At 66.1% G+C, this 56921-nt stretch carries 53 protein-coding genes, 1 tRNA gene and 1 pseudogene (1 of these 55 running past the window's edge); 27 read left to right on the top strand and 28 right to left on the bottom strand.

The features are described from left to right. From ACN4E0_RS14285 to ACN4E0_RS14235, 11 genes are all read right to left on the bottom strand, one after another. Positions 1–405: the 5' portion of a peptidyl-prolyl cis-trans isomerase gene (locus ACN4E0_RS14285; RefSeq protein ID WP_419568919.1), read on the bottom strand. 381 nt of this gene lie to the left of the window's left edge; the window shows 405 of its 786 coding nt (coding positions 1–405); the start codon lies at positions 403–405; its stop codon lies beyond the left edge, outside the window. Beyond that, positions 402–2345 (bottom strand): DUF3604 domain-containing protein, encoded by a 1944-nt coding sequence (locus ACN4E0_RS14280; protein WP_419568917.1) that lies wholly within the window; start codon positions 2343–2345, stop codon positions 402–404. The genes ACN4E0_RS14285 and ACN4E0_RS14280 overlap by 4 nt, the downstream gene beginning before the upstream one ends. 70 nt (positions 2346–2415) lie before the next feature. Continuing rightward, on the bottom strand, positions 2416–3045 hold the full coding sequence (locus ACN4E0_RS14275; protein WP_419568916.1) for an exopolysaccharide biosynthesis protein: 630 nt from the start codon (positions 3043–3045) through the stop codon (positions 2416–2418). 54 nt (positions 3046–3099) lie between these two features. Beyond that, positions 3100–3552 carry a MaoC family dehydratase gene (locus ACN4E0_RS14270; RefSeq protein ID WP_419568914.1) on the bottom strand — a complete coding sequence of 151 codons (453 nt, stop codon included), beginning with the start codon at positions 3550–3552 and terminating at the stop codon, positions 3100–3102. Further along, entirely contained in the window at positions 3552–4970 is a 1419-nt protein-coding gene (locus ACN4E0_RS14265) for an aldehyde dehydrogenase family protein (RefSeq protein WP_419568912.1), read from the bottom strand. Before ACN4E0_RS14265 ends, ACN4E0_RS14270 begins: the two co-directional genes overlap by 1 nt. A gap of 25 nt (positions 4971–4995) precedes the next feature. Further along, entirely contained in the window at positions 4996–6075 is a 1080-nt protein-coding gene (locus tag ACN4E0_RS14260) for a CaiB/BaiF CoA transferase family protein (RefSeq protein WP_419568910.1), read from the bottom strand. A gap of 12 nt (positions 6076–6087) precedes the next feature. Further along, positions 6088–7254, bottom strand: coding sequence for an acyl-CoA dehydrogenase family protein (locus ACN4E0_RS14255; protein ID WP_419568908.1), 1167 nt, complete (start codon positions 7252–7254; stop codon positions 6088–6090). 100 nt (positions 7255–7354) lie between these two features. Then, positions 7355–8056 (bottom strand): CPBP family intramembrane glutamic endopeptidase, encoded by a 702-nt coding sequence (locus ACN4E0_RS14250; protein WP_419568906.1) that lies wholly within the window; start codon positions 8054–8056, stop codon positions 7355–7357. Between the two features lie 217 nt (positions 8057–8273). Then, positions 8274–8849, bottom strand: coding sequence for a hypothetical protein (locus ACN4E0_RS14245; protein ID WP_419568904.1), 576 nt, complete (start codon positions 8847–8849; stop codon positions 8274–8276). Continuing rightward, positions 8846–9214, bottom strand: coding sequence for a PadR family transcriptional regulator (locus ACN4E0_RS14240; RefSeq protein WP_419568903.1), 369 nt, complete (start codon positions 9212–9214; stop codon positions 8846–8848). The genes ACN4E0_RS14245 and ACN4E0_RS14240 overlap by 4 nt, the downstream gene beginning before the upstream one ends. A 98-nt stretch (positions 9215–9312) precedes the next feature. Beyond that, positions 9313–9386 (bottom strand) — tRNA-Gln (locus tag ACN4E0_RS14235). A 188-nt stretch (positions 9387–9574) separates the two neighbouring features. On the opposite strand from ACN4E0_RS14235, the gene ACN4E0_RS14230 reads away from it, so the two are divergent. After that, positions 9575–10792, top strand: coding sequence for a Ppx/GppA phosphatase family protein (locus ACN4E0_RS14230; RefSeq protein ID WP_419568901.1), 1218 nt, complete (start codon positions 9575–9577; stop codon positions 10790–10792). 102 nt (positions 10793–10894) lie between these two features. Further along, on the top strand, positions 10895–11554 hold the full coding sequence (locus ACN4E0_RS14225; protein ID WP_419568900.1) for an RlmE family RNA methyltransferase: 660 nt from the start codon (positions 10895–10897) through the stop codon (positions 11552–11554). A 69-nt stretch (positions 11555–11623) separates the two neighbouring features. Here the strand turns inward: ACN4E0_RS14225 and ACN4E0_RS14220 are convergent, their stop codons facing one another. Then, complete coding sequence (locus ACN4E0_RS14220; protein ID WP_419568899.1) at positions 11624–12328, bottom strand: c-type cytochrome; 705 nt, start codon at positions 12326–12328, stop codon at positions 11624–11626. A gap of 136 nt (positions 12329–12464) precedes the next feature. Here ACN4E0_RS14220 and ACN4E0_RS14215 point away from each other — a divergent pair, with 136 nt between their 5' ends. Beyond that, positions 12465–13358 carry a prephenate dehydratase gene (locus ACN4E0_RS14215; RefSeq protein ID WP_419568897.1) on the top strand — a complete coding sequence of 298 codons (894 nt, stop codon included), beginning with the start codon at positions 12465–12467 and terminating at the stop codon, positions 13356–13358. Positions 13359–13397: 39 nt separating this feature from the next. Here the strand turns inward: ACN4E0_RS14215 and ACN4E0_RS14210 are convergent, their stop codons facing one another. Beyond that, entirely contained in the window at positions 13398–14498 is a 1101-nt protein-coding gene (locus tag ACN4E0_RS14210; RefSeq protein ID WP_419568896.1) for an isoaspartyl peptidase/L-asparaginase family protein, read from the bottom strand. A gap of 111 nt (positions 14499–14609) precedes the next feature. On the opposite strand from ACN4E0_RS14210, the gene ACN4E0_RS14205 reads away from it, so the two are divergent. The 4 genes from ACN4E0_RS14205 (at position 14610) to ACN4E0_RS14190 (ending at position 21043) form a co-directional block, all read left to right on the top strand. After that, positions 14610–15854, top strand: a complete 1245-nt coding sequence (locus ACN4E0_RS14205; RefSeq protein ID WP_419568895.1) for a mechanosensitive ion channel — start codon at positions 14610–14612, stop codon at positions 15852–15854. Between the two features lie 103 nt (positions 15855–15957). Continuing rightward, a complete protein-coding gene (locus ACN4E0_RS14200; protein ID WP_419568893.1) occupies positions 15958–18021 on the top strand; it encodes a S9 family peptidase in 2064 nt (687 codons plus the stop codon). Further along, positions 18018–18980 carry an SDR family NAD(P)-dependent oxidoreductase gene (locus tag ACN4E0_RS14195; RefSeq protein ID WP_419568891.1) on the top strand — a complete coding sequence of 321 codons (963 nt, stop codon included), beginning with the start codon at positions 18018–18020 and terminating at the stop codon, positions 18978–18980. Before ACN4E0_RS14200 ends, ACN4E0_RS14195 begins: the two co-directional genes overlap by 4 nt. 296 nt (positions 18981–19276) lie before the next feature. Next, on the top strand, positions 19277–21043 hold the full coding sequence (locus ACN4E0_RS14190) for a DUF885 domain-containing protein (RefSeq protein WP_419568889.1): 1767 nt from the start codon (positions 19277–19279) through the stop codon (positions 21041–21043). 12 nt (positions 21044–21055) lie between these two features. On the opposite strand, the gene ACN4E0_RS14185 is transcribed toward ACN4E0_RS14190, so the two are convergent. Together ACN4E0_RS14185 and ACN4E0_RS14180 are read right to left on the bottom strand one after the other, a co-directional pair. Next, positions 21056–22063, bottom strand: coding sequence for a zinc transporter ZntB (locus tag ACN4E0_RS14185; RefSeq protein ID WP_419568887.1), 1008 nt, complete (start codon positions 22061–22063; stop codon positions 21056–21058). Then, positions 22051–23268, bottom strand: coding sequence for an acyltransferase family protein (locus tag ACN4E0_RS14180; RefSeq protein ID WP_419568885.1), 1218 nt, complete (start codon positions 23266–23268; stop codon positions 22051–22053). Before ACN4E0_RS14180 ends, ACN4E0_RS14185 begins: the two co-directional genes overlap by 13 nt. A 107-nt stretch (positions 23269–23375) precedes the next feature. Here ACN4E0_RS14180 and ACN4E0_RS14175 point away from each other — a divergent pair, with 107 nt between their 5' ends. From ACN4E0_RS14175 to ACN4E0_RS14150, 6 genes are all read left to right on the top strand, one after another. Continuing rightward, complete coding sequence (locus ACN4E0_RS14175) at positions 23376–24170, top strand: LytTR family DNA-binding domain-containing protein (protein WP_419568883.1); 795 nt, start codon at positions 23376–23378, stop codon at positions 24168–24170. A 90-nt stretch (positions 24171–24260) separates the two neighbouring features. Further along, positions 24261–25568 carry an OmpP1/FadL family transporter gene (locus ACN4E0_RS14170; RefSeq protein WP_419568881.1) on the top strand — a complete coding sequence of 436 codons (1308 nt, stop codon included), beginning with the start codon at positions 24261–24263 and terminating at the stop codon, positions 25566–25568. A 56-nt stretch (positions 25569–25624) separates the two neighbouring features. Then, a complete protein-coding gene (ispG, locus tag ACN4E0_RS14165; protein ID WP_419568879.1) occupies positions 25625–26773 on the top strand; it encodes a flavodoxin-dependent (E)-4-hydroxy-3-methylbut-2-enyl-diphosphate synthase in 1149 nt (382 codons plus the stop codon). Between the two features lie 42 nt (positions 26774–26815). Beyond that, the gene (locus tag ACN4E0_RS14160) at positions 26816–27355 is read left to right on the top strand and encodes a retropepsin-like aspartic protease family protein (RefSeq protein ID WP_419568877.1); all 540 of its coding nucleotides are present in this window, start codon (positions 26816–26818) and stop codon (positions 27353–27355) included. Positions 27356–27415: 60 nt separating this feature from the next. Next, positions 27416–28123: a murein L,D-transpeptidase catalytic domain-containing protein gene (locus tag ACN4E0_RS14155; RefSeq protein WP_419568875.1), complete on the top strand. Its 708-nt coding sequence runs from the start codon at positions 27416–27418 to the stop codon at positions 28121–28123. Next, positions 28124–28627, top strand: coding sequence for a hypothetical protein (locus ACN4E0_RS14150; RefSeq protein ID WP_419568874.1), 504 nt, complete (start codon positions 28124–28126; stop codon positions 28625–28627). A gap of 10 nt (positions 28628–28637) precedes the next feature. Here ACN4E0_RS14150 and ACN4E0_RS14145 read toward each other — a convergent pair whose 3' ends face one another. Continuing rightward, the gene (locus ACN4E0_RS14145) at positions 28638–30059 is read right to left on the bottom strand and encodes a L,D-transpeptidase family protein (protein WP_419568872.1); all 1422 of its coding nucleotides are present in this window, start codon (positions 30057–30059) and stop codon (positions 28638–28640) included. A gap of 103 nt (positions 30060–30162) precedes the next feature. Here ACN4E0_RS14145 and ACN4E0_RS14140 point away from each other — a divergent pair, with 103 nt between their 5' ends. Beyond that, positions 30163–31086, top strand: coding sequence for a DMT family transporter (locus tag ACN4E0_RS14140; RefSeq protein ID WP_419568871.1), 924 nt, complete (start codon positions 30163–30165; stop codon positions 31084–31086). On the opposite strand, the gene ACN4E0_RS14135 is transcribed toward ACN4E0_RS14140, so the two are convergent. Next, entirely contained in the window at positions 31083–31232 is a 150-nt protein-coding gene (locus ACN4E0_RS14135) for a hypothetical protein (protein ID WP_419568869.1), read from the bottom strand. The genes ACN4E0_RS14140 and ACN4E0_RS14135 overlap by 4 nt on opposite strands. Positions 31233–31446: 214 nt before the next feature. Here ACN4E0_RS14135 and acnA point away from each other — a divergent pair, with 214 nt between their 5' ends. Next, positions 31447–34122 (top strand): aconitate hydratase AcnA, encoded by a 2676-nt coding sequence (gene acnA, locus ACN4E0_RS14130; RefSeq protein ID WP_419568867.1) that lies wholly within the window; start codon positions 31447–31449, stop codon positions 34120–34122. 31 nt (positions 34123–34153) lie between these two features. Continuing rightward, positions 34154–34873, top strand: a complete 720-nt coding sequence (locus ACN4E0_RS14125) for a prolyl hydroxylase family protein (RefSeq protein ID WP_419568865.1) — start codon at positions 34154–34156, stop codon at positions 34871–34873. A 15-nt stretch (positions 34874–34888) separates the two neighbouring features. On the opposite strand, the gene ACN4E0_RS14120 is transcribed toward ACN4E0_RS14125, so the two are convergent. The 4 genes from ACN4E0_RS14120 to ACN4E0_RS14105 all read right to left on the bottom strand — a co-directional run bounded on the left by ACN4E0_RS14120 (position 34889) and on the right by ACN4E0_RS14105 (position 38206). Further along, positions 34889–35908, bottom strand: coding sequence for an MYXO-CTERM sorting domain-containing protein (locus ACN4E0_RS14120; protein ID WP_419568863.1), 1020 nt, complete (start codon positions 35906–35908; stop codon positions 34889–34891). 218 nt (positions 35909–36126) lie between these two features. Further along, positions 36127–37152 carry a Holliday junction branch migration DNA helicase RuvB gene (gene ruvB, locus ACN4E0_RS14115; protein WP_419568861.1) on the bottom strand — a complete coding sequence of 342 codons (1026 nt, stop codon included), beginning with the start codon at positions 37150–37152 and terminating at the stop codon, positions 36127–36129. Then, the gene (locus ACN4E0_RS14110; protein WP_419568859.1) at positions 37149–37661 is read right to left on the bottom strand and encodes a hypothetical protein; all 513 of its coding nucleotides are present in this window, start codon (positions 37659–37661) and stop codon (positions 37149–37151) included. The genes ruvB and ACN4E0_RS14110 overlap by 4 nt, the downstream gene beginning before the upstream one ends. 68 nt (positions 37662–37729) lie before the next feature. Next, complete coding sequence (locus ACN4E0_RS14105) at positions 37730–38206, bottom strand: DsrE family protein (RefSeq protein ID WP_419568857.1); 477 nt, start codon at positions 38204–38206, stop codon at positions 37730–37732. Positions 38207–38333: 127 nt separating this feature from the next. Here ACN4E0_RS14105 and ACN4E0_RS14100 point away from each other — a divergent pair, with 127 nt between their 5' ends. Further along, positions 38334–39464: a dipeptidase gene (locus ACN4E0_RS14100; RefSeq protein ID WP_419568855.1), complete on the top strand. Its 1131-nt coding sequence runs from the start codon at positions 38334–38336 to the stop codon at positions 39462–39464. Positions 39465–39473: 9 nt separating this feature from the next. On the opposite strand, the pseudogene ACN4E0_RS14095 reads toward ACN4E0_RS14100, so the two are convergent. Both ACN4E0_RS14095 and ruvA read right to left on the bottom strand, forming a co-directional pair. Then, positions 39474–39847 (bottom strand): annotated as a pseudogene (locus ACN4E0_RS14095) (GFA family protein). A 20-nt stretch (positions 39848–39867) separates the two neighbouring features. Then, positions 39868–40467, bottom strand: coding sequence for a Holliday junction branch migration protein RuvA (ruvA, locus tag ACN4E0_RS14090; RefSeq protein ID WP_419568853.1), 600 nt, complete (start codon positions 40465–40467; stop codon positions 39868–39870). Positions 40468–40727: 260 nt separating this feature from the next. Between ruvA and aroC the strand changes: the two genes are divergently transcribed. Further along, positions 40728–41810: a chorismate synthase gene (aroC, locus tag ACN4E0_RS14085; RefSeq protein WP_419568851.1), complete on the top strand. Its 1083-nt coding sequence runs from the start codon at positions 40728–40730 to the stop codon at positions 41808–41810. A 53-nt stretch (positions 41811–41863) separates the two neighbouring features. On the opposite strand, the gene ACN4E0_RS14080 is transcribed toward aroC, so the two are convergent. After that, positions 41864–42448 (bottom strand): hypothetical protein, encoded by a 585-nt coding sequence (locus ACN4E0_RS14080; protein WP_419568849.1) that lies wholly within the window; start codon positions 42446–42448, stop codon positions 41864–41866. Positions 42449–42600: 152 nt separating this feature from the next. Between ACN4E0_RS14080 and ACN4E0_RS14075 the strand changes: the two genes are divergently transcribed. The 5 genes from ACN4E0_RS14075 to ACN4E0_RS14055 all read left to right on the top strand — a co-directional run bounded on the left by ACN4E0_RS14075 (position 42601) and on the right by ACN4E0_RS14055 (position 49738). Then, entirely contained in the window at positions 42601–43032 is a 432-nt protein-coding gene (locus ACN4E0_RS14075) for a hypothetical protein (protein ID WP_419568847.1), read from the top strand. A 216-nt stretch (positions 43033–43248) separates the two neighbouring features. Beyond that, positions 43249–43815 carry an alkyl hydroperoxide reductase subunit C gene (ahpC, locus tag ACN4E0_RS14070; protein ID WP_419568845.1) on the top strand — a complete coding sequence of 189 codons (567 nt, stop codon included), beginning with the start codon at positions 43249–43251 and terminating at the stop codon, positions 43813–43815. Positions 43816–43989: 174 nt separating this feature from the next. After that, on the top strand, positions 43990–45579 hold the full coding sequence (gene ahpF / locus ACN4E0_RS14065) for an alkyl hydroperoxide reductase subunit F (RefSeq protein ID WP_419568843.1): 1590 nt from the start codon (positions 43990–43992) through the stop codon (positions 45577–45579). Between the two features lie 197 nt (positions 45580–45776). After that, positions 45777–47993: a catalase/peroxidase HPI gene (katG, locus tag ACN4E0_RS14060; RefSeq protein ID WP_419568841.1), complete on the top strand. Its 2217-nt coding sequence runs from the start codon at positions 45777–45779 to the stop codon at positions 47991–47993. Between the two features lie 200 nt (positions 47994–48193). Beyond that, the gene (locus ACN4E0_RS14055; RefSeq protein ID WP_419568839.1) at positions 48194–49738 is read left to right on the top strand and encodes a catalase; all 1545 of its coding nucleotides are present in this window, start codon (positions 48194–48196) and stop codon (positions 49736–49738) included. A gap of 3 nt (positions 49739–49741) precedes the next feature. Here ACN4E0_RS14055 and ACN4E0_RS14050 read toward each other — a convergent pair whose 3' ends face one another. Genes ACN4E0_RS14050 through ACN4E0_RS14040 form a run of 3 tightly spaced genes read right to left on the bottom strand, consistent with a single transcriptional unit; the run spans position 49742 to position 52171 of the window. Further along, complete coding sequence (locus ACN4E0_RS14050) at positions 49742–50311, bottom strand: Smr/MutS family protein (protein ID WP_419568837.1); 570 nt, start codon at positions 50309–50311, stop codon at positions 49742–49744. After that, a complete protein-coding gene (locus ACN4E0_RS14045) occupies positions 50308–51492 on the bottom strand; it encodes a murein transglycosylase A (protein ID WP_419568835.1) in 1185 nt (394 codons plus the stop codon). Before ACN4E0_RS14045 ends, ACN4E0_RS14050 begins: the two co-directional genes overlap by 4 nt. Positions 51493–51517: 25 nt before the next feature. Continuing rightward, on the bottom strand, positions 51518–52171 hold the full coding sequence (locus ACN4E0_RS14040; protein ID WP_419568833.1) for a Tim44/TimA family putative adaptor protein: 654 nt from the start codon (positions 52169–52171) through the stop codon (positions 51518–51520). Positions 52172–52425: 254 nt separating this feature from the next. On the opposite strand from ACN4E0_RS14040, the gene secB reads away from it, so the two are divergent. From secB to ACN4E0_RS14020, 4 genes are all read left to right on the top strand, one after another. Further along, positions 52426–52959, top strand: a complete 534-nt coding sequence (gene secB / locus ACN4E0_RS14035) for a protein-export chaperone SecB (protein WP_419568831.1) — start codon at positions 52426–52428, stop codon at positions 52957–52959. Between the two features lie 30 nt (positions 52960–52989). After that, a complete protein-coding gene (gene murJ / locus ACN4E0_RS14030) occupies positions 52990–54588 on the top strand; it encodes a murein biosynthesis integral membrane protein MurJ (protein ID WP_419568829.1) in 1599 nt (532 codons plus the stop codon). A gap of 17 nt (positions 54589–54605) precedes the next feature. Further along, positions 54606–55658 (top strand): tryptophan--tRNA ligase, encoded by a 1053-nt coding sequence (gene trpS, locus ACN4E0_RS14025; RefSeq protein ID WP_419568827.1) that lies wholly within the window; start codon positions 54606–54608, stop codon positions 55656–55658. Positions 55659–55825: 167 nt separating this feature from the next. After that, complete coding sequence (locus ACN4E0_RS14020; RefSeq protein ID WP_419568825.1) at positions 55826–56530, top strand: DUF4136 domain-containing protein; 705 nt, start codon at positions 55826–55828, stop codon at positions 56528–56530. A gap of 64 nt (positions 56531–56594) precedes the next feature. On the opposite strand, the gene dut is transcribed toward ACN4E0_RS14020, so the two are convergent. Continuing rightward, positions 56595–56921 (bottom strand): dUTP diphosphatase (gene dut, locus ACN4E0_RS14015; protein WP_419568823.1); only part of this gene is annotated, 327 nt, incomplete at its 5' end.

Below are 56921 nucleotides of genomic sequence, written 5' to 3'. Positions count from 1 at the left end.
CCCGCCGCGCTCGTAATCGCCCGCATGCTCTGTCCGCCATTGTTCGAGCACCGCATCGGAGGGTTGCGCGATTTCCGCCTCGGCTCCGGCGAGTTCGTCCATCTTGGTCGCCAGCCGCCGCCGGACCACCGCGTCGCCCTCGTCGAGCCCCAGCCGCAAGGCTTCGCGATAGAGCACTTCCTCGCGCACCCAGCGCGCGATCGCGGCGTCCATCTCGGCATCGGTCGGCGGGCGGCCCATCATCCGCTCGAACCCCAAGGCGATGCCGGCCTGGCGCTCTCGGGTGAGCTCGATCGTCCGGCTCGCGGCATCGACCGGTTCGCCGACCAGCGCGAGGATGCCCCAGATCGCCGCCCCGGCGAGCAGGAAATGCGCGAGCGGATCGCGCAGGAAAGCTGCTGTCATCCCTTGTCCATGATGCGCGGCGCGTCGTCGGGTCCGCGGCGCGGGTGCAGCCAGACCGGCGAGGAATAGGCGCGTTCCTGGATGACATTGGCCTCGACCACCTCGGCCGGCAGGTCGACGCCGAAGCGCTTGGAATCGAACAGCACCCAGCTCGGCGTCGGAATCTCGATCACGCGGACGTAGTAGAAGGCGCGCTGGCCGGGGCGATAGTCGGGATCGCGCCAGGTAGCGCGCAATTCGGCGGCACCGATCGAGTTGGTATAGGTCGCCTCGCGGCGGACCACCGTATCGCCCACCGGGGGCACCTTGCCGCCGACGCGGCGGCGCTTGCCGTCCATGTCCGACCAGGCGACATCATAGATGCGCTCCTGCGCCTTACCGCTCGCATCGACCCAGCCCTTGATCACCTGGACACGGTCGAGATTTGCGCCTTCGGGGTCTTTGAGCGCGGAGATCAGGAACACCGGCGGCTTGCCGGTGTCCTTCAGGTCACCCCCCATCGGCACGCCGCGCGCATAGCCCGCGCGTACCCAGTCGCCGCCCCAGTCGCCATCGGTGAAATCGTGCCCGGCGAAGAGCCGCAGGACCATGCGCGGCCCGGTGGTGGCATAGACCTCGCGCCGCATGAAGGCATCGAAGATCTCGGCCCGCGTGTTGCCGCGTGCCCAGGCGGCCGCATAGCCCCCAGCGAGATAGTGCCAGCCGAAGCGTCCCTGCCGCGTGCCGAGGTTCTGGCTCTCCATCGCCCGCCCCTTGCGCGGTTCGACGCCGGTGTGCTTGCCAAAGAAATTGTCCTCGTCGCCGGACGCAAGCGCGGTGTGGCTGTCGGTCGAACCGATCAGCCCGAAGGCATAGGGATTCACACCCATGCGCTGTTCGAGCGTCAGGCCGCGCATGAGTGCGCTGCGGACATAGCTGCCGGCATACATGTCGGGCGTCGTCTCTTGCGTCAGCGGGAGATTGCCGAGTTCCCAGCCCGCCACCCCGAAGGCGGCGAATTCGTCATTGGGCGAAAGGAAGGGATGCGTTTCGCTGTCGCCCTTGATCTGCGTCGCCTCGACCACCGGTTCCCAACGGGCCCGGCGGCGTGCGTAATCGGCACTCATCGGTCCGCCGTCGGGCCCGACGAGATCGAACATCAAGCCGTTGGAGAGGTTGGAATTGTGCGGGATGGCGAGCACGCGCCCGCCGGTGTTGGCCTCGTAGGCCTCCATATAGTCCCACAATTGCTCGGTTTCGGTATCGAGTCCGGGGAAGGGCACGATTTGTCCCGTCTTGGCGCTACCGTCCCTGAACATGACCACGCGGTGGAGGTTGTTGCCGTCGGGCATCAACGTCCATTCGAAGCCGGCAAAGGCGGTGAATTCGCCCGGGCGGTTGTAGCGATCGAGGATGGCGAGGTGGTCGTCCCACAATTCGCGCGTCGCCTTGGCCTGACGCTCCGGATCGCGCAGGGCGGCGGGAATCTTGTCGTTCGCGGCGGCAGTGATCAGTTCGGCCACCGCGCGGGTCGACTGCTCGGGGCTCTCGTGCATCATGTCGTACCAGCGCCGCAGTGTCGGGTCGCGCACGAGCATCCGCGGCGCATCGTAGAGCCGCTTGGTCGCACCCATCGCGTCCGAGTGGTCCGAAATGACGAGGAAATCGAGCGGGCGATCCAGTTGCGCCTCGACTCCGGTAGTCGAGGTGATCTTGTCCCCACGCGCGAATTTCAGCGCATCTTCCGGGCCCAGCCGGACGCCGAAGCCGAAGGCATCGACCGAGATGTCGGTGTGGAGGTGGGTGTCGCCCCAATAGGGTCGGTCCGGAAATTCCGCGAGTTCGATGGTATCGCTGCCATCGCCGCGTTGCGCCTCGGTCGGCGCTCCCTCGCCCGCCAGATCGCAGCCTGCCAGCGCCACAACCGCCAGCGCGACCCAGCTCTTTGTGATCCTCTTCACCGGCACTCCCCTCCCGATTGCCATTTGCAACCGAATGTGCGCCACACCGCGTGACGAGGTCAAGGGTCCCCTAGAAGAAGGGCAGGCCGCTCCCATCGCCGCTACCCGAGGAATTGACATACATGGCGATCCCGATCGCCGTGGCGATGGCGGTGAAGATCAGCGCCCCAAGCACCAGCGCCCCATCGCGGACCGTCAGCGCGAGGCCGAGGATCGCGATGGCGAGCATCGGAATCGAGCTGGCGAAGGGCAGGAACTCGAGCGGGGGAACGGTGCAGCACAAGGCCAGGATCGCCAGTGCGGTTACCTTGATCGCCGGGCCCTGCGTCAGGCCTTCCAGCCGCCCCTCGCTATGGCGGTCGAGAAAGTCGCCCAGCCCGCGCAGCTTGCGCACCGATTTGTGGAGCTTCTTCGATCCCACCGCGCGCTGCTGGACGAATTGCGGCATCCACACGTGCTCGCGTCCGAGGAGCAGCTGGCCGGCGATCAGCGCGATGAACAGCGCGAGCGCGGTAGGCACGCCGGGAATGCCGCCGACGGGAGTTATCTCGAGCAGCGCGGGAATCATGATGAAAGGCCCGAAGCTGCGGCCGCCGAAATCGTCGAGCACGTCGGCCACGCAGACCGTGTCGCCATGCGTGGCGAGCTCGTCGAGCTCGCACAGGACATCGCTCACGCTGGTCGGTTCCTTGTGCGGCACGCCTCTCTCCCTTCGCCACTGAAACGCTTGTTGCGGCAAAAGGTTACCTCCGGCTCAGTCGGGCCTTTTTCTGAGCAGCGCCGAGCGCTCGCAGCGGCACACCACCTCGCCGCGCTGGTTGACCGCTTCGTGGAGGAAGGTGACGATCCCCGCATCGGGGCGCGACTTGCTCTCGCGCAGGGCGATCACCTCGCTCGTCGCGTGCAGCGTGTCGCCGAGGAATACCGGCCTGGGCATGACCAGCTTGTCGTAGCCCAGATTGGCCACCAGCGTGCCGAGCGTGGTGTCGCCGACGCTGAGCCCCACCATCAGCGAGAAGGTGAAGGTCCCGTTGACCAGGATCTGCCCGAATTCGCTCTCCTTCGCCGCTTCCACATCGAGGTGGAGCGGCTGCGGATTGTGCGTCATGGTGGTGAAGAGGAGATTGTCGGTCTCGGTCACCGTGCGGCGGATGTCATGCGTCAGCTTGTCGCCGACCTGCCATTGGTCGAAGAACTTGCCCGCCATCAGCCGTGGCCCATGACCGCTTTCACCTCGAGGAAATCGTGGAAGCCCCACTCCCCCCATTCGCGGCCGTTGCCTGACTTCTTGTAGCCGCCGAAGGCCGCATTCAGGTCGTAGCCGCCGTTGATCGCGACGCGGCCCGCACGGATGCGCTTGGCGAGGCTGCGGGCCAGTTCCATGTCTTCGCCCGTGACAGCGCTGGCGAGACCGTATTCGGTGTCGTTGGCGATGCGGATCGCGTCGTCGTAATCCTCATAACCGAGGATGCAGAGCACCGGACCAAAGATTTCCTCGCGCGCGATGGTCATGTCGTTGGTGACATCGGCGAAGACGGTCGGCTTGACGTAGTGACCGGTCTCGAGCCCCTCGGGTTTGCCCGGGCCACCCGCGACCAGCGTCGCGCCTTCCTCGATGCCCTTTTCGATCAGGCCCTGGATCTTGTCCCACTGCGCACGGCTGACGACCGGGCCGATGGTGGCATTGCCCTTGGGATCGCCGGGGATCACGCCCTCGGCGGCTTCCTTGGCCGCGGCCTTGGCTTCTTCCATCCGCTTGTGCGGCACGAGCATGCGGCTGGGGGCGGTGCAGGTCTGGCCCGAATTGCCCATCATGCCGACGGTGCCCTTGGCGACCGACTGCGCGAAGACGCTGTCGTCGAGCACGATGTTGGGGCTCTTGCCGCCCAGTTCCTGCGCCACGCGCTTGACTGTGTCGGCGGCGTTCTTGGCGATGAGGATGCCCGCCCGGGTCGAGCCGGTGAAGCTGACCATGTCGATATCGGGATGGCCCGAGATCGCCTCGCCCACACCCGGCCCATCACCGTTGACGAGGTTGAAGACACCGGCCGGAGCGCCTGCCGCATCCATGATTTCGGCGAAGATATAGGCATCGAAGGGCGCGATTTCGCTCGGCTTGAGCACCATGGTGCAGCCGGTCGCCAGCGCCGGGAAAACCTTGCAGGCGATCTGGTTGAGCGGCCAGTTCCAGGGGGTGATCATGCCGACCACGCCGATCGGCTCCCACACATGCAGCGTCGGGCCGTCCTGGCGTTCGAAGTCGAAACCTTCGAGGACCTCGATCGCCTTCTGGCAGTGCCCCGCGAGGAGGCCGACATGCGGGCCGTTGGCGAGGCTCATCGGCGCGCCCATCTCGTCGCTGACCGCGGTGGCGAGGTCTTCCTTGCGGTTCTCGATCTCGGCCTGGATCGCGCGCAACAGCGTCAGCCGCTCTTCCTTGCTCGTCTGGCTGAAGCTTTCGAAGGCGCGGCGCGCGGCCGCCACGGCCTTGTCGACATCGGCCCTGGTGCCGAAGCTGATGTGGCCGATGGCTTCCTCGGTCGCAGGATTCTCGACCGGCTGGGTGTTGGCTTCGACCGGATCGACCCACTGGCCGTCGATGTAGAACTTGGTGCATTCGCGCATCTCAATCTCTCCTTTGCGCGCAGCCCTAGCCCTCTTGCTGCCAGCGCGCCACCACCTCTTCGCCGTCCTGAGCGCTGTCGCGAATCGTGTTCGGCGTGCGGTCGAAGCGCGGCGCCGGCGCGGTGTGCCAGCGCCCGTCCTGTTCGACGAAGGCCCCGCGCGCCTTCATGTGCGGATGGTCCTTGGCATGGTCGAGCGGGACGACCGGCGCGAAGCAGGCGTCGGTGCCTTCGAGCAGCTCGCACCATTCGGCCTGCGTCCTGGTGGCGAACAGCGCAGCGAGATCCTCGGCATAGCTGTCCCATTTCGACGGGTCCATCTGCGCCTCCCGCAAATGCTCGGGTGCGTCGGCGCGCTGGAGCAGTTCGGCGTAGAACTGCGGTTCGATCGCCCCGACGCTGACTTCCTTGCCGTCCTTGCAGGTATAGCAGCGGTAGAAATGCGCCGCGCCGCCGAGCAGGCCCGCGCCGCGTTCGACCGTGCGCAGCGCGCTGTGCGGCTGGCCGTAGAAGAAGCTCATCAGGCTGGTGACGCCATCGACGATCGCCGCGTCTACCACCTGCCCCTTGCCCGAGCGTTCGCGCTCGAACAGCGCGGCGAGGATGCCCATCGCGCAATACATCGAGCCGCCGCCGAAATCGCCGACGAGGTTTTGCGGCGGCACCGGCAGTTCTCCGCGCTTGCCGATCGCGTCGAGCGCGCCGGTGATCGCGATATAGTTGAGATCGTGCCCGGCGGCCTGCGCCAGCGGGCCTTCCTGACCCCAGCCGGTCATTCGCGCATAGACGAGCCGCGGATTGGCGGCGAGCATCTCCTCGGGCCCCAGCCCGAGCCGCTCCATCACGCCGGGCCGGAAGCCTTCGACCAGCACATCGGCATGCTTGAGCGCGGTCCTGACGAAGGCCTGCCCGTCCTCGCTCTTGAGATCGACCGCCACCCGGTGCCGGGCGCGTTCGACCACTGCATTCATTGGCTGGTGGCCCGCTCGCTCGATCCGCACCACCTCGGCGCCCATGTCGGCGAGCATCATCGCCACGTGGGGACCCGGGCCGATGCCCTGGAATTCGACGACCTTGAGGCCGGTCAGCGGACCGTTGCTCGACATATTTTTCTCTCCCTAGAAGCTCTTCGGCAGGCCCAGCACATGCGTCGCCACATGGCTGAGGATCAGGTTCGTGCTGATCGGCGCAACCTGGTACAATCGCGTCTCGCGAAACTTGCGTTCGACATCGTATTCCTCGGCGAAGCCGAAGCCGCCATGCGTCTGAATGCACATGTCGGCAGCGAACCAGCTCGCCTCGCTCGCCAGCATCTTGGCCATGTTCGCCTCGGTCCCGGCGGTCTCGCCCGCATCGAACATGCGCGCCGCCTTGGTCACCATCTCGGCCGCCGCGGACAGCTGGACATAGGCGCGCGCGATCGGGAACTGGACGCCCTGGTTCTCGCCGATCGCGCGGCCGAAGACAGAGCGATACTTGGCGTAGGCCGAAGCGCGATCGATGAAGAAGCGCCCGTCGCCGATGCATTCGCTGGCGATCAGGATGCGTTCGGCATTCATGCCCGAAAGGATGTAGCGGAAGCCCTTGCCTTCCTCGCCGATCAGCGCGCTGGCGGGGACGCGGAGGTCATCGAAGAACAGCTCGGTCGTCGCATGGTTGAGCATGGTCCGCACGGGGCGCACGGTGAGCCCGTTGCCGACTGCCTCGCGCATGTCGACCAGCAGCACGCTCATCCCGTCGGACGGTTTGGCGCATTCCTCGCGCGGGGTGGTGCGACAGAGCAGGACCATGAGGTCCGAATGCTCGGCACGGCTGATCCAGATTTTCTGACCGTTGACGACATAGTCGTCGCCATCGCGCCGGGCGAAAGTGGAGATGCGCGTGGTGTCGGTGCCCGCGCCCGGCTCGGTCACGCCGAAGGCCTGAAGCCGCAATTCGCCGCTCGCGATCTTGGGTAGGTAGCGGCGCTTCTGCTCCTCGCTGCCGTGCTTGAGCAGCGTACCCATGGTGTACATCTGCGCATGGCAGGCGCCGCCGTTCGAGCCCGAGCGATGGATTTCCTCGAGCACGGCGCAGGCCGCCTCGAGCCCGAGGCCCGACCCATCGTATTCTTCCGGGATCAGCACCGAGAGAAAGCCCGCCTCGGTCAGCGCGGCGACGAATTCGCTCGGATAGGCGCGCTCGCGATCGAGGCTCTGCCAGTATTCGCCCGGAAAGCGTGCGCACAACCGCCGCACCGCTTCGCGGATTTCCGGAAAGGTCTCGCTCAAATGTCCGTCTCCCATTGCAACCCGTCTGGCGCGGTTGGGAGGTTTTGGCAACGGCTGGGAGGGGAACGGTTGGATCCGCCCCCTCCCATCGTGCAGCGTGGCCGCTGCCGCCTGGCTAGCCGACGGGTTGCTTCTCGTCGCGCGGTCGCACGAAGTGAAGCACGATGGCGGCGAGCCAGATGGCGGCCGTGAAGTGCAGCAGGTTGGCTTCGCTCGACCAGTCGCCTCCCCACAGCTTGGCGTTGAAGGCGATATTGCCGAGTGCGTTGATGAGGCCGTGCATCCAGATCGCGGCCAGCGTGCTGCGGCGCGCGAGCAGCCATATCCGGGTCATCAGCATCGAGAGGCCCATCACGGTCACCGTGTAGGCGGGGAGATAGAAGGCGAAGCTGAGGCCGTCGCGCCATTCGGGCACCATGGCCATCACCGGCAGGTGCCACGCGGACCAAATGACGCCGATCAGCAGCGAAGCCGGGATCTCGCCCATGCGGTCGAGCAGCCGGGGGAGCAGGTAGCCGCGCCAGCCCCCTTCTTCACCCAGGGGCCCCGCGCCCATGATCGCGGTCGCAACGCCGTTGAACACGACCGCGGGGAAAATGGTGGCAAAGAACAGCGCGCTGGGCACACCGTCTTGGGGGACGGGCGCGTAGCCCAGGGCGAGGGTCAGCGCGAGGACGCTGAGAGGAAGCGGGAGAGCGATCGCGGCAACGCCTTTCCATCCCATTCGCCAGCGTGCGAAGCCGCTTAGCCATTCGCGAAGCCGACCCTCGCGTGCGCTGAGGATGGCGCCGGCGATGCCCGGTCCGAAAGAGCCCACGTAGACCGCAATGACAAGCGGCGTGCTCGCAAAGGAAGAGGGTTGCCCCGCCGCCCACCAGGTTGCCAGCCACACGGCCCAGCTAAAGCCGAACGCGATGAAAATGTAGGGCAACAGGATGCAGGATTTTGGGCGCGCGGATGCAGCCCCGGAAGCGAGGGAGGTCATCACAATCCTTTCTTGTATTACAAGGTAATCGGGTAAATCGAGATCACGGTCATGTGCCGTAACGGCGCAACGCGCGCGTGAGGAGAACATAGAGCAGGGCACAGAGCGCCAGCGTCAGCGGGATCGACCATAGACCGAGCAATTCCTCACCTGCCCCGTCGCCGACGATACCGAAGGTCAGCGACCCGTTGGGGCCGCGGATCAGCCCGACATGATCGCTGAAGAATGGTTTGAACAGCGTCATGGCGGCGAAGTTCGCCAGAAGGATATAACCTGCGGCGAACGCAATCGCCGAAAATGCCCTGCGCGAGCCGGACCGGATCGTATGATAGAGACCGCGCGAGATGAGCGCGGGATCGTAGGTTCGCGCGCCGCGTTCGAGCAGCTCGTCGGCCAGCATCGGCCGGAGGAATTCGGACGGCTGGCCGAGCCGCTCGATCGCCCGCTGGATTCGGTCGACTTCGGAACCGGAAGTGTCGCTGGCAAAGCTATCGGCCAGGTGTGCGCGCAAGTCTTCGGAAAGCTCGGCCGCCTCGGGGCCGATCAGGGCCACCATCCGGTCGACCTGGGCGACATAGTCGTTCCACAGTCCTTGGGCTGCGGGATCGCTGAATTCCGGAATCATGATGCGGCTCCCGTCGTTGAAAGAGCTTCCACCGATGCGACCAGCCTCGACCAGCCAACCCTCATCGCCTCGAGCATTCGTCCTCCATGCGGCGTAGTCGAATAATATTTGCGCGGCGCACCGCCTTCGCCCTCGGCAAAACGGGACTGGATCATCCCCTCCTTCGCCATGCGCAGGAGCAGCGGGTAAACGGTGCCCTCGGAGAGCTCCAGGCCGGACCGCTTGGCGATGCCCGTGATCAGCTCGAAGCCGTATTGCTCGCGTTGCGTAAGCGCCAGCAGGATAACCAGCTCGAGCACGCCCTTGCGCAACTGCGTCTCCCAACGAGCCAGCGGTTCTTCAAGGGCAGGAACATCCGAAGCCATGACAGCCTTGTATTACAAGTATCCTTGCAATGCAAGGCTAATTCCGGAGCCTGTTGCCGGGGGGCGAAACCCGGGCAATCGATCGTCGTGGAGGAGAATGGATGCCCCGTGAGGATTCGAACCTCAATTGACGGAGTCAGAGTCCGTAGTCTTACCATTAGACGACGGGGCATCAGCCGACCGGGCGGGCGAGAATCGCGTGACCGCTCCGGATTGGAGGCCGCGCATCTAGTTTCGTCGCCGCGCGAGGTCAACCCCGCGTCTGCTCGCGCCTCTTGCCCCGCCCCCGCTTCGCGGCTAGCGTCGCCGACAAGTCCCCGCGCACAAGGGTTTGCGCGGGAGGAACAAGAAAGCTCTCGCATGGCGGACCATCCTCCGCCGGACACGAAAAGGGGGCACGGGACACAACGGGGCGGCAAGTCCGGCAAGGTAGCCGATTTCCGCTACAAGCGCCCCTCCCGGCCCGATGGCAAGCGCAGCGACCGGCGCAAGGCGTCGCCGCGTGATAGCGCAATTGCACCTCCTTCGAATTCGGTCACGCCCCCGCATGGCGGCCCGCCGCTGCGGCGCCAGGCCTATGCCGCGCTCGATCTCGGCACCAACAACTGCCGCCTGCTGATCGCCCGTCCCTCGGGCGAGAACTTCACCGTCATCGACGCCTTCAGCCGTGTGGTTCGGCTGGGCGAGGGCCTGGCGGTGAGCGGCAAGCTGTCCGACGAAGCGATGGAGCGCACGCTCGCCGCGCTCCATGTCTGCGCCGAGAAGCTGCGTCGCAGGAACGTGCGCCTCGCGCGCTCGGTGGCGACCGAGGCTTGCCGACGGGCCGCCAACGGCCCCGCCTTCATCGAGCGGGTGCGGCGCGAAACCGGCATCATGCTCGACATCATTTCCGCGCAGGAAGAGGCGCGACTGGCCGTGCTGGGGTGCCACATCCTGCTGGAGGATGGCGCGGGACCGGCGATCATCTTCGACATCGGCGGCGGTTCGACCGAGCTCGTGCTGGTCGAGCCGGCCGACAGGGTCCCGCGCATCGTCGACTGGCTCAGCGTTCCCTGGGGCGTGGTCTCGCTGACCGACACGGTCCACGGATCGGACGAGAGCGAGGAGACACGGCTCGACCGCTATGTCGCGATGCGCCGGACCGTCGGGCGCAGCTTCGCCGAATTCGCCGAACGCATCCGCGAGCACACTCATTCGCCCGAGCCGATCCGCCTGCTCGGCACCAGCGGCACGGTGACGACGCTTGCCAGCCTCCATCTCGAACTGCCGCAATACGACCGCCGCGCGGTCGACGGGCTGATCGTGCCCTCGCAATCGATGCGCGACATCTCGCGGCGGCTGTCGCGGATGAGCGCGCCCGACCGCAAGCGGCTTCCCTGCATCGGCGACGACCGCGCGAACCTCGTCATCGCCGGCTGCGCGATCCTCGAATCGATCCTCGACATCTGGCCATCGCAGCAGCTCGGCGTGGCCGACCGGGGCATCCGCGAGGGCATATTGCGCAGCCTGATCGCCGCCGATGCCGAGGGCGAACGCAGCCGCGCGGCGCTCCAGCGAATGCGAGAGCAGGATGTCTGAGTATGTCCTCGTAGGGTGTGGTCGGGACCTCCGTCCCGACCTTCCGGCGCCGACCGCAAGGGAAGCGCCAACGCGCGTCACGCACAAGACGAGGAACAGATAATGTCACGCTCGGGCAAGGACCGCGATACGCGGGTGCGCACCGCGAAGAAGCGCACGGCGAGTTCGACCCGCTGGCTCCAGCGCCAGCTCAACGACCCCTACGTCAAGCAGGCCAAGGCCGAAGGGTATCGCAGCCGGGCGGCCTACAAGCTGATCGAGCTCGACGAGAAATTCGGCCTGCTGAAGGGCGTGACCCGCGTGCTCGATCTCGGAATCGCGCCGGGCGGCTGGAGCCAGGTGGTGCGCAAGCTCAAGCCCAAGGCGCATGTCGTCGGCATCGACCTGCTCGAGGTGGAGCCGATCGAGGGCGTGACCATCTTCCAGATGGACTTCATGGACGACGATGCGCCGCGCGTGCTCGAGGAGGCGCTCGGCGGCAAGGCGGATCTGGTGATGAGCGACATGGCCGCCAACACCGTCGGCCACAAGCAGACCGACCATCTGCGCACCATGGGGCTGGTCGAAGCCGGGGGCTGGTTCGCGGTCGAGAATCTCGCGCCCGGCGGGACCTTCCTCGCCAAGGTCCTCGCCGGCGGAACCGACAGCGACCTGCTCGCGCTGCTCAAGAAGCATTTCAAGACGGTCAAGCACGCCAAGCCGCCCGCGAGCCGCAAGGGCTCGAGCGAATGGTACGTCATCGCGCAGGGCTTCAAGGGGTAGTTCCCCGCACTCATACGAAAAGGGCCCCGCCGCAGCGGAGCCCTTCGAACTTTCCGGATTGAGCGAGCGTCAGGCGCCGGTTTTGGCTCCGCCGTCGGTGCTGGCCGCCGCCCCATCTTCGGCCACCGGCTGGTCGGCACCCATGGCGCGCGCCGCTTCGGCTGCACCGGCTTCGGCACCTTCCACCGGACCCGGCCCCGCGCCCGGCGCATCTGCGCCTTCTGCGGCATCGGCTTCCGGTGCGGCCGGTGCCGGATAGTCGGGGCCCCCGCCATTCGCCTTGAGGAAGGCGATCACATTGGCGCGGTCTTCCGGCTTCGACAGGCCGGCAAAGCTCATCTTCGTGCCATTGGCGAAGCCGCGCGGATTGGCGAGCCAGTGGTCAAGGTTTTCATAGGACCAGTCGCCGCCATGATCGGACAGCGCCGAGCTGTAGGCGAAGCCCGCGGCATGCTTGCCGACCGGCTTGCCGATCACGCCGTAGAGATTGGGACCGATGCCGTCGGCACCGCCCTGATTGGCGGTGTGGCAGGCGGTGCACTTGGCGAAGACCTTCTCGCCAGCCGTGGGGTCCGCCGCAGCGAGCAGCGTACCGAGATCGGGGCCGGCGTCTTCGCCGCCCTCTTCGGCTTCGCCCTGGATGAAGAAACCCGGCTCTTCGACATGCGCATGCTTATCGGCTGCGAAATACATGCCCGAAACGATGGAGCCGCCCAGCGCCACGATCCCGGCGAAAAGGACCCAGCCTGCAGCGGTGTTGAAACGATCGTCCATTGCGTAAAATACCCGGCGAAATTCGGTTGGTCGGATGGTTGCGCGCCGCTCTAGTGCGCACGGCGGGCTTTCGCAAGAGTGCAGGCGGCAATAGCGCTTGATGGCGAAGGAACGCGCCCGTAACGCCCAACGCACCATGCGCCAGTTTGCCAAGCCCGCCCTCGCTCTCGTCGATTCGATGCGCGAAGCCGCCACCCAAGATCCCCCGCGTGCGATCGCGTTCGGCGGCGCGCCGGGATCGAATTCGCACCAGGCGGCGATGCAGTTCGCGCCCGATGCGCTGCCCTTGCCCTGCTTCAGCTTCGAGGACGCGCTCGATGCGGTGAAGAGCGGCGCGGCGGGATGCGCGATGATCCCGATCGAGAATTCGCAGCACGGGCGCGTGGCGGATATCCATTTCCTGCTCCCAGAGAGCGGGCTGTTCATCGTCGCCGAGCATTTCATGCGCATCACGCACTGTCTGATGGCGCTGGGAGAAGGCCCGTTCGAAGCCGCCTACAGCCACCCGCAGGCGCTCGGCCAGTCGCACAAATTCCTCTCCGAGCGGGGCATCGTCGGGCTGAGTCATGCCGATACGGCGGGCGCGGCGGCCTATGTGGCGGAAATGGGCAAGCTGGACGTGGCCGCCATCGCCCCCGCACTCGCCGCCGATCTCTACGGGCTCGAGATCGTCGAGCGCGAGGTCGAGGACGCGCACGACAACACCACCCGCTTCGTTGTGCTCGCCAAGGAAGCGCTCGACCCCACGGCCCTCGACGGGGCGCAAGCGATGACCACCTTCATCTTCGAGGTGAAGAACATCCCCGCCGCGCTCTACAAGGCGCTGGGCTGTTTCGCGACCAACGGCGTCAACATGACCAAGCTCGAAAGCTACCAGAAGGGCGCGAGCTTCGCGGCGACGCAGTTCTTCGCCGATATCGAGGGCGCACCGGGCGAGCCGCGGGTCGACGCCGCACTCGAGGAACTCGCCTTCCAGACCAATGGCGTCCGCCTGCTCGGCAGCTATGCGCAGGCAAGGAAACGCGGATGATCCTCGATCGAGCTACCGCTTCGCTGTTCGAGGCGAGGCCTATTCGTCGGAATAGATCGCCACTTCGTTGACCCCGTCGCTGGTCGCGCGGCCGCGATACATGCCGCTAGTGTTGAAGCTGAAGAGCGCGTGGCCTTCAGGGGTTACGAGGATGATCCCGCCGTCGCCGCCGAGCGCCTTGACCTCGTCCATCACATCGTCGGCGATATCCTGCGTGGTACCATCGGCGAGGCGCTGCATCGGCATGTCCGGCAAGTCGGCATGGTCCGGACTGACGAGCGTGGGAATCCGGTCGGCGGCCAGCGTCGCATCGATGAAGCGCTCCAACCGGAGCCGTGTGCAGATCTCCTGCGCGACGCCGACCCGGATGAAATACTCGCCCCAGCCCGTCGCCGAGATCGCGCAACTGCGGTTGTCGGCATAGGTGCCCGCGCCGATGACCGGCGCATCGCCGATCCGCCCCCAGCGCTTGCCGGTCATGCCGCCGGTCGAAGTGCCCGCAGCCATGTCGCCGTGACTGTCGAGCGCGACCGCGCCGACCGTGCCGAACTTGATATCGACATCGAGCGCGGAGAGCTTTTCCACCTTCATCCGTTCGAGTGCCTCGCGCCGCGCCTCGGTATCGAACCATTCGGGCGGCATGAGTTCGAGCCCCTGTTCGGCGGCGAATGCCTCCGCCCCGTCGCCCGCCAGCATGACGTGCGGGCTGTCCGTCATCACCTTGCGCGCCAGCAGGATCGGGTGGCGGATGCCGGTGACGCCCGCGACCGCGCCGGCCTCGCGCGTGCGCCCGTCCATGATCGAGGAATCGAGCTCGTGCGTCCCGTCCCAGGTGAACACCGCGCCGCGCCCGGCGTTGAACTTCTCGTCGTCCTCGAGCCGCGTGATCACCGCCTCGACCGCATCGAGCGCGACTCCGCCGCCCGCGAGGACCGCCTTGCCCGCATCGAGCGCCTGCTGCAGCGCCGCGCGATAGGCCGCGTCCTGCTCAGGCGTCATGTTCTCGCGCGCGATCGTGCCGGCACCGCCATGGATGGCGATCGACCAGCGCGGCTCGGCCTCCTGTGCCGCGGCGGGCACGGCGAAAGCGACGCAAAGCGCGGCCAGCGCGCGAACGATGGGTGCTGAAAATCCTCTCATTCGAAGGCGATAGCACACAGACTTATCCACTTCACGCGGGAATGCATTTTGTAGATTTCCGACACGCATGATAGCCCTGACGCTACGGAAACCAATTGGGGGAGAGGTTTCATGATTTTCGACCGCTATCGTTTCGACGAACAGCTGGCGATGGACTTGGGGGAGAAGATTCTCTTTGCCGTCGTCGCGCTGGTCGTCACCTGGCTCGCGGCGAAGGCCGCCAAATGGGCCTTCGCCAAACTCGTCGACACCGTCGATTTCTTCAAACGCGGGACCGGCAGCGGGCAGTCGCTGGGCGAGTCCCTGGGCAAGATCGTGTCCCTGCTGATCTGGCTGTTCGGCCTGCTGATCGTACTCAACGTGCTTGAGCTTGGCGGGGTCGCCGGGCCGATCGACAGCCTGCTCGAAAACGTCGTCGGCTTCCTGCCCAACCTGCTGTGGGCCGGCCTGATCTTCTTCATCGGCATGATGGTGGCGCGGATTGCCCGCGATCTCGTGGTCACGACGCTGCAGACGGTCGATTTCGACAAATGGGCCAATCGCGGCGGGGTCGACAATGTCACCGGCAACACCGCGATCAGCCGGACCATCGGCACGATCGTCTACGTCCTGATCGCGATACCGGTGGCGATAGCCGCGCTCGAACAGCTCGGCATCGATTCGATCAGCGGGCCGGCCTCGCGCATGCTGGAGATGATCTTCGCCGCCATTCCGAACATCATCGCCGCCGCGGTGCTGCTCGGCATCGGCTACCTCATCAGCAAGTTCGTGGTCCAGATCGTCAAGGAGATCCTGCCGGGATTAGGCGTCGACCGGGCACTCGAGGAAAGCGGTCTGGTGACCGAGGGGACGACCGCCTCGGGTATCATCGCCCGGGTGGCACAGGTGGCGATCATCCTTTTCTTCGCCATCGCGGCGACACGGCTGCTCGGCTTCCCCGAGCTGACTGCGATCCTCGACCAGCTGCTCGAGCTGGGCGGACGGGTGATCTTCGGCGCGGTGGTGATCGCCTTCGGCTTCCTCATCGCCAATCTGCTCGCCCGGCTCATCGCCGGTGATGCCGGGGGAACCACGGCGGCGACCATCGTCCGCTGGGCGACGATCATCCTGTTCGTCTTCATGGGGCTGCAGTTCACCGGCATCGGCGGGATGATCCCGGCCAATGCGCTGACGATCCTGATCGGTGGCATCGCGGTGGCGGGCGCGCTTGCCTTCGGTCTCGGGGGCCGCGACTGGGCAGCGCGCAAGCTGGAAGAGATGGACAACGATCTGGGCGGGACCGCGAGCGCGCCCAGGCCCCGGCCCAAAGCCAAGGCTGCGCCGATGTCGGATGACCCGCTGCCGCCCGGCAGCTGACACAACAAGCCCTTCGGGAAACGCACATTGGGGCGCGGGATAACCCTCCCGCGCCCCCTTTTATGTGCTAGTCCCGCCCGCAACAAGACAAGGAGGCGGGCGAATGAAGAAGCTTTTGAGGGGTTTGGCACTGGCCGGAACGATCGCTGTGGTAGCGCCGGCAACGGCACAGGATGGCAAGTCGACCTTCAGCGCCGAGGACGTGTTCGACCTCGAATATGCAGATGCCCCGCGGATCTCGCCCGATGGCCGCAGCATTCTGTTCGTGCGCCGATCCAACGATATCATGACCGACCGCACCGAAGGCGCGATCTGGATCGTGCCCACAGCGGGCGGCGAACCGCGCCTGGTGGTCGACAGGGCAAGCCGGGCCGAATGGTCGCCCGACGGGAAACGCATCGCCTATACCGGGCGCGACGACGGCGGCCGCGCGGCGATCTATCTGCGCTGGATGGACAGCGGGCAGGTCCAGCAGGTTGCCAGCCTCGATCATGGCGCGGGCAGCCTCGCCTGGTCGCCCGACGGGCGATCGATCGCCTTCACCGCGGATGTCGATGCCGAGGTCAAGCCGCTCGCCAAGATGCCCAAGCAGCCCGAGGGCGCCGCATGGTCGCCCAAGGTCAAGGTCATCGACCATGCCATCTTCCGGCGCGACGGGGCAGGTTATCTCGACCCCGCTTTCGAGCATGTCTTCGTCGTGCCCGCCAACGGCGGAACGCCGCGGCAGCTGACCAGCGGCAATTTCCAACACAACGGCCCGCTATCGTGGAGCCGCGACGGGCGCGCGCTGTTCTTCTCCGCCAATCGCAGCGAGGACTGGGAACTGCAGACGGTCGAGAGCGACGTGTTCGAGATCGACATCGCCAGCGGGGCACTGCGCCAGGTCACCACTGCCGACGGCGCCGAATCCAACCCGCAGCTGTCGCCCGACGGGACGCGGATCGCGTTCGTCTGCATGCCGAACGTCAAACGCCCGGTGTGGCAGGTGGATATCTGCGTGAAGGACCGCGCGGGCGGCGCAACGCGCAATCTGACGACGACACTCGACCGCGAGGTCGGCGACATCCGCTGGGGCGGCAATAGGGCGATCTATTTCACCTTCGACGATCGCGGGATGAAGAATATCGGCCGGGTCTCGCTTGATGGCCGGGTGGACACCGTCGCCGAAGGTCTTGGGGGGACATCGCTCGGCCGGCCCTATACCAGCGGGACCTACGACGTGTCCGACAGCGGGGTGCTGGCCTGGACCGCCGGCACGAGCGATCGGCCCGCCGACCTGGCCGTCCGCAGCGGTGGTCGGACACGCCAGCTCACCGCGCTGAACGAGGACCTGCTCGCCTATCGCACGCTCGGCGAAGTCCACGAGCTCACTTATGCCTCGAGCTTCGACGGTACCGAGATCCAGGGCTGGTACGTCACCCCGCCGGGCTTCGATCCCGCCAGGAAATACCCGCTGATCCTCGAAATCCACGGCGGGCCGCATTCGGCCTACGGGCCGCATTTCAGCGCCGAGATCCAGCGCTATGCCGCCGAAGGTTACGTCGTGTTCTACGACAACCACCGCGGATCGACGTCCTATGGCGAGGATTTCGCGCTGCTGCTGCAGAACAAGTATTCGAGCGAGGAGGATGCCGCCGACCATCTGTCGGGCGTCGATGCGATGATCGCCAAGGGCTTCATCGACGAGAAGAACCTGTTCGTCACCGGTGGATCGGCCGGCGGGATCGCGACCGCCTATCTCGTGGGACTGACCGATCGCTTCAACGCTGCGGCGGCGGCCAAGCCGGTGATCAACTGGCTGTCCAAGTCGCTGACCGCAGACAGCTATATCTTTCAGACCTATCACCAGTTTCCCGCCATGCCGTGGGAAGACCCGATGCACTACTGGAAGCGTTCGCCGCTGAGCCTGGTCGGCAATGTCTCGACCCCGACCATGCTGATGACCGGCGAAGAGGATCACCGCACGCCGATCAGCGAGAGCGAGCAGTTCTACCAGGCGCTCAAGCTGCGCGGCATCGACACGGTACTGGTGCGCGTGCCCGGCAGCTCGCACGGGATTGCCTCGCGCCCCTCGCGGCTTATAGCGAAGACCGAGAACATCCTCGCCTGGTTCGCGCGCTATCGGACGGACAAGACGGATACCGACGAAACGGGAGAGAGCGAATGAACAGTTTCGGCTTCGACAGCACTGCCGACGAGGTTCTCGCAGGGCAGGATCTTACCGGGCGCATTGCCTTCGTCACCGGGGGCTATTCGGGCCTCGGCAAGGAAACCGCGCGGGCGATGGCCGCCAGGGGCGCGCATGTCATCTTGTCGGGCCGCGACGCGACCAAGCTGGCCGCGGCGGCCGACGAGATCGCGGAGGGAACCGGTGCCAGGGCCGATACGCTGGTCTGCGATCTCGCCTCGCTCGACAGCATTCGCGCAGCGGCCAAGGAGGCTGCGGCCCGGTTCGACAAGATCGACCTGCTGATCAACAATGCCGGCGTCATGGCCTGCCCGCTCGATCGCACCGCGGACGGGTTCGAGATGCAGTTCGGGACCAACCATCTCGGCCATTTCCTGCTCACCAACCTGCTGATGCCACTGGTCGAGAAAGGCGAGGCGCCGCGCATCGTCAACCTCTCGAGCCGCGGCCACCATATCGATCGGGTCCATTTCGACGATCCCAACTACGAGAGCCGCGATTACGACAAGTGGCAGGCCTACGGCCAGTCGAAGACCGCCAACATCCTCTTCGCGGTCGGGCTGGAGAAGCGCCTCGCCGACAAGGGCATCCACGCCTATGCGCTGCATCCCGGCGGGATCATGACCAATCTCGGGCGCCACATGACCGAGGAAGACCGGCAGTGGATGATGGAGCGGATGCGCAAGGTCGCCGAGGAAAGCGGCCAGCAGAGTCAAGGTTTCAAGTCGATTCCGCAGGGCGCGGCCACAACCTGCTGGGTCGCCACCGCCGACGAACTGGCCGGTACGGGTGGGGTCTATTGCGAGGACTGCCATGTCGCCGAGCGCGACGACGAGGACCCGATGGGCGGTGTGCGCGGCTATGCGATCGACGAGGGCAATGCCGAGAAGCTCTGGACGCTGAGCGAGGAGCTGGTGGGCGACACTTTCGCCTATTGAGGGATAGCCGCGACCCAGCCTTCGACGAGCCTGCGCGCAAGCATCGCGCCGCGGCTGACGCCTGCGCGGATCGAGGGCACGAGGAACGGGCACCTTCGCCCATGGCCTCGCCTGCGCGATCGCCATGCTGGCGCATCTCGGCAGCCGGCATGTCCTGCCGGTCGTCCTCCGCAGCGGAGTCGGACGGATTGCGATCCCGCCGCTCGTCCGCTGGCAAGCGACATTCGTCCGGCCCGCGCTTGCCAAGAAAGACGGCAGGCGGCACCCCCCAGATCGACGTCCAGAGGGGAAACCAGATGAAGACTTTTGCCGCCGCCATCGCGCTCGCCGTGGCGCTGCCCGCAGTCCCGCTTGCCGCGCAGGAGGAAGCCACCGCGCCCGCCAGCCCGCAATGGGTCGAAACGAGCAATGCCTATACGCAGAAGCTCCTCACCTTCGAGGCGAGTATCTTCCCGACCGGCGCCAGCTCCGCAGGCTACGAGCAGTACGATGGCCTGGTGAACGACATGGCGCTCGACCGCGACGAGCGCTACCTCGCCGGGGCGCGCAAGCTGCGCGCCGAATTCGCCGCCGCCATGGCGAGCGAGGCCAACCCCTACGTCAAGCAGGACCTGCAGATCCTCATCGACGCGCTCGACCTGAATATCGAGGGGACCGAGCTCCAGCGTCGCTACATGCTCGAATTCGCCGAAGTACCGCAGGGCATGTTCCAGACCGTCGGGACGCTGCTCTCCGAACAGACCGCGCCCGACCGCCGCGCCAAGGCGCTCGAACTCCTGCAACGCTACACCGGCACCTGGCCCGACACCGAGCCGATGATCGAGCTGGCCAAGCGGCGCTTCGAGGCCAGCCGCGGGGAGGGCAAGATGGGGCCCTATGCAGTCGAGGTCCGCGAATCGATCGACAAGATTCCGACCTTTGCCGCCGGCATCCGCGAGCTGTTCGACACATATGAGATCGACGGCGCCGACGCAGCGCTCGACGCGATGGACGCGCAATTCGCCGACTATGCGAAATGGACCGAAGAGGTGGTCCTGCCGGCCGCGCGCGACAATCCGCGCCTGCCCGAAGAACTCTACGCCCTCGCGCTCAAGAACTGGGGGATCGATGCCGACCCCCGCGAGGCGATGAGCCAGGCACGGCGCGGCTTCTACGAAATCCGCGCGCAGATGGAGGCGCTCGCCCCGCAGATCGCTGAAAAGAACGGCTGGGCCGAGACCGACTATGCCTCGGTCATGCGGAAGCTCAAGGAAAGCACGATCCCCAACGACGAGATCGAGGACTTCTATCGCGGCGTGAATGCCGAGATCGAAGAACAGATCCGCGAGCACGACGTCGTCAGCCTGCCCGACTATCCGCTCGCCATGCGGGTGGCCTCCGCCGCCGAAAGTGCCGCCCAGCCCGCCCCGCACATGCGCCCGCCGCGCCTGATCGGCAATACCGGCGAGCAGGGCACCTTCGTGCTGACCGTGTCGAACCCCACTGCGGCCGAGGGAGAGGCCTATGACGATTTCAACTTCCCCGCGGCCAGCTGGACGCTGAGCGCGCACGAGGCCCGCCCGGGTCACGAGATGCAATTCGCCGCGCTGGTCGAGCAGGGGGTCAGCCTTGCGCGGCTGCTCTATGCCTTCAACAGCGTCAACGTCGAAGGCTGGGCGCTCTATGCCGAAGCCGAGATGCTGCCCTACGAGCCGATCGAGGGCCAGTTCATCGCCCAGCAGTTCCGCCTGCTGCGCACCGCCCGCGCCTTCCTCGACCCGATGCTCAACCTCGGGCTCATCAGCCGCGAAGAGGCCGAACGGGTGCTGCGCGAAGAGGCGCTGTTCTCGCCGGGAATGGTGAAACAGGAACTCGACCGCTACCAGTATCGCATGCCGGGCCAGGCGGGCAGCTATTACTACGGCTATCGCAAGCTGATCGATCTGCGAGTCGAGGCCGAGGTGGCGCTGGGCGACAAGTTCGACGAGAAGGCGTTCAACGATTTCCTCCTCGGGCAGGGGATCATCCCGCTCGAACTGATGGCCAAGGCGGTGCGCGAGGAGTTCATCCCCTCGCAGCGCTGACGCCGCGCTGCGCTAGAGCCAGCGCAGCCTGCGAAAGGCGACGATCAGGCCGATGAACAGCAGCCCGCAGAGGGCGACCACGGCCCAGAACGCGTCGGGGTCGTCCATGCCGGGCATGCCGCCGACATTGATGCCGAGCAGGCCGGTGAGGAAGGACAGCGGCAGGAAGATGCCCGCGACGATGGTCAGCATGTAGGTCGCCTGCTCGCTGCTCGCGAGGCTGCGGGCGCGGATCTCATCCTGCAGGACCAGCGCGCTTTCCTTGCTGATGTCGATATCGTCGAGATAGCGGCGCAACCGCGCGATGCTCTCAGCGATCTCGCGGCGGTCGCTCTCGTCGAACCAGGCGGGCGCGTCGCGGCTGATCTGTTCGAGCGCCTCGTGCTGCGGCGCCATGTGCCGTTTGAGCGCCAGGCAGTTACGGCGAATGGTAGAAATCCGCTTGAGCATGCTTTCCGCGTTTTCGTCGGGGTCGTCATCCTCGAGCGCGTCGAGCACCTCGTTCATGTCGACGATCGACTGGCTCATCCGTGTGATCATGTATTCGGCCAGCAGCGTGATCGTCGCGCCCGCATCGAGCGGCCCCTGCCCCTGGTCGAGCTGCGCGAGCACGGTGCGCGGAGTCTGCAGCGGGTGGCGTCGCAAGGTCACCAGCCGCTGCCCGTCGCACCAGAACTGCATCGAGATCATGTCTTCTGGTTCAGCCCCGGGATTGAAATTGATCCCGCGCAGCGTCCCGACCAGCGTCGCCCCCTCGCGAAAGGCGCGCGGGCGGGTCTGATCGCTCGTCAGCAGCTCGGCGGTCGGCTCCGGAACGCGGAAATTTTCCTCGAGCCATTCCTGGACGCCGGGTAGGCTGCGGCAAACATGCAGCCACAGCACCTCGCCCTCGGCGGAAGGCTGCCAGCCCTGCGCCTCGTACCAGCCGATCGGACGCGCGCCGCCTTTCCCGTCGAGCACACGGCCGAACAGCAGCGGCGTTTCGGTGTCGGTATCGGCGGCATCGGTCAGTTCTGGCATGCCGGCATGGATGCCGCATCGCCGCGCTTCGGGGAAGGGGCAATGTGCCAGCCTCTGAGCCCGATCAGCAGGCGCAGCCCGGGGATCTCGCGACCGACGCGGTAGAACAGCCAGCAGCCGAGCGTGGTGGCGGCGACCAGGACCAGGAAGCTCGTGCCATTGCCCAGCCCTGCGCGCAGGCAATACCAGGCGACGACCACGATGATCGTCTGGTGGACGATGTAGAAGGGAAAAACGCCCTCGTTGAGCATCGCGCGCCAGCGGTGATCGCGGTTCCAGTAGCGGTCGGCGATGCCGAGCAGGGCGACGATCATGGTCCAGGCGTTGACCGCGCGCGCCGCGACGAAGGTCTTCACGGCCACGGCGGGTGCGACCGTATCGCCCGGATAGCGCCATTCGAGCGCGGCGACGACCGCATAGGCGAGCAATGCGAGCGCCAGCGCGATGCCCCAGCTTCGCCCGATCGCGCTCCAGGTGCGCCTGGCGCGGAGCAGGGCGAAGCCGAACAGGAAGGCGGGGAAGTAGATCCAGTGCGCCGGCGCATCGTCGAACAGCGCGTGCGTGTCCTCGACCCCCGACCACAGCCAGAATGCGCGCAGCATGATCCAGCCGATGGGCACCAGCAGCAGCATGGGTGCATGCCCGAAGCCGCGGTCGAACAGTGCGCCAATAGCGCCGCGCAGGCGCGACGGGAGGCCCAGCAGCAGCGCCAGCCCCAGCGTATAGGGCCAGAGATAGGCGACGAACCACAGGTGCTGCCAGGTCGGCAGGACGATCCCGTGGAGCGATCCGAAGCGGAAGTAGTCCTCGCGCCAGAAGTGGAGGAACCCGTGCGCATAGCCATATTTGCCCATCAGCTCGATCCACGGCTGCGCCGGAACGACCACGATCATGCCGAAGACCAGCGGGATCAGCAGGCGCGCGGTCCTATTGCGAACGAAGGCGCCCAGGGCGGGCCGCTTGGCGAGCATCGCCGCGCTGGCAAAGCCCGAGACGAGAAACAGCAGCGCCAGCCGCCAGCCATTGGTGAAGAGCATCGGGATCGTCGCCCGCTCGACCACGGGGTCGGCCTTCACGTGCCACCCCCAAGGCACGAAGAACATGCCGATGTGATAGAGGATGAGCAGGGCGAAGGCGCCGATGCGCAGCCAGTCCATGCCATAGTGGCGGTCGGTTCCGGTGCCGGGGAGAGTGTGCGTTTCCATGCCTGCGGCGCTAGGCGAGCGGCAGCGCAGTCTGCTAGCGGCAGGACATGGATCGCGATGCGGCAGGGACGAACGGTGCGGCCGGCTTGACGAGCGGTGGAGCGCGCGTGACGAGCGGAAACCCCCTCTGGGCCCGCCGGGGCGTGATGCTGGGTGTGATCGTGGTCTTCGCGGCGATCCAGGGCGCGGTGAACGGGGTCAGCCGTTTCTCGGATCTACGCGGCGCAGGCGCCGACGTGCCCGGCTGGACGATCGCGGTCGACGAGACGAGCAGCTTCTTCGCCTGGCTGGTCTGCATGGTCGTGATCTGGTGGCTGGTGGCGTTGCTGCGCCCACCGCGCTTCGGCTGGCCGGCGATCGCCGCATTGCACCTCCTCGCCACCGTGCCCCTATCGCTGCTCCATATCGGGCTAATGGTGATGCTGCGAGAGGGCGCCTATGCGCTTGGTGGTGTGAACTACGATTTCGCCCACGGCCGGCTGCTGGGCGAGATCCTCTACGAATATCGCAAGGACGCGCCGTCCTATTTCCTTCTCGCCGCCGCCTTTGCCGGCATCCAGTGGACGACGCGCCCCGCCCCAGCCGGGGACCGCGTGCCGGTGCTGACGATCCAGGACGGCACGCGCCGCATCCGCCTGCCCCACGCACAGATCGACCGCGTCGAGGCGGCGGGCAATTATGTCGAGCTCCATGCGGGCGGCACGGTCCATCTCCACCGCGCGACGCTGGCCGCCCTCGAAAGCGAACTCGGCGAGGGTTTCGTCCGCATCCATCGCAGCCGCCTTCTCCGCCGCGACGCGGTGCGCGAAATTCGCACGCTCCCGAGCGGCGATTTCATCGTGAAGCTGGACGACGGCAGCGAAACGCGCGGCAGCAGGCGGTATCGCAACAGCTTGCATTGAGCTGCGGAGGCGACGACAGCGTCGCCCGCTGCCGTTTCCCCCGCAACCGAATGCGAGAAACCATTGCCCAGGCTCGATCGTTCGCCCCTCATGAACGCCCCGATCAGAACCTCCTCGTCCATCCTGGCCGTCGGCCTCGGCCTCGCCATTGCCGTTCCGGCGCAGGCGGGCGGCTTCTACATCCAGGAACAGTCGACCAGGGAGGCCGGCCGCGCCTATTCGGGAGATGCCGCCGCCGCCGACAGCCCGGCGACCATCTTCTTCAACCCGGCCGGCATGACCGAACTCGACGGCGTCCAGATCGAAGCCAATGCGCAGGCGCTGTTCGTCGATGCGCGCCAGTCGAACACCGGCACCACGCGCAGCGTCCCCGGCCTGCCGGTCACATTGCCGGTTAATGGCAACGACGGCGGCAATCCGTTCTCGCAGCCGCTTCTCGTGCCCTCCATCTATGCCAGCGCGCAGGTGAGCGATCGCCTGTGGGTCGGGCTCGGGGTCAACAGCCCCTTCGGCGTGGTGGTCGATTATGACGAGGATTTCTTCGGTCGCTACGATTCGCTGACCTCGGACGTCTTCACGCTCAACGTCCAGCCGAGCGTGGCCTACAAGCTGTCGGACCATGTCTCGCTCGGCGCCGGGCTCGACATCCAGTATATCGATGTCGAACTCGCCAACGCCGTACCCAACCTCAATCCGGCCGATCCCGACGGTGCGCTCAGGATCACCGGTGACGACATCTCGGTCGGCTGGAACGCGGGCATCACCGCCACTTTCGACCCGGTGCGGATCGGCGCGCACTACCGCTCTTCGGTCGAGCACACGCTCGATGGCGAATTCGCGCTGTCGGGCCTGACCGGCCCGCTCGCCGGGAGCAACGTCACGACTGCTGCCACCGCGCCGCTCTCCACCCCCGACATCGCCACGGTCAGCGTGCTGTTCGGCACCGACACGCCGTGGCGCATCTACGGCACCTGGCGGTGGTACAACTGGAGCAAGTTCGAGGAAATCCGCGTCGAGCCCCAAGGCCTTCCGCCGCAGATCAGCGAACAGAACTACCGCGATACGTTTTCGATGGCGCTGGGCGGCGAATACGACGTCAGCGACCGGCTGACGCTGCGCGCGGGGACGATGTTCGACGAATCGCCCATCACCGATCGCTATCGCACCACGCGCGTGCCCGATGGCGACCGCACCTGGCTGTCCGCCGGGGCGACGTGGACCATCAACGACACTTTCTCGGCCAGCCTCTCCTATGCGCATGTCTTCGTCAAAGGCGAGCCGATCGACCGGACCGACACCTTTTTCGACGGCACCCCCGCGGCGATCGATGCGCGCATTCGCTCCGACAGTTCGGGCAACGCCGATGTGCTGGCGCTGGCCGTAGGGGCGCGTTTCTGACCGCGCTTCCCTAGCCGTCATTGCCCCTTCATATCGAGGGGACTATATCGCAGGCCATGTCTTCCGTACGCCCGTGGCGCGATATCGAGCGCCGTCAGTCCCGCCAGATCATGGTCGGCAACGTCCCCGTCGGGGGCGATGCGCCGATCAGCGTGCAGACCATGACCAACACGCCGACCGAGGACGTGGGCGCGACGATCGATCAGATTCGCCGCTGCGAAGACGCCGGCGCGGACATCATTCGCGTTTCGTGCCCGACCGCGGAAGCGACCGAGAATTTCGACCGCATCACCAGGGCCGCGAACGTGCCGATCGTCGCGGACATCCACTTCCACTACAAGCGCGCGCTCGAGGCGGCGGACAAGGGCGCGGCCTGCCTGCGGATCAATCCGGGCAATATCGGCAGCAGCCAGCGCGTCGCCGAAGTGGTCCGCGCGGCCAAGGCCAATGGCTGCGCGATCCGCATCGGCGTGAACGCCGGCAGCCTCGAAAAGGACCTGCTCGAGAAATATGGTGAGCCCTGCCCCGAGGCGCTGATCGAGAGCGCGCTCGACCATATCAAGCTGCTGCAGGATCACGATTTCCACGAATACAAGGTGGCGGTGAAAGCCTCCGATGTGTTCCTCGCCGTCGCGGCTTATCACGGCTTGGCCGAGGCGGTGGACTGCCCGCTACATCTCGGGATCACCGAGGCAGGCGGGCTGATCGGCGGGACGGTGAAATCCGCGATCGGCATGGGCAGCCTGCTGTGGGCGGGGATCGGCGACACCATCCGCGTGAGCCTGTCTGCCGAGCCCGAGCAGGAAGTGCGCGTCGGCTACGAAATGCTCAAAGCGCTGGGCCTGCGCACCCGCGGCGTCCGCGTCGTCTCCTGCCCCAGCTGCTCGCGCCAGGGCTTCGACGTGATCCGCACGGTGGAAACGCTCGAGAAGCGGCTCGAGCACATCAAGACGCCGATGAGCCTCTCGGTGCTCGGCTGCGTGGTCAACGGCCCGGGCGAAGCGCGCGAAACCGACATCGGCATCACCGGCGGTGGCAATGGCAAGCACATGGTCTATCTTTCGGGCGTGACCGACCACCATGTGAAGAGCGACGACATGCTCGACCATATCGTCGCGCTCGTCGAGGCCAAGGCGGCGCAGATCGAGGCCGGCGAAGCGGTCGCCTTCGATCCGCATGCACGCCCCGCGGAAGCGGCGGAGTAGCCATTTACCGCGCATTAAGGCGGCCGCGATCATAATTCACCCATGCGCGAGGCTGTCCTTCTTGCCCTTGTCGTTGCGGTATTCGTCGGCATCACCGCCATGCCCAACGATGCGCCCGATCTGCCGACGGATGGCGCCGAAGCAGGCGAGGCGGGCGATGCCGCGGCTGCGAAGCGGGCCGATTCAAGACGCGACAGCTACGCCACCTGGGTCGCGGGCACGACCGAACTGCCGCGCGCGGCCGACGGCCATTTCTATGCCGATGCCGAGATCAACGGATCACGGGTCGGCTTCCTCGTCGATACCGGCGCCAGCGTGGTCGCGCTGACCGGCGCCGATGCCCGCGCGGCCGGGCTGATCTGGTCGAGTGCCGACGTGCGAACGGTGGCGCAGGGAGCCTCGGGCCCGGTATCGGGCGTCGCCGTCACGCTCGACAGCGTCGCTCTCGGCGGTCACGAGGCGCGCAATGTGGCGGCGGTGATCGTCCCCGAAGGCCTGCCCGTATCGCTGCTCGGCCAGAGTTTCCTCGCCACCGTCCATCCGGTACGAATCGAGCGAGACCGCATGGTGCTGGGCGAATAGCATGCCCGTCCCGCCGCAAACCTCGTGGCAAGACCGCGCAGAGCGTGGTAAATGCGCCGGATGAAGCGTCGTGACCTCCTCAAGGGCTCACTCGCCGCCGGCGCGGCGATGGCCCTGCCCGCCCGTCTCTTCGCACAGGTCAATCCGTCCGCGACGCGCGATGCCAAGTTGATGGACATCGCGCGCGACGAACTGGCACGGGTCGGTTCGCAGATCTGGCGGCGCGACATCGTCGGCATCGCCGATTTCGGGCTGCATTCGGCCGAGCGGCGCTTTCATTTCGTCGATCTCGAAAACGAGCGCGTGGCGAGCTACCACGTCAGCCACGGAACCGGTTCGGACGGCGAACACGACGGCTGGCTCAAGCGCTATTCGAACATCGAAGGCAGCGAGGCCTCAAGCAGCGGCGCCTTCATGACGCGCAGCTGGTACAAGGGAAAATACGGAACCTCGATCCGGCTCGACGGGCTCGACCCGACCAATTCGAACGCGCTGCCACGCGCGATCGTGATGCACCAGGCGAATTACGCCACGCCGGAACACGTCGCGCGCTTCGGCCGGCTGGGCCGTTCGAACGGCTGTTTCGCCATGGGTCCCGAACAGTTCGACCGCGCGCTGATCGACCTGTCGGGCGGGCGTCTGCTTGTCTCGGGCAGCTACGGCATTGCCGCGGACGGCAGCACCGTGGCTCCGCCGGTCGTGCAATACGACCTGCTGCGGCGCGAGGACGGCACCACCTTCAGCCGCGCCAATCCCGGCGCCTTCTGATTGGTCTACCGCCCGTCAGCGCAGATTTTCGAGCGTAATGTAGGCCCGGTAGCGGCAGCCATCCTGCCCGCCAGCCTGATCGCCTCGTCGATCGGCACGCTGGCACTGGTCCTGCTGCTCCTGTTCGAATTCGGCAGCTGGTCGGGCGGCTTGCCGTCGGTCTTCGAAGCGCTCGTATTCGTGCTGGTGACGCTCGTAGCGCTTGGTTTCGCGGTCGTCGCGGGTCTCTTCCTCGTCGCCTTCTATCTCGCGATCTTCGGTGTTCCGGTCGCGCTTGTTCTCGGCCCGCGCATCGGACATCCGCTGGCCCTGGCGATCTCGCTGCTCGACGCCTCGCTGGCGGCCGCCTTCGCGGTCACCGGCTCGCTAATGCACGGTAGCGGGACCGACGGCTTTCCCTTCGGCGGCTTTGCCATCGCGCTCTGCTATGCGCTTCCGGCAGGCTACTTCTACCGCCGCAACATCGTCGTCATGCGCGAGGAATGGTCAATCCTCAACGATTGACCCGGCTGCCTCAGCTGGTCTGGAGATCGTCGACGATCTCGATCACTTCCTCGCTGGTTTCCCGCGCACGGTCGCGCTGGCGCGGCGCGTCGAGCGCTGCGAGTACCGGCGCGTCGCGGTCGTAGATGTCGGCGAACTTGCGCAGATTGCCGTCCACATCGACTCCATAGGTGAAATAGGTGATGTAGACTGGCCACTGCTTGGCCATCGGATAGCGCGTGTATTCGCGGCTGGCGGTGATTTCGGAGACTTCCTGCTGAATCGCCGGCAGGTCCTCGCGGCTCTTGGCATTGCCCAGCATCGACATGGTCATCGCCAGCTCGCGCGCGCCCTGCACGCGGATGCAGCCGTGGCTCAGCGCGCGGTTGTCCTGGTTGAACAGCGCCTTGGCGGGCGTGTCGTGGAGGAAGATCGCGTGCTCGTTGGGCATGTCGAGCTTCATCAGCCCGAGCGAATTGCCCGGCCCCGGCTGCTGCACCACGCTGATCCAGCCATTGGCGCCCTTGGTCGCCTTGTACCCGGCGGCGCGCGCCCAGCCGGGATTGTTGAGCACCTTGGCACCCAGCCCCTCGCCCTTGACGATCGACTGCGGCACCGTCCAGGTCGGGTTGAAGATCACCGCCTCGACCATTTCGGCGAGCTGCGGCGTCGCGGTGCGGCCGGGCTTGCCCACCACCACGCGGTAGTTCTTGATGATCCGGTCGTTTACCGTCAGCCGCAGCTGGTATTCGGGCACATTGGTCAGCAGGTACTGCTTGCCCAGATCGCGGCCGAGCCAGCGCCAGCGATCCATGTTGGCACGGATCAGCTTGCGCTCCGCGCGGTCGGTGGTGGTCGCCAGCTTCTCTTTCAGGCGCGCGTAATCGGGCGAAACCGGATTGAGCGCCGTAAGAGTCCCGGCGATATCGCCGGTGGCGACGGCCTGCTGGAGCAGGCGATCAGAGGGCAGCACGTCGGGATCGGGATCGACCACGAACCACTGCCGGCGCGCATCCATCGGCGTGCGACCGTCGCGCAGGTCCTCGACCAGCCAGACGAAGATCTGGCTCGCAAGCTCGTTGAGCGCGGCACCTTCGCCCCGGGCGATCGCGGCGGACAGGTCGGCGGCGCGATAGTCGGCCGGCACGAGGCCCTCGGCCTCGACCGTGGGGATGAAGGCGAGCAACTTCTTCGCCTGCGGCACGCTCCATGCGCGCACCAGCACGGGGAGTTGCTGGACCACCTCGCCCGAACTCATGCTGATATCGTTGAAACTGTCGTTCACGCTCGGCTGCGGCTTGGGCGCGTCCCTGGTGTAGTCGGGCAGCTTCTCGGTGACCTTGGCCGGTTCGGGCGGCAGCAGGTCCTCGGGCGCCTTGTCCTGCGCCATGACAGAGGTTGCACACAGCGCCGCACCCATTGCGGAACCGAGAATCAGACGAAAGCGTGTCATAAGTCCTACCAGAAGCGCCCCGCGCCGAAGCGGCGCGTCGGGCCGTATATTAGCCCAATGCGTCAAGCCTTTCCAATATCCCTGCTTTCGCGAGGCTGAATTGATGACGCGGCGCCCAACCCCCGATATGCGCAGTCGGGTGAACAAGCCCGCTTCCCCCATCGGCCCGATTCTTGCGACGGCCGGGGGAATCGCGATCCTCTCGGCCATGGACGCGGTCATGAAGACCGCCTCGCTCGCTTTGGGAGCCTATATGGCGGCGCTGCTGCGCGCGGGGATCGCCTTCGCGATCGTCGCCCCGCTATGGCTCGCCGGTCGCCCGGCGTGGCCGGCGCGCACGGTGATGAAGATCCACGCCATCCGCGGCGTGGTCGGCGCGGGCATGGCCCTGACCTTCTTCTACGCGCTGACCAAGCTGCCGCTGGCCGAGACCATCGCGATCAGCTTCGTCGCGCCGATCGTCTCGCTCTACCTCGCGGCAATTTTGCTGGGCGAGACGGTGCGTCCCCGCGCGATCTGGGGTGCGGTGCTCGGCATGGCAGGGGTCCTGGTAATCGTCGGCGGCAAGTTCGGGCGCGGCAATCTGAACGAGGACACGCTGTTCGGGCTGGCGGCGATCGTGACCTCCGCACTGCTCTATGCCTGGAATCTCGTGCTCCAGCGCCAGCAGGCGCTGGTCGCCAGACCGACCGAGGTGGCGACCTTCTATATGGGCATCGCCGGGCTGACCTACTGTCTCGCCGCGCCGTTCCTGTTCGAATTCCCGGATATCGCCGCACTCCGCTTTGTCGCCATCGGTGCCTTACTGACGGTCGCGGGCGCGCTGACCATGGCGTGGGCCTATGCCCGTGCGGAGGCGCAGGTGCTGGTCCCGCTCGAATATTCGGGGTTCCTCTGGGCCTCGCTCTTCGGCTGGCTGCTGCTGGGCGAGGCGGTGACCTGGACGGCGGCGGCGGGCGCGGCGCTGATCGTGTTCGGCTGCTGGGTCGCGACGACCGGCAGGCATACCGAACAAAGCGCGCTCTAGCGCTGCTGCTCCATTTCGGCGGCCTGTGCCGGCTGGTCGGCGAAGGTGAAGGCGGCGGTGAAGCAGCCGGCTACACCGAGTGCGACCGCGAGAACGGCGAAACGAAGCGATTGGTGCGAGCGCGTGCGCGCCTTGCGCGAAGCCATTGCAATTCCTCCTTGAAGCCGCACGACCTGTTCGGCGCGCCAGCCCTCTTGTTGCAGAATCAACCGCACACCCCCGGCATGGGTTCCCTCCCGCTGTCATGTTGCACCGCCGCAGACTTGATTTTTGCGACGTTCCGGCGCAGGTGCGCGGCACATTCGGCCGCCCCGCCCATTGGTCCGGTGACGGCTCTCAAACGAAAGGACAGATGCGCGCATGACCCAGGTCGGCAAGGACACGCTCGGAACCCGCTCCACTCTCACCGTGAACGGCAAGGACTACGCCTATTATTCCTTCGCCAAGGCAGAGGAAAAGATCGGCGACGTGTCGAAGCTGCCCTTCAGCCTCAAGGTCCTGCTCGAGAACATGCTGCGTTTCGAGGATGGTGGCTTCACCGTCTCGACCGACGACGTCCAGGCGATCGCCGACTGGCAGAAGAACCCCGCCACGGGCAAGGAAATCCAGTACCGCCCGGCGCGCGTGCTGCTGCAGGATTTCACCGGCGTGCCATGCGTGGTCGACCTTGCCGCCATGCGCGATGCGATCGCCAAGCTCGGCGGCGACACCGCCAAGATCAACCCGCAGGTTCCCGTGAATCTCGTCATCGACCACTCGGTGATGGTCGACGAATTCGGCCACCCCAAGGCGTTCGAGAAAAACGTCGAGCTCGAATATGCGCGCAATGCCGAGCGCTACGACTTCCTCAAATGGGGCTCGAAGAGCTTCGAGAACTTCACCGCCGTGCCCCCGGGCACCGGCATCTGCCACCAGGTGAATCTCGAATACCTCGGCAAGGGCGTGTGGTCCTCTGCCGGTGAAGACGGCCAGATGGTCGCCTATCCCGACACCTGCGTCGGTACCGACAGCCACACCACCATGATCAACGGCCTCGGCGTGCTCGGCTGGGGCGTCGGCGGGATCGAGGCCGAAGCCGCGATGCTCGGCCAGCCGGTGTCGATGCTGATCCCCGAAGTGGTCGGCTTCAAGCTGACCGGCGCGATGGCCGAGGGCGTCACCGCCACCGACCTCGTCCTGACCTGCGTCCAGATGCTGCGCGAAGTCGGCGTGGTCGGCCGCTTCGTCGAATTTTACGGCGAAGGCGTTGCCAACCTCACCCTCGCCGACCGCGCGACGATCGCCAACATGGCCCCCGAATACGGCGCCACCTGCGGCTTCTTCGGCATCGACGACAAGACGCTCGAATACATGCGCCTGACCGGCCGCGACGAGGATGCGATCGCGCTGGTCGAAGCCTATTCGAAAGAACAGGGCATGTGGTTCACGCCCGAAAACGAGCCCGTCTTCACCAAGACGCTCGACCTGGACATCTCGAAGGTCGTGCCCTCGCTCGCCGGCCCGAAGCGTCCGCAGGATCGCGTCGCGCTGCCGCAGGTCGACGAGCTGTTCAACACCGACCTGAAGTCGATCTACAAGAAAGATGCGCCGGTGCGCGTCGAGGTAGAGGGCAAGGACCACGACGTGGGCGATGGCGACGTCGTGATCGCCGCGATCACGAGCTGCACCAACACCTCCAACCCCGACGTGCTGATCGCCGCCGGCCTCGTCGCCAAGAAGGCGCGCGAGAAGGGCCTCCAGCCCAAGCCCTGGGTCAAGACCAGCCTCGCCCCGGGATCGCAGGTGGTTACCGATTACCTCGTGAAGTCCGGCCTGCAGGACGATCTCGACGCCATGGGCTTCGATCTCGTCGGCTATGGCTGCACCACCTGCATCGGCAACTCGGGCCCGCTCGCCCCGCCGATCAGCAGCGCGATCAACAACAACGATATCGTCGCCGCCTCGGTGCTGTCGGGTAACCGCAACTTCGAAGGTCGCGTGTCGCCCGACGTGCGTGCCAATTTCCTCGCCTCGCCCCCGCTCGTGGTCGCCTATTCGATCCTCGGCACGGTAACGCAGGACATCACCGAAACCCCGCTGGGCCAGGACCAGGCGGGCAACGACGTGATGCTGGCCGATGTGTGGCCGTCGAACGAGGAAGTGCGCCAGCACCGCGCCGCCAATATCGACCGCCAGATGTTCGAGACCCGTTATGCCGACGTCTACAAGGGCGACGAACACTGGCAGGCGATCAATGTCGAAGCCAGCGACACCTATCGCTGGAACCCGACCAGCACCTATGTCGCCAGCCCGCCCTATTTCGAGGGTATGGGCATGGAGCCGGCACCGATCACCGACATCGAAGGCGCCAAGCCGCTCGCGATCCTCGGCGATTCCGTGACGACCGACCACATCTCGCCCGCCGGTTCGATCAAGGAAGACAGTCCGGCCGGCGCCTATCTCAACAGCCACCAGGTTTCGAAGCAGGACTTCAACTCCTATGGCTCGCGCCGCGGCAACCACGATGTGATGATGCGCGGGACCTTCGCCAACATCCGCATCCGCAACGAAATGGTCCCCGGTGTCGAGGGGGGCTACACCACGTACAACGGCGAGAAGATGGCGATCTACGATGCCGCCATGAAGCACAAGGAAGACGGCACCCCGCTGGTGGTCGTCGCGGGCAAGGAATACGGCACGGGTTCGAGCCGCGACTGGGCCGCGAAGGGCACCATCCTGCTCGGTGTGCGCGCGGTCATCGTCGAGAGCTTCGAGCGCATCCATCGCTCGAACCTCGTCGGCATGGGTGTGCTCCCGGTTCAGTTCAAGGGCGGCGACACGCGCAGCTCGCTGGGCCTGACTGCCACCGACAGCTTCTCGATCAAGGGCCTCGCCGACCTCACGCCGGGCCAGGACGTCGAAGTCGAAGTCACCCGCGAAGACGGCTCGACCTTCACCTTCACCGCGCTGTGCCGCATCGATACGGCGAACGAGATGGAGTACTACCGCAACGGCGGCATCCTTCAGTACGTGCTGCGCAAACTCGCCGCGGCATGATCCGGCGGGGCGAGCGATAACGCCGGCCCGCATGTCCCTTCGCGGCCGCCTGTCGCAGCTGCTGGGTAGCACGCCAGCCGACCCGCAGGCCGATCCCGCCATATTGCGCGGAATCGGCCAGGCGGTGCGCGAGCGACTGCTGGCCGACCCAGACGTCGAACCGCGCGGCGGCGGCAAGGCCGATCTGTTCCTCAGGCGCGGCCTGCTCAGCGCGCAGCAATGCCGCAAGCTGGTCGCGATCATCGACAGCCGGATACAGCCCTCGGTGCTGTTCTCCGAGCGATCGTCGCCGCGCGGACGGACCAGCTCGACGCACTTCTTTTCCCAAGAGATGCCCGAGACGCGCGCGCTGGCGGACAGGATCGCCGCGGTGACCGGGATCGACCGCGTCCATGCCGAACCGCTGCAGGGCCAGCGCTATTTCATCGGCGAGGAATACCGCCACCACCGCGACCACTTCCGCCTCGACCGCCCGCACTGGCAGGTCGAACGCAACCGCGGCGGGCAGCGCAGCTGGACCGCGATGGTCTATCTCAATGAAGTGGAAGAGGGCGGGGAGACCGAATTCCCCGAACTCGACCTGCGGATCGTGCCCGAGCCGGGGATGCTGGTGATGTGGGACAATATGGACCGCAAGGGCCGCCCCAACCGCGCCACGAGACACGCGGCACTACCCGTGCTCGCGGGCGAGAAATACGTCGTGACGCAGTGGTATCGCCAGGGCGAATGGAGCCTCAGGCAGCGCGGCTAGCGCGCCCGGGGGCTCTCACGCACCCCGCTTGATGCGGAACTTGCGGCGGCCGAGTACCGCCGCGGCGGCCATGCCGAACAGCGCCATCATCGGCGGAGCGGGCACGTCGGTGCCGCTGCTGCTGCCCGAGGTCGAGCTCGAGGTGCTGCTCGAGGTCGAGCTGGACGTCGAGGTCGACGACGACGTCGAGCTCGAGGTGCTGGTCGAGGACGAAGAGCTGGTGCTCGAAGTGATGTTGCCGCTGGTGGTCGACACTTCGCCGGTCGAGGTGGAGACCTCGCCCGTGGAGGTCGAGACTTCGCCGGTCGAGGTCGAAACCTCACCCGTGGAGGTCGAAACCTCGCCGGTCGAGGTGGACACGGAGCCCGTGGTCGTGGTGGTCGACACCTCACCGGTGGAGGTGGAAACCTCACCCGTGCTGCTGCTCGAACTGGTGGTGGTCGAGACTTCGCCGGTCGAGGTCGAGGTCGACGAGCCGCCCGAGGAGGTCGAAGTCGACGATCCGCCGGTGGAGGTGGTGGTCGAAACGTCGACGATCACGTCGCCGGGTTCGCCGCCGGTGGTCGTGGTCGAATTGACGACAACGCTGCCGCCGCCGCTCGAACCGCTGAAGAAGCCGCCGAAGAACCCGCCGCCGAAGCCGCCGCCATAGCCGCCCCCGCCACCGCTCGGGATCGAGCGGGCCGAGCCGCCGCCGCCGACGGGCGCCGCTGCGGGCAGCGGTGGAACCGGAACGGCGGCCATCGCCTGGCGATAGACCGGCGGGCAGATGTTGCCCGGATTGTTGGCGGCTTGGGGCGAATCGGCAGGCACGCATTCGACCGGGCGCGGGATCGAGCGGGCGCGCGGCACGGTGGCGCGCGGCACGGCGCGGGGCTTGGCCTGCTTGACGTACTTGACCTGCTTGACCGCCTTGGCCTTGTACTGTGGATTGTCGGTGATCGGCTTCTCGGCGACATGCACCGCGCCGCCCGCAAGCAACGCGCCACCCGCCGCGGTGGCCGAGAGTTTGGCAAGAGCTGACTTAACCGACATCGTTCTGACTTCCTGTTGCGACCGCGCAAAAGCGGGGGATTCCCGCCACTTATCGCGATCCTGCGTATCCTGTCGCTTATCCCTCCCGTGGGACTCGCCTATGGTTATCGATCGCTGGTACCCTCAGAAAGTAAATTTTTCGCGGAAATGCGAGGGTTGCGCAAGCCCCGTCCCGTTTCGGGACCGAATTCCGCCTTGGTGTTACCGCGCCGGAAACCTCATTTGTCGAACATGTCGCCCTGCGGCCGCGAGGGCGGCGCAAGGCCCAGATGGTTCCACCCGCCGTCGTTGAGCATGCGCCCGCGCGCGGTTCGCGCGATCAGGCCGAGCTGGATGAGGTAGGGCTCGATCACCTCCTCGACCGTGTCGCGCGGCTCGGAAAGGCCCGCTGCGAGCGTCTCCACGCCCACCGGCCCGCCCTTGTAGGTGGTGGCGATCATGGTGAGATAGCGCCGGTCCATCGCGTCGAGGCCGAGCGAATCGACCTCGAGCCGCGTCAGCGCCTCGTCCGCGACTCGCGTCGTGACGATGGCCTCGCCCAGCACATGCGCGAAGTCGCGCACACGGCGCATCAGCCGCCCGGCGACGCGCGGCGTCCCGCGGCTGCGGCGAGCGATCTCGCGCGCGCCGCCCTCGTCGATCCCCATGCCGAGCAGACCCGCCCCGCGAGTCACGACGCGCAGCAGCTCGTCTTCGGTGTAGAAATTCAGCCGCACGGGGATGCCGAAGCGGTCGCGCAGCGGCGTGGTCAGCAGCCCCTGCCGCGTGGTCGCACCGACCAGCGTGAACGGCGGGAGGTCGATTCGCACGCTGCGCGCCGACGGGCCCTCGCCGATGATGATGTCGAGCGCGCGGTCCTCCATCGCCGGGTAGAGCACTTCCTCGACGACCGGATTCAGCCGGTGGATCTCGTCGATGAAGAGCACGTCATTGGGCTCGAGATTGGTCAGCAGCGCGGCGAGGTCGCCCGCCTTGGCAATCACCGGCCCGGAGGTGGCGCGGAAACCGACGCCGAGTTCCCTGGCGACGATCTGCGCCAGCGTGGTCTTGCCGAGCCCCGGGGGGCCGAAGAACAGCACATGGTCCATCGCCTCGCCGCGCCCCCGCGCCGCCTCGATAAAGACGCGCAAATTCTCGCGCGCGGCCTTCTGCCCGACGAACTCGCCGAGGCTCTTGGGGCGCAGCGCCGCGTCCGGGTCTTCCGGTTGCCGGTCGGGCGAATGGAGGGGAACGGGGTCGGTCATCGTTCTCGGCTCTCGCTTACCTGATCAAGTGCCGAGATCGCAGGCCCATCGCTAACGGCCTGCTTGCCTACGCTCTCTTTTAGTTCTGCCCCCACGACGGCTGCCCCGCCAATCAAACAGAACCCAGCCGCCCAGCCAAACGCCTGTGAAATTACGCCCAACTTCATCGCGCCTTTCATTTCGGCATTCAGTTCATCCTCACGAGCTGCAACACGCATCCCGTCGTGCGAAACGGCCAACCAGTAGCCAAGTTGATCGTTTAACTTTGGAATCGCGCGGCGATTTATCCGCTGCCCCGCAACCGCGACGAGAAGAGCAAACGCAATCCCGGCGAGGAAGCACAGCCCAGCATAAAACTTTGTTGACCCTTCTAACGTCTCATTGCTGAGTACGGCCAGGGCAGCCCCTCCGTTCAACGCTAGCAATGACGCTGTGAGCCAGCGAAACGAATGAGAATGCTCGTCGATAACCGTCCGTCGTGACTCAGCAATGACCCCGATGATCTCCAAAGCCCCTCGCTTTACGAACTCAGGGTCCTCATCCTCATGCGGCGTACTGTGGGGCATCTCATCTCGCATCAAAACGGATTCACCGTATAGCCCGCCTGCTGCAGCAGCGCGAAGGCGGTCATGGCGGAGAGCGCCATTTCGACGCCGGGGATCAGCTCCTCCTGGCTCACACCCTGCGCGGTCGCACTCTGGCCGCAGACGATTAGGCGCACGCCCTCGTCGAGCATGGCGCGGATCATCGCGGCGCTGCCATTGTCGCCCAGTTCGTGCGCGGTGCGGCCTTCGGAATTGAGCAGGTCGAGCACCGCCTTGCCGTGGACCACCACCACGACGCGGATATTGTCCTCGGGCACGCCGGCGGCGACATGCATGTTGATGAAGCGCGCGGCGCTTTCGATGCTCTTGTTGCGCTCGCCCTCCTTGGCCGGCTCGGTGGCGTCGAAGGCGACCGCGAATTCGGTGTCCGCAGGCACCTCGCCGATGCCCTCGACGGCGGCGTGCGGGCCGAAATCCTCGAACACCGGCCCCGTTGTGAAGGCGCTCATGTCCTGCGCCGCAGCCGGCACCGAAAGCCCTGCAACCGCCAGCACCAACCACATTGCCCGCATAACCCCTGTCCTCTCTCGCGCGGCGCGCTTGCCACTCCTGCCAACCGCTTGTAGCCCTTGCGCCATGCATATCAACAGACGCCAGTGGCTTGCCGGGATGGGGGCAGGCGCCGCTGCCGCTCTCGTCGGCCCCAGCCCGGTTTTCGCGCGCCCCGCCAAAGGCTTCCTGAAGGACGCCATCGTCATCGACGGGCTGGGCGGGATCGGCGATCCCTATGGCGAGGACGGCGTCACGCGCCTGTCCGCGAAGGGCTGGGCCGAGATCCGCGCAAGCGGCGTCACCGCCACGCGGATCACCGCCATGCCGGTGGGCAACCAGGTCGATGCCTGGGAGCAATACGAAGACTTCATGGACTATTTCGAGGGCTTCGTCGGTGCCAATCCCGACCGCTTCCTCGTGGTCCGGCAGGCGGCCGACATCCGCACGGCCAAGGAAAGCGGCCGGATGGGGATCATCTACGGCACGCAGGACACCGCGATGATCGGCCCCGCGCTCGACCGGATCGCGACGATGAAAGAGCGCGGCCTGCGCTCGATCCAGCTGACCTACAACAACCGCAACCTCGCCGGCGACGGGTCGATCGAGCCCGACAACGCCGGCCTCTCGAAGCTCGGCCGCGCGACGATCGAGAAGATCGAGGCCGAGCGCCTGCTGCTCGACCTGTCGCACGGCGGCGCACGGACCATGGCCGAGGCGGTCGAGGCCTCGACCCGCCCGCTCGTGATCAGCCACACCGGCGCCCGCGCGCTCAACGACCATCCGCGCAACACCTCCGACGCGACCATGCGCGCGGTCGCCGAGAAGGGCGGCGTCGTGGGCCTCTATTTCATGCCCTATCTTTCCGCCGACATGGTGCCCTCGGGCGAGGTCCTGCTCGACCACGCCGACCACATGCTCCGCGTGCTGGGCGAGGATCATATCGGTATTGGGACCGACAACGGGCCGGTCCCGCCCGAAATGACGCCGGAGACCCGCAAGGCGTGGGACACCGAACAGCAACGCCGGATCGACGAAGGGATCGCCGCCCCGGGCGAGAAGATCGGCTTCTATCCCATCGTCCAAGATTACAATTCGATCGACCGGCTCGAAAGGTTCGCCGATGATCTGGCGAAGCGCGGCTGGACGCAGCGGCAGATCGAGAAGCTGCTCGGGCTCAATTTCCTGCGCGTCTATGGCGAGGCCTGGGAGGGCTGAGTCCCCGCGTCAGTCGTAATGCTCGGTGGTCTCGCCGGTGATCGCGACCCAGGCATGCTTGCGCTCTTCGTAGACCGAGTATTGCGGCGCCGGAAAACCCGGCTCGGCGAAGCGCCCGATCGGGATCGCCATCATCTCGCGGAAGGGCCGCGCCACGTACCACATCTCGCAGCCGCAGTTCGGGCAGAAATGGTGCTCGCTCGCATGGCCGCTCTCGGCCTGCGGGTGAAGACCCTGGCCTCGCCCGTCACGGTGACCTGTTCACGCGGATAGCGCACCTGCGCCGCGAAGGAGGAGCCGCTGCGCCGCTGGCACTCGAGGCAGTGGCACACCGAGATGCGGAAGGGCTCGCCCTCGCAGGCCAGCGCCAATTGGCCGCACATGCAGGTCGCGCTGCGCGCGCTCATCCCGCCGCCTTTTTCAGCGCCACGCGGATGAGGTCGCCCTCGCTCGCGCCCTCGCCGAGCTCGCCCTGCGCGGCGGCGACCGCGCGCGCGGCGACCGCGGGCTTGAAGCCGAGGTTCTCGAGCGCGCTCACCGCATCCGCGCTGGCCCCGCCCGCCGGTGTCGCGACGATGCCCGGCCCCGCACCGCCCGGCAGCGCGCCGGCCTTGTCCTTCAGCTCGTTGACGATCCGCCCGGCGAGCTTGGGCCCGACGCCATTGGCGCGCGCGACCATCGCCGCATCGCCGCCGGCGCAGGCCTGCTGCAGCTCGCCGGTCGACAGCGCCGAAAGGATCGCCAGCGCGACCTTCGACCCCACGCCCTGGACATGGGTGAGCAGGCGGAACCATTCGCGCTCGGCGCCGTCGGCGAAGCCCAGCAGGCGCATGTCGTTTTCGCTGACCTGCAAATCCGTATAGACGGTGCAGGCCTCGCCCCTCTGGCCCAGCGCGGCGAGCGTCTTGGTCGAACAATGGACGAGATAGCCGACGCCCGCGACGTCGATCACCGCCCAGTCCACGCCGGTTTCGTCGAGCAGGCCCTTGAGCTTCGCAATCATGCTTTGTTCCTGCCTCAACTCGCGGGGTTTGGCCAGCCGGGGCCGGACGTTCTCCGCAGGCGGAAGGTGACACGAGGTTTACACCAAAACCGCCCGTCCCGCCGCCGGGTTTGCCCCCGGACGAACCGCCCCCGGGCCGCACCGGTTCCGGAACCGGGCGCAGGGACTGGCCGAATGCCCGTGCTCGCACGAAAGGCGGTCTGTAGGACAGCAAAATCCGCGTTGCTCGACAGGCTCGGCAAACGGGCTATGACACGGATATGAGCTGGAATACCTTCGGACGGACCCTGCGTTTCACCACCTGGGGCGAAAGCCACGGCCCCGCGATCGGCGCGGTGGTCGACGGGTGCCCGCCGGGCATCGCGCTTGCCGAAGGCGACATCCAGCCCTTCCTCGATGCGCGCAAGCCCGGGCAGAACAAGTTCACCACCCAGCGGCAGGAGCCCGATGCGGTGCGCATCCTCTCGGGCGTGTTCGAAGGCAGGACGACCGGCACGCCGATCAGCCTGCTGATCGAGAACACCGACCAGCGATCGAAGGACTATTCGGAGATCGCCGACACCTATCGCCCGGGCCATGCAGACTATGCCTATGACGCGAAATACGGCTTTCGCGACTATCGCGGCGGCGGGCGCAGCAGCGCGCGCGAGACGGCGATGCGCGTGGCGGCGGGCGCGGTGGCGCGCAAGGTGATCGGTGAGGTGTCGATCCTTGCCTATGTCGCCGAGATCGGCGGCGACGCGGTGGATCCGGCGAATTTCGATGCCGGGGAAATCGCGCGCAATCCCTTCTGGTGCCCCGACGCGGCGGCCGCGAAGCGCTGGGAAAAGCTGGTCGACGAGGCGCGCAAGGCGGGATCGTCGCTCGGCGCGGTGGTCGAATGCGTCGCCACCGGGGTGCCCGCGGGATGGGGCGCACCCGTCTATGCCAAGCTCGACGCCGACCTCGCCGCAGGGATGATGAGCATCAACGCGGTCAAGGGCGTCGAGATCGGCGACGGCTTCGGCGCCGCGCGGCTGACCGGCGAGCAGAATGCCGACCCCATGCGGCCATCCTTGAATGAGGGGGGAAACGACGGCCCGGGCTTCGAGGCGAACCACGCAGGCGGGATCGCGGGCGGGATCAGCACCGGCCAGCCGGTGACCTGCCGCGTGGCGTTCAAGCCGACCAGCTCCATCCTCACGCCGGTAGAGAGCGTGACCCGCGACGGCGAGGCGACCGAGGTCCGCACCAAGGGCCGCCACGACCCCTGCGTCGGCATCCGCGGCACGCCGGTGGTCGAAGCGATGATGGCGCTGGTGCTGGCCGACCACAAGCTGCTCCACCGGGCGCAGTGCGGGTGACGGTCAATCCGCTTGCGACAGGGTAGAAGACATTACGTTTCCCAGAGAAGCGCTCACCTTCGATCGAAGTGCCACTTCCGGATCGCTTGAATTCCGGCAACGACGATGAGCAAAGCTCCAAACGCCGGCCAGATCAGTCCCCATCCATGAAGGACATCGAACTTGCCGGACATCTTCCACACCAATCCCGCGCCCAAAAGTGCCGCAAGCGCAAGTTGGCCATAGGTAATCTTGGCGAAGGTGAGCGCTCGTGCTTCATCTTTCGTCAACGAAGCGCTTTCAGGCGTACGTCCTTCAAGCTCGCGGGCCGGAGCATTCCAAGCCCAATAATATATCGCCATGAAGGGCACCAAGATCACGGCGATCCCAATCCACATTGCCGCCTGCGCTACCCCACTATCCACATCGGGAAACAGCCAGAGGAGCAACGGTATCAAGCCGATTGTAGCCGGGACGATGATCCAGGTCGCAAAACGAATGCGCTTGCCGAAATTCGCAACGAACATGTCTCGCTCGGCCTCGCTCACGCGATACGCCGGACCCTTTTGATGCTTCCGGTAAACGAGCCCGTGCTCATCGCCGGAAAACTGATCGGAGAAGGATTGGCGGAGCTTGTCGACTTGAGGATTGCGAAACATTAGGAAAATGTGTCGCAATTTTCCGCCCGACGCAATGCCCGCTTTTCAACCAGTTCGTTGCCGTTCTGTCGAGCTAGCGGTGTGCCAAGAGCTGACGGTCTGCTAACGCCCCGATTGCGGTAGTAGAGATCACAATGGGCAGGGAAAGAGTGATGATCCTCAATGCCGTTCTTGCAAACCGCCACATTTTTGATGGCCAAGTTAATGGGAAGCCCATCCGCCTTCTGCTCTCTTTTGATCGCGACCGCGCATTGCGTCTCAAAGGAGCCGCAGATGGCCAAAGCATGGTGGTTGATCATGGTGCGCTGGATTCCTCTTACGACATGCGAGAATATGGCTCGGTAGACGTTGCTGATGTGACTGGTTCCTTATTTCCGGAACTGTGCGACGTTGTGGTCAGCGATGTTCAAGAACTTGCATGGAAAGGCATCCGCGTTGGCATTACGCTCAATGCTGCCAGCGGAAGGTCATTCCACATTTGGAATGATGGAGATGAACTTCACTGGGGTGGCGATACAGACCTTAGCGAATACGATTGGTTAGACGGAGAAATGCCGAAAGCCGGTAAACGGATCGAATTTTAGCGACCGCTTCCCACCCACTACCAGACATTCGCGACCGCGCGCGCAGGCGATAGATTGCGCCAAACGCAATGAAATCGCCACTTCGTTGCACTTTCTGAAAGTTCCATCGATTTGATCGATTATTCCGATGCTCGCAATCGCAACATATCGCTTTTGTGCATCGCAACAGGGCCTATCTGTCACCCACGAGTTTCAACCCGAACAACGGAGAAAACCATGGGTATCATCGGATCGCAGATCAAACCTTTCAGCGCCACCGCCTTCCAGGCCGGCAAGGACTTCTTCGAGGTCACCGACGAGGACGTGAAGGGCAAGTGGGCCGTGTTCTTCTTCTATCCGGCCGACTTCACCTTCGTCTGCCCGACCGAGCTCGAAGACCTCGGCGAGCAGTATGCCATGCTCCAGAAGATGGACGTCGAAGTCTATGGCGTGTCGACCGACACCCACTTCAGCCACAAGGCCTGGCACGACACGTCGGAAAAGATCGGCAAGCTCAAGTTCCCCTTCCTCGGTGACCAGAACCACGTCCTCGCGCGCAATTTCGACGTGCTGCGCGAAGGCGTCGGCCTCGCCGACCGCGCGACCTTCGTGGTCGATCCGGACGGCGTGATCCAGATCATGGAACAGACCTGCGAAGGCGTCGGCCGCAACGCCAACGAACTCGCGCGTAAGATCAAGGCCGCGCAGTATGTCCGCGCAAACCCCGGCCAGGTCTGCCCGGCCGCGTGGGAAGAAGGCGGCGAGACGCTGGCACCCTCGCTCGACCTCGTCGGCAAGATCTGAGCCGTTAAGGCGAGCGAAAGATCGGGACGCCTAGCGGCGCCCGTACAACAGCCCGAGCCCTGAGACTCGGGTCGCTGGAAGACCCGGGGCATCCCCCCTCCCCCCCGCCCCGGGTCTTTTCCCTCCCCCCCGAATTTTCGAAGCTTCGTTCCACCCGACGCCCGGAGTCCCCCTATGCTCGACGCAACGATGACCCAGCAGCTCACGACCTATCTCGCGAACCTGCGCGAACCGGTCGAACTCGTCGCCTCGCTGGGCGAGGACGCGAAGAGCGGGCAGACACGCGAACTGCTCGAGGAGATTGCCGCGCTGCACGATTTCGTCAGCGCCAGCTTCGACGGGACCGATGCGCGCAAGCCGAGCTTCGTCATCCGCCGCGCGAGCGATGCGGAGAAGTGGGTCCGCTTCGCCGGCCTGCCGATGGGGCACGAATTCACCTCGCTCGTGCTGGCGTTGCTGTGGGCCGGCGGCCATCCGCCCAAGGTCGATGCCGATTTGATCGAGCAGGTCCGCGGGCTCGAAGGCGATTTCAACTTCGAGATGTATTTCTCGCTGAGCTGCCACAACTGCCCTGACGTGGTGCAGGCGCTGACGCTGATGGCGCTCGAAAACCCGCGCATCACTGCGACGCTGATAGAGGGCGGGACTTTCCAGGACGAGGTCGACGCGCGCGAAATCATGGCCGTGCCCGCGACCTTCCTCAACGGCGAACCCTTCTACAACGGCAAGATGGAGCTGGCCGAGATTCTCGCCCGGCTCGACACGGGCAGCGAAGAGAAGGTCGCCGAGAAGCTCTCGGCCAGGGAGCCGTTCGAAGTGCTGGTTATCGGCGGCGGGCCGGCCGGCGCCGCGAGCGCCATCTATACCGCGCGCAAGGGCTTCCGTACGGGCGTCGCGGCCGAACGCTTCGGCGGGCAGTTGCACGACACGCTCGGGATCGAGAACCTGCCCGGCACGCCCTATACCGAAGGGCCCAAGCTGGCCGCAGAGCTGAAGCGCCATGTCGGCGAATACGAGATCGACCTGATGGACCTCGCCCGGGCGGTGAAGCTGGTTCCGGCCGCGAAGGAAGGCGGCCTGCATACGGTCGAACTCGGCAATGGCGGCAGCCTCAAGGCACGCAGCCTCATCCTCGCCACCGGCGCGCGCTGGCGTAATCTCGGCGTCCCCGGCGAGGCCGAATACCGCAACAAGGGCGTCGCCTATTGCCCGCATTGCGACGGACCGCTGTTCAAGGGCAAGCGCATCGCGGTGATCGGCGGCGGCAATTCGGGCGTCGAGGCGGCGATCGACCTCGCCAAGATCGTCGGCCACGTCACGCTGATCGAATATGACGACACGCTGCGCGCCGACGAGGTGCTGCAGAAGAAGCTGCGTTCGATGGCCAATGTCGAGATCGTCACCAGCGGCCAGACCACCGAGATCACCGGCGCGGACGGCAAGGTGAACGGCCTCGTGCTCAAGGACCGCAAGACCGGGGACGAACGCCGCATCGAACTCGAAGGTGTTTTCGTCCAGATCGGCCTCGTGCCCAACACCGAATGGCTGGAGGACTCGGGCCTCGAACTGACGAAGTTCGGCGAGATCGTTACCGACGAGGAAGGCCGCACCAACCTGCCCGGCGTCTTCGGCGCGGGCGACGTGACCGACGTGCCCTACAAGCAGATCGTGGTGGCGATGGGCGAAGGATCCAAAGCGGGCCTCTCGGCCTTCGACTACCTCATCCGCACCGAGCCGGCCGAGGATATCGCGCAGGCCGCGTGAACTTGAATCAGATCGGTCACGAAAGCGTCGTCATTCCAAGCGGATGGCGGCGCTTTTCGCGTTTGGGCGGGCTTCGCCCTATAATCGGCGCAGGCAATCAAATCGACGCACTTAATCGATTGGACGCATCACCGGCAAAGGCGCAATCATTCTCCCGCGAACGATCTTCGAGTCTTAGAGAGTGGAGAGATACGACAATGGACGCCAAAACCGGTGAAATGAGCGGCTGCCCCTTCCATGGCGATGGCGGGACGCGCCATCTGCTCGGTCGTACCAATCGCGACTGGTGGCCCGACCAGCTGCAGGTCGACATCCTTCAGACCGAAGGGCGCAATCCCGACCCCATGGGTCCCGACTTCGACTATTGCGAAGCCTTCAACGCGCTCGACTACACAGCGCTCAAGGAAGACCTCAAGGCGCTGATGACCGACAGCCAGGAATGGTGGCCGGCGGACTACGGCCATTACGGCCCGTTCTTCATCCGCATGGCATGGCACGCGGCGGGCACCTATCGTACCGGCGACGGGCGCGGCGGCGCCAGCAGCGGGCAGCAGCGCTTCGCCCCGCTCAACAGCTGGCCCGACAACGGCAACCTCGACAAGGCGCGGCGCCTGCTGTGGCCGATCAAGCAGAAATACGGCAAGCACATCAGCTGGGCCGACCTGTTCATCCTCACCGGCAATGTCGCCATCGAAAGCATGGGCGGCCCGGTGTTCGGCTTCGGCGGCGGCCGCAAGGACGTGTTCGAGCCCGAACTGGTCTATTGGGGATCGGAAGAGAAGTGGGTCGACCAGGGTGTCGAGACGCGCATCATCCCCGACGAGGGCAAGGCGCTCGAAAACCCGCTCGCCGCGATCCAGATGGGCCTCATCTACGTCAATCCCGAAGGCCCGGGCGGCAATCCGCACGATGCCGAGGGCATGGCGCGCGACATGCGCGAGACCTTCGCCCGGATGGCGATGAACGACGAGGAAACCGTCGCGCTGACCGCCGGCGGCCATGCCTTCGGCAAGTGTCACGGCGCCGCGCCCTCCGACACTTTCGGCAGCGCGCCCGAGGGCGAGGGCCTGCACCGGATGGGCTTCGGCTGGCTGACCGACCCCGAGGAAATCGGCAAGGGCCACATCACCACCAGCGGGATCGAAGGCGCCTGGACGCCCAACCCGACCCAGTGGGGCAACGACTATTTCCGCCTGCTGTTCAAATACGACTACGAACTCGTCCAGAGTCCCGCTGGCGCCAACCAGTGGACTCCGATCGACCCCGATCCGGAGGACATGGCCCCCGATGCGCGCGACCCGAACAAGAAGGTCCCGACCATCATGACCACCGCCGACATGGCGCTGAAGCGCGACCCCGAATATCGCAAGATCTCGGAGCGCTTCCTCAACGACCAGGCCGCGCTCGACGATGCCTTCGCCCGCGCCTGGTTCAAGCTGACCCACCGCGACATGGGCCCCAAGGCGCGTTACCTCGGCCCCGAAGTGCCGTCGGAAGACCTGATCTGGCAGGATCCGATCCCCGCCGGCACAAAGCCTTCCGACAGCGCGGTCGCCGAGTTCAAGCAGAAGGTCCTCGATAGCGGCCTGACCGTGGCCGAACTGGTCAAGGCGGCCTGGGCCTCGGCCTCGACCTATCGCAATTCCGACCATCGCGGCGGCGCCAATGGCGCGCATATCCGCTTCGATGCGATCCGCAACTGGAAGGTCAACGATCCCGAGGAACTGGGCAAGGTGCTGGCCAAGCTCGACGAGCTGCGCGGTGAGATTTCGGTGGCCGATGCCATCGTGCTCGGCGGCGCGGCAGCGGTCGAGAAGGCGGCCAGGGACGGCGGCTTCGACATCAAGGTCGATGTCACCACCGGGCGCGGCGATGCGACCGAGGACCAGTTCGATGCCGAGAGCTGGGAACCGCTCGAGCCCTTCGCCGACGGCTTCCGCAACTACCTCAAGACCAAGGCCGAGGTGAAGACCGAGGACATGCTGGTGGACAGGGCGCACCTGCTGGGCCTGTCGGTGCCCGAAATGACCGTGCTGCTCGGCGGCATGCGCGCACTCGGCGCGGTCTCCAAGCATACGCAGCATGGCAATTCGATAGGCGTGCTCACCGACCGCCCCGGCGTGCTGTCGAACGATTTCTTCGTCAATCTGCTCGAAATGGGCACGGTGTGGGAAGTGGTCGAAGAGAGCGGCGACGAGGAATTCGTCGGCAAATGCCGCCTCAAGGGCGACGTCAAATGGCACGCCACGCGCACCGATCTGGTGTTCGGCTCGAACTCGCAGCTGCGCGCCGTGGCCGAGGTCTATGCCGAGAACGGCAACGAGCGGAAGTTCGCCGAGGACTTCGTCAAGGTCTGGACCAAGGTCATGGATGCAGATCGCTTTGACATTGGCTACCAGAAATACCATAGTTGATGGTCAGACGGCCTGGCTGGTCGTCCACCGAGGGCCCCCGACCTAGTGTCGGGGGCTTTTTTCTTGCCCGGGCGCGACCGTCTCTGGCGCAGCAAAGCGATGATGCTGAACGTATTTTCCGTCAGCCGGCGGCGGAACCCGATGGCCGGGGAACCCGTATGTCCTGTGAATCCCCCGTCCCGCACAGGAAAGGCGCGCCCATGGCCGACCGCAAGACACCTCCCACCACGACCGATGCCGGCATCCCGGTCCAGAGCGACGAGCATTCGCTGACCATCGGCCCGGATGGCCCGATCGTCCTCAACGATCACTATCTGATCGAGCAGATGGCGAACTTCAATCGCGAGCGTATTCCCGAGCGGCAGCCGCATGCGAAGGGATCGGGCGCGTTCGGCCATTTCGAGACCACCGCGGACGTTTCCCAATACACCAAGGCCAAGCTTTTCCGGAAAGGCGCCAAGACCGAGGTCGCCATGCGCTTCTCGACCGTGGCCGGCGAACGCGGCAGCCCGGATACCTGGCGCGACCCGCGCGGCTTCTCGGTCAAGTTCTACACCGAGGACGGCAATTTCGACATGGTCGGCAACAACACGCCGATCTTCTTCATCCGCGATCCGCTGAAATTCCAGCAGTTCATCCGCAGCCAGAAGCGCCGCGCCGACAATGGCCTGCGCGATCACGACATGATGTGGGACTTCTGGACGCTGAGTCCCGAAAGCGCGCATCAGGTGACCTATCTGATGGGCGATCGCGGCGTGCCCAAGAACTGGCGCGAGATGAACGGCTATTCCAGCCACACCTACATGCTGATCAACGAGGACGGCGAGAAGTTCTGGGTCAAGTTCCACTTCCACACCGATCTCGGCGACGGGAACGCGCATCTGACGCAGGACGAGGCGGTGAAGAAGGCGGGCGAAGACAGCGACTATCACCGCCGCGACCTGTTCGATGCGATCCACAAGGGCGACTATCCCAGCTGGACGCTCAAGTGGCAGATCATGCCCTATGAGGACGCCAAGACCTATCGGATCAATCCCTTCGACCTGACCAAGGTCTGGTCGCACGAGGACTATCCGCTGATCGAGGTCGGCAAGCTGGTGCTCGACGAGAACCCGGTCGACTGGGACACGCAGATCGAACAGCTCGCCTTCGAACCCAACAACATGGTCCCCGGGATCGGCCTCTCCCCCGACAAGATGCTGCTCGCGCGCGGCTTCTCCTATTCGGATGCGCACCGCGCGCGTCTCGGCGTCAACTACAAGCAGATCCCGGTCAATTCGGCGAAGAATGCAGAGGTCCATTCCTATTCGCGCGCCGGCCATATGCGCGTGAAGAATGCGGTCGATCCGGTCTATGCCCCCAACTCCTATGGCGGGCCCGCAGCCCAGCCGCAGGTCGGCGGCGAGGCCACCTGGCACGCCGACGGCGACATGGTCCGCCAGGCCTATACGCTGCGCGAGGACGATGACGACTGGAGCCAGGCCGGCGCGCTGGTGCGCGAGGTGATGGATGATGCCCAGCGCAAGCGCTTCGTCTCGAATGTCGCGGGGCACCTCGCAGACGGGGTCAGCGAGAAGGTTCTGCAGCGCGCGTTCGAATACTGGAAGAATGTCGACAAGGACATCGGCGAGCGGATCGAGAAGGCCGTGCGCGACAAGGTCGGCGGCAAGTCCAAGGCGCCGGGCATGGCCAGCGCGCTGTCGATCGCGGGCGAAGGCGCCGCGAAGAAAAAAGCGGCGAAGTAGCGCTCAGGCCCCGCGCCGGAGGACGATGTAGAGCGCCCCGTCGCCGCCGTGCCGCTGGTGCGCGCGGCGCACGGCGGCGATGGCGGAATGGTGGCTCGAGGCGGCGAGCCAGTCGAGCACCTTGGCGCGTATGGCGCCGCGCCGTTCGGCCCGATCCGCCGCTGCCACCGGGCGCGGCTTGCCCGTCACCAGCAAAATCGTTCTCACCCCCATCGCGCGCGCCTGCGCCACGCCGCTCATCAACCGGTCATAGGCCGAATCGAGAGTGTGTCCGTGCAGGTCGAGCGTCAGTTCGGGCTGGAGCGCGCCCGATTTGAGGCGCCGGTCCCAATGCGAATCGAGCCCGCGATCGGGCGCGGCGATGTTCTTGGGCGGAGCCGGCGGCGGCACAGCCATGGGGCGCGACCCGGGCGCTGCGGAGACCTTGCGCGCCTGCTTGGGTGGCGCGGGCGATCTCGCCGGCTGCGGCGTTTGCGGCTGGACGGGCCGGAGCGGATGCAGCGGTTCGACCGTCGCGGCGAGCTTCTCCCACGCCGCCGCCTCTTCCGCCGACAGTCCGCGCGGGACGCTCACTTGCGCGAGTCGAGCCGGTCGAGCGTTCCGCGCGGCAGCAGCACCAGCGCCGAGCCCCGCGCGCTCATCGTCCCGGCGACCTCGCGCGCGTTTCCGCCATTGCCCCAGAAGGTGTCGAAGCGATTGGCGCCCTTGATCGCCCCGCCGGTGTCCTGCGCGATCCACAGGCCGTCGGCGACATCGCGGTCGAGATCGAGGAAGACCGGCGCGCCATAGGGAACGAAGGCCGGATCGACCGCCACCGAGGCTTCGCGCCGCACCGGCACGCCGAGCGATCCCAGCGGCCCGTCGGTATCGAGCTCGCGGAAGAACACCCAGCTCTTGTTGAGCCGCATGATGTCGCGCCCCTCGGCGGGGTGGTCGCGAAAATATTCCATGATCCCCTGCATCGAGGTCGCGTAGGTGGTGCCCGCGCCGATCATGCCGCGCTCGCGCATGACCTTGCCGACGCCGACATATTCACGCCCGTTCTGCCCGGCATAGCCGATCCGCATCACCGATCCGTCGGGCAGGCGCAGCAGGCCCGAGCCCTGGATCTGGAGGAAGAAGAACTCGACCGGGTCGGCCGCCCAGGCGATCTCGAGCCCGCGATTGGCGAGCGCGCCGAGTTCGATCTCGGTGCGTTCGTAATAGGGGACGAACTTGCCGCTCGCGTCGTAGCGGCCGAGCGGCGGGCGGCCTTCGCGCTCGCTTTCGGGCATGTCGGCCGGCCAGGCGCGCGTCAATTCGGGCGGCGGGGCGTAGACCGGGACATTGTAACCCGGTGCGCGAGTGCGGCTGCCGCGGATCTCGGGTTCGAAATAGCCGGTGGCGAAGGCCGCCCCGTCGCCGATCCGCGCGGTCTCGAAATAGCTGGTGAAGAAGCGGCGGGCGTCCGAGAGCGGCCAGGTCGCCGCGGCCGCGCAGGCGGGGCGCCAGTCCTCGGCGAAGGTCAGCCCGCTGGCATCCTCGCGCTTGAGGATGGCGGGGCAGGATTCGAGAAAGGAGACGAGCGCGGTGCCGGCATCCTCGGCAGCGATGCCGAGCGACTCGATCTTCGCCCCGCGCACGATCTTCCCGAAGGCGGCGCTGCTGACCGTGCCCGGAGGAAGCGGGGTGGGCCCGACGGGCTTGGTATCGGGCACCATGCGCACGCAGGCGGACAGTGCCAGCGTCGCGGCGATAACCAGCAACTTGCGCATCATCCCTCCCCCAGGATGCGGGACGTCAGCCCTCGTCGGTCTCGTCGAGCACCCAGTTCGGATCGGCCGAAGCGACATTGCGACTGAAGGTCCACACGTCGCGGCTCTCGATCGCATCGTCGAGCGAACCGGCGACGACGTTGCCCTCGGCATCGCGGGTGACGGCGGCGATATCGGCGACGAACAGCACGGCGATCCGCGCGGTGCGTCCGTCGAGTTCGGCCGAGCGAACGGTCGCATCCTCGATCCGGATGAGGCGGTTGTCGAGCGTTTCGCCGGCTTCCTCGCGCGCGTCGATCGCCTGCGCGAAGCTGGCATAGACATCGTCGTCGGTGAGTTCGCGCAGCGTGCCCTTGTCGCCCTTCCAGAAGGCTTCGAGGATCATGCCGTAGGCACCCTTGGCGCCGTCGAGAAAGCCGAGCAGGTCGAAGCCGGGATCGGCGGCGGCGATCGCGCGGATCCCCGCTTCATTGACCGGTGCGCCTTGCTCGCCGGCCAGCCGGACGACCGGCTGGCGCGGGGCGCGCGGGGCATGGTCGGTCGGCGGGGGCGTTTCGCTCCGCTCGAACCGGTGCGGGATCACCTCCTCTTCGTGCTCCGACCTTCGGCCGAGCACCGAATAGAGCCGCAGCCCGAGAAAGGCGGCGATCATGGCGAGGATGACGATCTCGGTGATCACGTAGATAACCTGCTTCCCAATTCAACACGCGGAGGCGCAACGCCGCCGGCAGTCCAACAAATGTCCTGCCCTAGATAGGGACGAATTACAAACCGACAATGTTCCTGCGATGAACGAAGCACCCTGCCGCGACCGGCGGTGGAGAGCGGATTGCTACGCGCGCCCGACAGTGCTAGGCGCGCGCACCGAAACCCCGGCGCGGCCCGCTGCCGCACGCCCGGGCATACCATCGGATAATTGGAAAGCGAATTCACATGGCCGACGAAGGCGACGTTCTCACCGACCTCAACCCGGACCCCGCGGCGGGCGCCAACGGCGCCGACACCCAGCCCAGCGCCGGTGTGATCTCGCAATATATCAAGGACCTTTCGGTCGAGAACCCCAACGCGCCGCAGTGCTTCCAGTGGACCGAGCAGCCGCAGCTCGACGTGCAGTTCAACATCGCCGCCGACAAGGTCGCCGAGGAAGTGCACGAAGTCACGCTGAAGATCACCTGCACCGCCAAGACCAGCCAGGGCAATCAGTATCTCATCGACCTCGCCTATTGCGGCCTGATGGGAATGCGCAACCTGCCCGACGAGGCGGCACATGCCTTCCTCTTCGCCGAAGCCCCGCGCATCCTGTTCCCCTTCGCGCGCCGCGTCATCGCCGACGCCAGCCGCGATGCCGGCTTCCCGCCGCTGATGCTCGACCCGATGGATTTCGGCGCGCTCTACCAGCAGCAGCTCGCCGCCCGCGCGCAGGACATGCAGGGCCAGGGCGCCACCCCGCCCGCCGGCGAGGCGTAGGGCGCTGACGCCGCAGGCCGGGCTCGACCAATGAGCCTCGTCCGCAATGTGGGAACCATCGGCGGGCTGACGCTGGTCAGCCGCGTGTTCGGCTTCGCGCGCGACATGCTGCTCGCGCGCGTGCTCGGCGCGGGGCTCGCGGCGGACGCTTGGCAGCTGGCCTTCACCCTGCCCAATACCTTCCGTCGGCTGTTCGCCGAGGGCGCTTTCAGCGTCGCCTTCGTCCCGATGTACACCCGTCGCCTGCACGACGAAGAAGGGGGCGGCGACGCAGCAGCCGACCATTTCGCCTCCGACGTGCTGTCGGTCTTCGTCTGGGTGCTGCTCGCCTTTTCCGCGCTGTGCATGATCGCCATGCCGGGCATCGTCTGGCTGCTGGCGCGCGAATATCAGGACATTCCTGGCAAGTTCGAGCTGTCGGTCTGGCTGAGCCGGGTGACCTTCCCCTATCTCGCGCTGGTCAGCCTCGTGGCGATGCTTTCTGGCGTGCTCAACGCGCGCTCGAAATTCGCGCCCGGCGCCTTCGTGCCCGTGCTGCTGAACATCGTGATGATCGGCGGCATCGTGACCGGCTGGTACCTGCGCGGCGACAGCGGCGACGACATGGTCGTGGCCTGGGCGCTGGCGATATCGCTGACGCTCGCAGGCATCGCCCAGCTGGCCTATATGGGGTGGGCATCGCGGCGGGCGGGGGTCCACCTCAGGATCAAGGTGCCGGCCTTCACGCCCGAAGTGAAGCGGCTGATGATGCTGATGCTGCCGGCGACCTTCGGCGCAGGCATCTACCAGATCAGCCAGCTGGTCGACACCTTCTTCGCCACCAGCCTGCCGCAGGGCTCACTGACGCTGCTCAAGCTGGCCGACCGCCTCAACCAGATGCCACTCGGCGTCTTCGGTATCGCGCTCGGCACGGCCATCCTGCCGATGCTCGCGCGCCACATCCAGGCGAACAACAAGAGCGAAGCCCAGCGGCTCCAGGCCAATGCGGTCGAGATCGCCATGCTGCTGTGCCTGCCCTGCGCGGTCGCGCTGTCGATCTGCGCCGAGGCCTTCACCGCCGGGATTTTCCAGGGCGGCAAGATGACCCCCGCCGACACCGAGATCATGGGCAACATCGTCGTCGCGCTGGTCTGCGGCCTGCCCGCCTATGTGCTGGTCAAGGTCTTCCAGCCCGCCTTCTTCAGCCGGGAGGACACGCGCACGCCCGTGTTCGTGGCGGCCGGTGCGCTGCTGATCAACATCGCGCTCAATTTCTACGTCGTGCCGCGCTACGGCATCGTCGGCCTCGCCGCGGCGACGGCGATCACCGCGACGCTCAACGTCCTGTCGCTCTACACCATCCTGCAGCTCCGCGGGTGGTTCCACCTAAGCGGCAAGCTCGCCGGCCGGATCACCCGGCAGTTGGTTGCAACGGCGGTGATGGGCGCGCTGCTGTGGTGGCTGACGCCGGTCCTCGAGCCGTTCTGGCGCGGCGGTGCGTTGAACCGCATCTGGTCGCTGGCCGCCCTCGTCGCAGCGGGTGGCGTTGTATTCTTCGCCACCGCCTACCTTGTTGGCGCACTCGACAAGGACCTCGTCGCGCAGCTACGACGCAAGCGGCCCGCCCCCGTGTCCGACCAATCGAACTGACAGGTAGTCTTCTTTCCATGCGCGTAGTTTCCGGCATCCAGCCCACCGGCAATCTCCACCTCGGTAATTACCTTGGGGCGATCCGCAACTGGGTGCGGATGCAGGACGAGATGGAGGACGGCAACCGCGCTCAAGCAGCCGCAGGCGGTAGCGCAGACGGGAACCAGTGCCTGTTCTTCCTCGCCGACCTCCACGCGATCTCGCAGCCGCACGATCCGGCGGAATTGAAAAAGGGCACGCTCGAGATGGCCGCGGCGCTGGTCGCCTGCGGCATCGACCCGCAGCGCAGCGTGCTGTTCAACCAGGCCCAGGTCCCCGCGCATGCCGAGCTGCAGTGGCTGCTCAACGGCACCGCGCGGATGGGCTGGCTCAACCGCATGACGCAGTGGAAGGACAAGGCGGGCAAGAACCGCGAGGGCCAGTCGGTCGCGCTGTTCGCCTATCCCGTGCTGCAGGCCGCCGACGTGCTGCTCTACCAGGCGACGCATGTCCCGGTGGGCGAGGACCAGAAGCAGCATCTCGAGCTCGCGCGCGACATCGCGCAGAAGTTCAACAACGACTTCGCATCCGGGGAAGCGCCGGTCTTCACCCTGCCCGATCCGATCGTGCCCCCGCAGGCCGCGCGGATCATGTCGCTGCGCGACGGCAGCGCCAAGATGAGCAAGTCCGACCCTTCGGAGATGAGCCGGATCAACCTGGTCGACGATGCCGACGAGATCATGAAGAAGGTCAAGAAGGCCAAGACCGATCCCGAGCCGCTGCCGAGCGAGGCCGAGGGGCTCGAGGGACGGCCCGAGGCGCTCAACCTCGTGGCCATTTACGCCGCGCTGTCCGACCGCAGCGTCGACGACATCCTCGGCGAATTCGGCGGCGAGGGGTTCGGCAAGTTCAAGCCCGCGCTGGGCGAGCTGCTGGTCGAGACGCTGGCCCCGATCTCCGCGCGCTTCACCGAATTGCTCGACGACCGCGAGTCGATCGACGCGATTCTCGCACGCGGCGCGTCGCAGGCGCGCGAGCTTGCCCGCCCGACGCTCGATGCGACCTACCAGGCGCTCGGCCTGATCCGCTAAGGGTCTCGCTTGTTGAAACAAATGTGAATCCGGATATTCAATCCGGGTTCATGGCAATTCGTCTATAGCGATGCACACTTACTGGCAGTGTGCCTCAGCGAAGCGGCGGGCTGCGCAATCGGGCGTTTCGAACGGTAAGATACGCCCCTGTTCGAAAGGGACTGAGCATGACCGACCTGCCACTGGGTTGGGGGCGCAAACTCAAGCTCGCCTCCATTCCCCTCCTTCTCGCCGGCCTCGCCGCCTGCGCCACGCCCTTCAAGGCCGACGTCTCGCGTTTCCAGACGCAGCTGCCCGCGCCGCAGGGGGAAAGCTACTTCGTCGTCGCAGACGATCCGGCGCTCGCCGGCGGGCTCGAATTTTCGCAATATGCCGACCTGGTCGAAGCGCAGATGAGCCGGCTCGGTTACGCCGAGGCCGCCTCGCCCGACCAGGCGAGTCTGCTGGTGCGGTTCGACTACGGCGTCGACAAGGGCCGCGAGCGCGTCCGCTCGAGCGGGTTCCGCGATCCCTTCTACGATCCGTGGTACGGCTATCGCTCCTATTGGGGCTATCGTGCGCGCCCGGGCTTTTACCGGCCGCGTCATTACGGCAGCAGCTGGGGCTTCGGCTTCTACGACCCGTGGTTCGACGGGCCCGACGTGCGCAGCTACACCGTCTACACCAGCGGGATCGACCTGAAGATCGACCGTGCGGCGACCGGCGAACGGCTGTTCGAAGGCAAGGCTCAGGCGATGTCGACCTCGAACCGGCTGCAGTATCTGGTGCCCAATCTGGTCGAAGCGATGTTTACCGATTTCCCCGGCAATTCGGGCGAAACGCTGCGCATCTCGGTCGCGCCGGAAAAGACCACGGTCCGCAAGATCGACTGACGCGCGGGCTCCGGGTACGGAAAAAGCGACGGGGCGGCCTGCACTGCGGGCCGCCCCTTTCGTTTCAGGCAAGCTTCGCGTGGCCGCCGGTCGAACCGAAGCCACCCGCGCCGCGAGCGGTCTCGTCGAGCGTCTCGACCGCTTCCCAGGCGGCCTGCGTGACCGGTGCCAGCACCAGCTGCGCGACCCGGTCGCCGCGCGCGATGGCGAAGGGGTCCGCGCCGTGATTGATCAGGATGACCTTCAACTCGCCGCGATAGTCGCTGTCGATCGTGCCCGGCGTGTTGGGCACGGTGATGCCGTGCTTGAGCGCGAGGCCCGAGCGCGGCCGGACCTGGATTTCGTACCCCTGCGGGATCGCCAGCGCGAGACCGGTGGCCACCGCGTGACG

Origin of the sequence: Qipengyuania sp. (assembly GCF_048550555.1) — a bacterium.
Lineage (GTDB): Bacteria > Pseudomonadota > Alphaproteobacteria > Sphingomonadales > Sphingomonadaceae > Qipengyuania.
This window is presented reverse-complemented; position numbering and strand designations above follow the sequence as displayed.

Coding starts and splice junctions, on each gene's coding strand:
- ACN4E0_RS14270 (WP_419568914.1), bottom strand. CDS start 3,552: ATGGCGGGCAAGTTCTTCGACCAATGGCAGGTCGGCGACAAGCTGACG.
- ACN4E0_RS14265 (WP_419568912.1), bottom strand. CDS start 4,970: ATGCGCGAATGCACCAAGTTCTACATCGACGGCCAGTGGGTCGATCCG.
- ACN4E0_RS14260 (WP_419568910.1), bottom strand. CDS start 6,075: ATGTCGAGCAACGGTCCGCTGACCGGCCTCAAGGTCGTCGAATTCCAG.
- ACN4E0_RS14255 (WP_419568908.1), bottom strand. CDS start 7,254: ATGGGAGACGGACATTTGAGCGAGACCTTTCCGGAAATCCGCGAAGCG.
- ACN4E0_RS14245 (WP_419568904.1), bottom strand. CDS start 8,849: ATGATTCCGGAATTCAGCGATCCCGCAGCCCAAGGACTGTGGAACGAC.
- ACN4E0_RS14240 (WP_419568903.1), bottom strand. CDS start 9,214: ATGGCTTCGGATGTTCCTGCCCTTGAAGAACCGCTGGCTCGTTGGGAG.
- ACN4E0_RS14230 (WP_419568901.1), top strand. CDS start 9,575: ATGGCGGACCATCCTCCGCCGGACACGAAAAGGGGGCACGGGACACAA.
- ACN4E0_RS14225 (WP_419568900.1), top strand. CDS start 10,895: ATGTCACGCTCGGGCAAGGACCGCGATACGCGGGTGCGCACCGCGAAG.
- ACN4E0_RS14220 (WP_419568899.1), bottom strand. CDS start 12,328: ATGGACGATCGTTTCAACACCGCTGCAGGCTGGGTCCTTTTCGCCGGG.
- ACN4E0_RS14215 (WP_419568897.1), top strand. CDS start 12,465: ATGCGCCAGTTTGCCAAGCCCGCCCTCGCTCTCGTCGATTCGATGCGC.
- ACN4E0_RS14210 (WP_419568896.1), bottom strand. CDS start 14,498: ATGAGAGGATTTTCAGCACCCATCGTTCGCGCGCTGGCCGCGCTTTGC.
- ACN4E0_RS14205 (WP_419568895.1), top strand. CDS start 14,610: ATGATTTTCGACCGCTATCGTTTCGACGAACAGCTGGCGATGGACTTG.
- ACN4E0_RS14200 (WP_419568893.1), top strand. CDS start 15,958: ATGAAGAAGCTTTTGAGGGGTTTGGCACTGGCCGGAACGATCGCTGTG.
- ACN4E0_RS14195 (WP_419568891.1), top strand. CDS start 18,018: ATGAACAGTTTCGGCTTCGACAGCACTGCCGACGAGGTTCTCGCAGGG.
- ACN4E0_RS14190 (WP_419568889.1), top strand. CDS start 19,277: ATGAAGACTTTTGCCGCCGCCATCGCGCTCGCCGTGGCGCTGCCCGCA.
- ACN4E0_RS14185 (WP_419568887.1), bottom strand. CDS start 22,063: ATGCCAGAACTGACCGATGCCGCCGATACCGACACCGAAACGCCGCTG.
- ACN4E0_RS14180 (WP_419568885.1), bottom strand. CDS start 23,268: ATGGAAACGCACACTCTCCCCGGCACCGGAACCGACCGCCACTATGGC.
- ACN4E0_RS14170 (WP_419568881.1), top strand. CDS start 24,261: ATGAACGCCCCGATCAGAACCTCCTCGTCCATCCTGGCCGTCGGCCTC.
- ispG (WP_419568879.1), top strand. CDS start 25,625: ATGTCTTCCGTACGCCCGTGGCGCGATATCGAGCGCCGTCAGTCCCGC.
- ACN4E0_RS14160 (WP_419568877.1), top strand. CDS start 26,816: ATGCGCGAGGCTGTCCTTCTTGCCCTTGTCGTTGCGGTATTCGTCGGC.
- ACN4E0_RS14155 (WP_419568875.1), top strand. CDS start 27,416: ATGAAGCGTCGTGACCTCCTCAAGGGCTCACTCGCCGCCGGCGCGGCG.
- ACN4E0_RS14145 (WP_419568872.1), bottom strand. CDS start 30,059: ATGACACGCTTTCGTCTGATTCTCGGTTCCGCAATGGGTGCGGCGCTG.
- ACN4E0_RS14140 (WP_419568871.1), top strand. CDS start 30,163: ATGACGCGGCGCCCAACCCCCGATATGCGCAGTCGGGTGAACAAGCCC.
- ACN4E0_RS14135 (WP_419568869.1), bottom strand. CDS start 31,232: ATGGCTTCGCGCAAGGCGCGCACGCGCTCGCACCAATCGCTTCGTTTC.
- acnA (WP_419568867.1), top strand. CDS start 31,447: ATGACCCAGGTCGGCAAGGACACGCTCGGAACCCGCTCCACTCTCACC.
- ACN4E0_RS14125 (WP_419568865.1), top strand. CDS start 34,154: ATGTCCCTTCGCGGCCGCCTGTCGCAGCTGCTGGGTAGCACGCCAGCC.
- ACN4E0_RS14120 (WP_419568863.1), bottom strand. CDS start 35,908: ATGTCGGTTAAGTCAGCTCTTGCCAAACTCTCGGCCACCGCGGCGGGT.
- ruvB (WP_419568861.1), bottom strand. CDS start 37,152: ATGACCGACCCCGTTCCCCTCCATTCGCCCGACCGGCAACCGGAAGAC.
- ACN4E0_RS14105 (WP_419568857.1), bottom strand. CDS start 38,206: ATGAGCGCCTTCACAACGGGGCCGGTGTTCGAGGATTTCGGCCCGCAC.
- ACN4E0_RS14100 (WP_419568855.1), top strand. CDS start 38,334: ATGCATATCAACAGACGCCAGTGGCTTGCCGGGATGGGGGCAGGCGCC.
- ruvA (WP_419568853.1), bottom strand. CDS start 40,467: ATGATTGCGAAGCTCAAGGGCCTGCTCGACGAAACCGGCGTGGACTGG.
- aroC (WP_419568851.1), top strand. CDS start 40,728: ATGAGCTGGAATACCTTCGGACGGACCCTGCGTTTCACCACCTGGGGC.
- ACN4E0_RS14080 (WP_419568849.1), bottom strand. CDS start 42,448: ATGTTTCGCAATCCTCAAGTCGACAAGCTCCGCCAATCCTTCTCCGAT.
- ACN4E0_RS14075 (WP_419568847.1), top strand. CDS start 42,601: ATGATCCTCAATGCCGTTCTTGCAAACCGCCACATTTTTGATGGCCAA.
- ahpC (WP_419568845.1), top strand. CDS start 43,249: ATGGGTATCATCGGATCGCAGATCAAACCTTTCAGCGCCACCGCCTTC.
- ahpF (WP_419568843.1), top strand. CDS start 43,990: ATGCTCGACGCAACGATGACCCAGCAGCTCACGACCTATCTCGCGAAC.
- katG (WP_419568841.1), top strand. CDS start 45,777: ATGGACGCCAAAACCGGTGAAATGAGCGGCTGCCCCTTCCATGGCGAT.
- ACN4E0_RS14055 (WP_419568839.1), top strand. CDS start 48,194: ATGGCCGACCGCAAGACACCTCCCACCACGACCGATGCCGGCATCCCG.
- ACN4E0_RS14045 (WP_419568835.1), bottom strand. CDS start 51,492: ATGCGCAAGTTGCTGGTTATCGCCGCGACGCTGGCACTGTCCGCCTGC.
- secB (WP_419568831.1), top strand. CDS start 52,426: ATGGCCGACGAAGGCGACGTTCTCACCGACCTCAACCCGGACCCCGCG.
- murJ (WP_419568829.1), top strand. CDS start 52,990: ATGAGCCTCGTCCGCAATGTGGGAACCATCGGCGGGCTGACGCTGGTC.
- trpS (WP_419568827.1), top strand. CDS start 54,606: ATGCGCGTAGTTTCCGGCATCCAGCCCACCGGCAATCTCCACCTCGGT.
- ACN4E0_RS14020 (WP_419568825.1), top strand. CDS start 55,826: ATGACCGACCTGCCACTGGGTTGGGGGCGCAAACTCAAGCTCGCCTCC.